At 71.5% G+C, this 57105-nt stretch carries 50 protein-coding genes and 1 riboswitch (2 of these 51 only partly in view); of the genes, 33 read left to right on the plus strand and 17 right to left on the minus strand.

Features of this window, described 5'->3' with window-relative positions; genetic code table 11:
* The 10 genes from ACFWCH_RS11375 to ACFWCH_RS11420 all read left to right on the plus strand — a co-directional run.
* Positions 1–681, plus strand: partial view of an ABC transporter ATP-binding protein gene (locus tag ACFWCH_RS11375; RefSeq protein WP_378803554.1) — the 3' portion only. Its footprint begins 171 nt before the window's first position; only the last 681 of its 852 coding nucleotides appear in the window; its start codon lies off the left edge, out of view; its stop codon occupies positions 679–681.
* Entirely contained in the window at positions 678–1538 is an 861-nt protein-coding gene (locus ACFWCH_RS11380; protein ID WP_378803555.1) for an ABC transporter ATP-binding protein, read from the plus strand. The genes ACFWCH_RS11375 and ACFWCH_RS11380 overlap by 4 nt, the downstream gene beginning before the upstream one ends.
* Positions 1539–1609: 71 nt before the next feature.
* Positions 1610–1704, plus strand: a riboswitch (glycine riboswitch).
* A gap of 153 nt (positions 1705–1857) precedes the next feature.
* Positions 1858–2973 carry a glycine cleavage system aminomethyltransferase GcvT gene (gene gcvT / locus ACFWCH_RS11385; RefSeq protein WP_247638570.1) on the plus strand — a complete coding sequence of 372 codons (1116 nt, stop codon included), beginning with the start codon at positions 1858–1860 and terminating at the stop codon, positions 2971–2973.
* Positions 2970–3347: a glycine cleavage system protein GcvH gene (gene gcvH, locus ACFWCH_RS11390; RefSeq protein WP_136028632.1), complete on the plus strand. Its 378-nt coding sequence runs from the start codon at positions 2970–2972 to the stop codon at positions 3345–3347. The genes gcvT and gcvH overlap by 4 nt, the downstream gene beginning before the upstream one ends.
* Before the next feature lie 61 nt (positions 3348–3408).
* Positions 3409–6249: an aminomethyl-transferring glycine dehydrogenase gene (gcvP, locus tag ACFWCH_RS11395; RefSeq protein ID WP_378803855.1), complete on the plus strand. Its 2841-nt coding sequence runs from the start codon at positions 3409–3411 to the stop codon at positions 6247–6249.
* 215 nt (positions 6250–6464) lie between these two features.
* Positions 6465–8117 carry an ABC transporter substrate-binding protein gene (locus ACFWCH_RS11400; RefSeq protein WP_136028634.1) on the plus strand — a complete coding sequence of 551 codons (1653 nt, stop codon included), beginning with the start codon at positions 6465–6467 and terminating at the stop codon, positions 8115–8117.
* Positions 8118–8218: 101 nt separating this feature from the next.
* Positions 8219–9145: an ABC transporter permease gene (locus ACFWCH_RS11405; RefSeq protein WP_136028635.1), complete on the plus strand. Its 927-nt coding sequence runs from the start codon at positions 8219–8221 to the stop codon at positions 9143–9145.
* Entirely contained in the window at positions 9138–10079 is a 942-nt protein-coding gene (locus tag ACFWCH_RS11410) for an ABC transporter permease (RefSeq protein WP_136028636.1), read from the plus strand. The genes ACFWCH_RS11405 and ACFWCH_RS11410 overlap by 8 nt, the downstream gene beginning before the upstream one ends.
* Entirely contained in the window at positions 10076–11749 is a 1674-nt protein-coding gene (locus tag ACFWCH_RS11415) for an ABC transporter ATP-binding protein (protein WP_136028637.1), read from the plus strand. Before ACFWCH_RS11410 ends, ACFWCH_RS11415 begins: the two co-directional genes overlap by 4 nt.
* Positions 11750–11751: 2 nt before the next feature.
* Positions 11752–12315, plus strand: coding sequence for a PH domain-containing protein (locus ACFWCH_RS11420; protein WP_136028638.1), 564 nt, complete (start codon positions 11752–11754; stop codon positions 12313–12315).
* 18 nt (positions 12316–12333) lie between these two features.
* Here ACFWCH_RS11420 and ACFWCH_RS11425 read toward each other — a convergent pair whose 3' ends face one another.
* Entirely contained in the window at positions 12334–13107 is a 774-nt protein-coding gene (locus ACFWCH_RS11425; protein WP_136045760.1) for a CPBP family intramembrane glutamic endopeptidase, read from the minus strand.
* A 120-nt stretch (positions 13108–13227) separates the two neighbouring features.
* Here ACFWCH_RS11425 and typA point away from each other — a divergent pair, with 120 nt between their 5' ends.
* The 4 genes from typA to ACFWCH_RS11445 all read left to right on the plus strand — a co-directional run bounded on the left by typA (position 13228) and on the right by ACFWCH_RS11445 (position 18974).
* The gene (gene typA / locus ACFWCH_RS11430) at positions 13228–15141 is read left to right on the plus strand and encodes a translational GTPase TypA (protein ID WP_136028639.1); all 1914 of its coding nucleotides are present in this window, start codon (positions 13228–13230) and stop codon (positions 15139–15141) included.
* A gap of 171 nt (positions 15142–15312) precedes the next feature.
* Positions 15313–16197 carry a phospholipase gene (locus ACFWCH_RS11435; RefSeq protein WP_136028640.1) on the plus strand — a complete coding sequence of 295 codons (885 nt, stop codon included), beginning with the start codon at positions 15313–15315 and terminating at the stop codon, positions 16195–16197.
* Between the two features lie 108 nt (positions 16198–16305).
* The gene (glsA, locus tag ACFWCH_RS11440) at positions 16306–17352 is read left to right on the plus strand and encodes a glutaminase A (protein ID WP_378803556.1); all 1047 of its coding nucleotides are present in this window, start codon (positions 16306–16308) and stop codon (positions 17350–17352) included.
* The gene (locus tag ACFWCH_RS11445; RefSeq protein ID WP_136036700.1) at positions 17349–18974 is read left to right on the plus strand and encodes an MFS transporter; all 1626 of its coding nucleotides are present in this window, start codon (positions 17349–17351) and stop codon (positions 18972–18974) included. Before glsA ends, ACFWCH_RS11445 begins: the two co-directional genes overlap by 4 nt.
* 8 nt (positions 18975–18982) lie before the next feature.
* On the opposite strand, the gene ACFWCH_RS11450 is transcribed toward ACFWCH_RS11445, so the two are convergent.
* On the minus strand, positions 18983–19531 hold the full coding sequence (locus ACFWCH_RS11450) for a helix-turn-helix domain-containing protein (protein WP_136036699.1): 549 nt from the start codon (positions 19529–19531) through the stop codon (positions 18983–18985).
* Positions 19532–19633: 102 nt separating this feature from the next.
* Here ACFWCH_RS11450 and ACFWCH_RS11455 point away from each other — a divergent pair, with 102 nt between their 5' ends.
* The 6 genes from ACFWCH_RS11455 (at position 19634) to ACFWCH_RS11480 (ending at position 24043) form a co-directional block, all read left to right on the plus strand.
* On the plus strand, positions 19634–20350 hold the full coding sequence (locus ACFWCH_RS11455) for an AzlC family ABC transporter permease (RefSeq protein ID WP_136045755.1): 717 nt from the start codon (positions 19634–19636) through the stop codon (positions 20348–20350).
* Positions 20347–20661 (plus strand): AzlD domain-containing protein, encoded by a 315-nt coding sequence (locus ACFWCH_RS11460; protein WP_136028645.1) that lies wholly within the window; start codon positions 20347–20349, stop codon positions 20659–20661. Before ACFWCH_RS11455 ends, ACFWCH_RS11460 begins: the two co-directional genes overlap by 4 nt.
* A 46-nt stretch (positions 20662–20707) precedes the next feature.
* Positions 20708–21112, plus strand: a complete 405-nt coding sequence (locus tag ACFWCH_RS11465; RefSeq protein WP_206251516.1) for a hypothetical protein — start codon at positions 20708–20710, stop codon at positions 21110–21112.
* A gap of 9 nt (positions 21113–21121) precedes the next feature.
* On the plus strand, positions 21122–21442 hold the full coding sequence (gene fdxA / locus ACFWCH_RS11470) for a ferredoxin (RefSeq protein WP_017203330.1): 321 nt from the start codon (positions 21122–21124) through the stop codon (positions 21440–21442).
* Between the two features lie 9 nt (positions 21443–21451).
* On the plus strand, positions 21452–22564 hold the full coding sequence (dapC, locus tag ACFWCH_RS11475; protein WP_136028646.1) for a succinyldiaminopimelate transaminase: 1113 nt from the start codon (positions 21452–21454) through the stop codon (positions 22562–22564).
* Positions 22565–22753: 189 nt separating this feature from the next.
* Complete coding sequence (locus ACFWCH_RS11480; protein ID WP_136028647.1) at positions 22754–24043, plus strand: citrate synthase; 1290 nt, start codon at positions 22754–22756, stop codon at positions 24041–24043.
* Positions 24044–24159: 116 nt separating this feature from the next.
* On the opposite strand, the gene ACFWCH_RS11485 is transcribed toward ACFWCH_RS11480, so the two are convergent.
* Positions 24160–25560, minus strand: a complete 1401-nt coding sequence (locus ACFWCH_RS11485) for a DEAD/DEAH box helicase (RefSeq protein WP_206251515.1) — start codon at positions 25558–25560, stop codon at positions 24160–24162.
* Positions 25561–25796: 236 nt separating this feature from the next.
* Complete coding sequence (dapD, locus tag ACFWCH_RS11490; protein ID WP_136033204.1) at positions 25797–26750, minus strand: 2,3,4,5-tetrahydropyridine-2,6-dicarboxylate N-succinyltransferase; 954 nt, start codon at positions 26748–26750, stop codon at positions 25797–25799.
* Between the two features lie 66 nt (positions 26751–26816).
* Here dapD and dapE point away from each other — a divergent pair, with 66 nt between their 5' ends.
* From dapE to ACFWCH_RS11505, 3 genes are all read left to right on the plus strand, one after another.
* Complete coding sequence (gene dapE / locus ACFWCH_RS11495; protein ID WP_136033202.1) at positions 26817–27890, plus strand: succinyl-diaminopimelate desuccinylase; 1074 nt, start codon at positions 26817–26819, stop codon at positions 27888–27890.
* Positions 27872–29089: a hypothetical protein gene (locus ACFWCH_RS11500; RefSeq protein WP_378803557.1), complete on the plus strand. Its 1218-nt coding sequence runs from the start codon at positions 27872–27874 to the stop codon at positions 29087–29089. Before dapE ends, ACFWCH_RS11500 begins: the two co-directional genes overlap by 19 nt.
* A 94-nt stretch (positions 29090–29183) precedes the next feature.
* Positions 29184–29357 (plus strand): DUF3117 domain-containing protein, encoded by a 174-nt coding sequence (locus tag ACFWCH_RS11505; protein ID WP_136033199.1) that lies wholly within the window; start codon positions 29184–29186, stop codon positions 29355–29357.
* Between the two features lie 89 nt (positions 29358–29446).
* Here the strand turns inward: ACFWCH_RS11505 and ACFWCH_RS11510 are convergent, their stop codons facing one another.
* Positions 29447–30085 carry an O-methyltransferase gene (locus ACFWCH_RS11510; RefSeq protein ID WP_136033197.1) on the minus strand — a complete coding sequence of 213 codons (639 nt, stop codon included), beginning with the start codon at positions 30083–30085 and terminating at the stop codon, positions 29447–29449.
* 90 nt (positions 30086–30175) lie between these two features.
* Between ACFWCH_RS11510 and ACFWCH_RS11515 the strand changes: the two genes are divergently transcribed.
* Complete coding sequence (locus ACFWCH_RS11515; protein WP_136033195.1) at positions 30176–30550, plus strand: twin-arginine translocase TatA/TatE family subunit; 375 nt, start codon at positions 30176–30178, stop codon at positions 30548–30550.
* A gap of 9 nt (positions 30551–30559) precedes the next feature.
* Here the strand turns inward: ACFWCH_RS11515 and ACFWCH_RS11520 are convergent, their stop codons facing one another.
* The 4 genes from ACFWCH_RS11520 to ACFWCH_RS11535 are packed head-to-tail and all read right to left on the minus strand — an operon-like array spanning position 30560 to position 33980.
* Positions 30560–31054, minus strand: a complete 495-nt coding sequence (locus tag ACFWCH_RS11520) for a YcxB family protein (RefSeq protein ID WP_136035377.1) — start codon at positions 31052–31054, stop codon at positions 30560–30562.
* Positions 31055–31072: 18 nt separating this feature from the next.
* On the minus strand, positions 31073–32194 hold the full coding sequence (locus ACFWCH_RS11525; protein WP_136033192.1) for an Mrp/NBP35 family ATP-binding protein: 1122 nt from the start codon (positions 32192–32194) through the stop codon (positions 31073–31075).
* Positions 32191–32715, minus strand: coding sequence for a DUF1003 domain-containing protein (locus ACFWCH_RS11530; RefSeq protein ID WP_136033189.1), 525 nt, complete (start codon positions 32713–32715; stop codon positions 32191–32193). Before ACFWCH_RS11530 ends, ACFWCH_RS11525 begins: the two co-directional genes overlap by 4 nt.
* Positions 32715–33980, minus strand: coding sequence for a magnesium transporter MgtE N-terminal domain-containing protein (locus ACFWCH_RS11535; protein WP_136033187.1), 1266 nt, complete (start codon positions 33978–33980; stop codon positions 32715–32717). The genes ACFWCH_RS11530 and ACFWCH_RS11535 overlap by 1 nt, the downstream gene beginning before the upstream one ends.
* 91 nt (positions 33981–34071) lie before the next feature.
* Between ACFWCH_RS11535 and ACFWCH_RS11540 the strand changes: the two genes are divergently transcribed.
* Together ACFWCH_RS11540 and ACFWCH_RS11545 are read left to right on the plus strand one after the other, a co-directional pair.
* Positions 34072–34857 carry a general stress protein gene (locus tag ACFWCH_RS11540; RefSeq protein ID WP_378803558.1) on the plus strand — a complete coding sequence of 262 codons (786 nt, stop codon included), beginning with the start codon at positions 34072–34074 and terminating at the stop codon, positions 34855–34857.
* 16 nt (positions 34858–34873) lie between these two features.
* A complete protein-coding gene (locus ACFWCH_RS11545) occupies positions 34874–35533 on the plus strand; it encodes an alpha/beta family hydrolase (RefSeq protein ID WP_378803559.1) in 660 nt (219 codons plus the stop codon).
* 260 nt (positions 35534–35793) lie between these two features.
* On the opposite strand, the gene ACFWCH_RS11550 is transcribed toward ACFWCH_RS11545, so the two are convergent.
* Genes ACFWCH_RS11550 through ACFWCH_RS11560 form a run of 3 tightly spaced genes read right to left on the minus strand, consistent with a single transcriptional unit; the run spans position 35794 to position 39184 of the window.
* Positions 35794–36696, minus strand: a complete 903-nt coding sequence (locus tag ACFWCH_RS11550) for a phosphotransferase (protein WP_378803560.1) — start codon at positions 36694–36696, stop codon at positions 35794–35796.
* Positions 36697–36703: 7 nt separating this feature from the next.
* Positions 36704–38125: an aminopeptidase P family protein gene (locus ACFWCH_RS11555; RefSeq protein WP_378803561.1), complete on the minus strand. Its 1422-nt coding sequence runs from the start codon at positions 38123–38125 to the stop codon at positions 36704–36706.
* Positions 38126–38161: 36 nt separating this feature from the next.
* Entirely contained in the window at positions 38162–39184 is a 1023-nt protein-coding gene (locus tag ACFWCH_RS11560; protein ID WP_136029982.1) for an endonuclease/exonuclease/phosphatase family protein, read from the minus strand.
* A 98-nt stretch (positions 39185–39282) separates the two neighbouring features.
* Between ACFWCH_RS11560 and ACFWCH_RS11565 the strand changes: the two genes are divergently transcribed.
* Positions 39283–40155, plus strand: a complete 873-nt coding sequence (locus ACFWCH_RS11565; RefSeq protein ID WP_378803562.1) for a PHP domain-containing protein — start codon at positions 39283–39285, stop codon at positions 40153–40155.
* Between the two features lie 105 nt (positions 40156–40260).
* Here the strand turns inward: ACFWCH_RS11565 and ACFWCH_RS11570 are convergent, their stop codons facing one another.
* Positions 40261–41784 carry a DEAD/DEAH box helicase gene (locus ACFWCH_RS11570; RefSeq protein WP_247638580.1) on the minus strand — a complete coding sequence of 508 codons (1524 nt, stop codon included), beginning with the start codon at positions 41782–41784 and terminating at the stop codon, positions 40261–40263.
* A 195-nt stretch (positions 41785–41979) separates the two neighbouring features.
* Here ACFWCH_RS11570 and ACFWCH_RS11575 point away from each other — a divergent pair, with 195 nt between their 5' ends.
* Positions 41980–42693: a ferritin-like fold-containing protein gene (locus ACFWCH_RS11575; RefSeq protein WP_136029975.1), complete on the plus strand. Its 714-nt coding sequence runs from the start codon at positions 41980–41982 to the stop codon at positions 42691–42693.
* An 18-nt stretch (positions 42694–42711) separates the two neighbouring features.
* Here ACFWCH_RS11575 and ACFWCH_RS11580 read toward each other — a convergent pair whose 3' ends face one another.
* Positions 42712–42999, minus strand: coding sequence for a hypothetical protein (locus tag ACFWCH_RS11580; RefSeq protein ID WP_136029973.1), 288 nt, complete (start codon positions 42997–42999; stop codon positions 42712–42714).
* A 6-nt stretch (positions 43000–43005) separates the two neighbouring features.
* Positions 43006–43230, minus strand: a complete 225-nt coding sequence (locus tag ACFWCH_RS11585; RefSeq protein WP_136029971.1) for a DUF3107 domain-containing protein — start codon at positions 43228–43230, stop codon at positions 43006–43008.
* A 151-nt stretch (positions 43231–43381) separates the two neighbouring features.
* On the opposite strand from ACFWCH_RS11585, the gene ACFWCH_RS11590 reads away from it, so the two are divergent.
* Together ACFWCH_RS11590 and ACFWCH_RS11595 are read left to right on the plus strand one after the other, a co-directional pair.
* Positions 43382–46594: an ATP-dependent DNA helicase gene (locus tag ACFWCH_RS11590; RefSeq protein ID WP_247638582.1), complete on the plus strand. Its 3213-nt coding sequence runs from the start codon at positions 43382–43384 to the stop codon at positions 46592–46594.
* Positions 46558–50082, plus strand: coding sequence for a UvrD-helicase domain-containing protein (locus tag ACFWCH_RS11595; protein ID WP_378803563.1), 3525 nt, complete (start codon positions 46558–46560; stop codon positions 50080–50082). The genes ACFWCH_RS11590 and ACFWCH_RS11595 overlap by 37 nt, the downstream gene beginning before the upstream one ends.
* Here ACFWCH_RS11595 and ACFWCH_RS11600 read toward each other — a convergent pair.
* Positions 50028–51407, minus strand: coding sequence for a phosphotransferase (locus ACFWCH_RS11600; RefSeq protein WP_378803564.1), 1380 nt, complete (start codon positions 51405–51407; stop codon positions 50028–50030). The two genes, ACFWCH_RS11595 and ACFWCH_RS11600, sit on opposite strands and share 55 nt — an antisense overlap.
* Positions 51408–51471: 64 nt before the next feature.
* Here ACFWCH_RS11600 and nudC point away from each other — a divergent pair, with 64 nt between their 5' ends.
* Together nudC and ACFWCH_RS11610 are read left to right on the plus strand one after the other, a co-directional pair.
* Positions 51472–52353 (plus strand): NAD(+) diphosphatase, encoded by an 882-nt coding sequence (gene nudC / locus ACFWCH_RS11605; protein WP_378803565.1) that lies wholly within the window; start codon positions 51472–51474, stop codon positions 52351–52353.
* Positions 52350–54071, plus strand: coding sequence for an ATP-dependent helicase (locus ACFWCH_RS11610; RefSeq protein WP_378803566.1), 1722 nt, complete (start codon positions 52350–52352; stop codon positions 54069–54071). Before nudC ends, ACFWCH_RS11610 begins: the two co-directional genes overlap by 4 nt.
* A gap of 822 nt (positions 54072–54893) precedes the next feature.
* On the opposite strand, the gene ACFWCH_RS11615 is transcribed toward ACFWCH_RS11610, so the two are convergent.
* Positions 54894–56327, minus strand: coding sequence for a zinc-dependent metalloprotease (locus ACFWCH_RS11615; RefSeq protein ID WP_378803567.1), 1434 nt, complete (start codon positions 56325–56327; stop codon positions 54894–54896).
* A 118-nt stretch (positions 56328–56445) separates the two neighbouring features.
* On the opposite strand from ACFWCH_RS11615, the gene ACFWCH_RS11620 reads away from it, so the two are divergent.
* Positions 56446–57105: the 5' portion of a PDZ domain-containing protein gene (locus ACFWCH_RS11620; RefSeq protein WP_206251501.1), read on the plus strand. Its footprint extends 432 nt past the window's final position; only the first 660 of its 1092 coding nucleotides appear in the window; the start codon lies at positions 56446–56448; its stop codon lies off the right edge, out of view.

Genomic DNA, 57105 nt, shown 5'->3' on the forward strand with positions numbered 1-57105 from the left:
TTGAAGGCTCCGGCGTTGATGACCCAGGGCGAGATCGTGTTCCATGACCGGGATGGTCATGACATCGATGTGGTGGGCCTGGATGGGGAGGGGTTGCGGGCGTTCCGGTGGGACAAGATCTCGATGGTGTTCCAGGGGGCGATGAACTCGTTGAATCCGGTGATCAGTGTGAGGGCGCAGATCTTCGACATCTTCGACACGCACCGTCCGGAGATGAGCAAGAGGGCGAAGCGGGAGCGGGCGGAGGAGCTGCTGACGCTGGTGGGGGTGGATCCGAACCGGTTGACGAGTTTCCCGCACGAGCTGTCGGGCGGGATGCGGCAGCGGATGATGATCGCGATGGCGTTGGCGCTCGATCCGCAGGTGATGATCATGGACGAGCCCACGACGGCGTTGGATGTGGTGGTGCAGCGGGGCATCATCCGGGAGATCATGCGGTTGCGGGAGAGGTTGGGGTTCGCGGTGATCTTCATCACGCATGACCTGCCGATGCTGATCGAGATCAGTGATCGGATCGCGGTGATGCTGCAGGGGCGGATCGTGGAGCAGGGCACGGCGGAGGAGATCTACCGGACCCCGCAGCACGAGTACACGAAACGGCTGCTGTCGAGTTTCCCGTCGTTGACCGGGGAGCGGGGCGATTTCGTCCGCACGGGTATGAGCCAGGAGGGCATCCGATGACCGCCATCGCCGACACCACCACCGCGACCGGCACCCTGGAGGCGCGGAATCTGGTGAAGGACTTCACCCTGCGCTCCGGGTTCCGCACGAGTGTGTTGCATGCGGTGAAGGACGTGTCGTTCACGATCGAGGCCGGGAAGACGGTCGCGCTGGTGGGGGAGTCGGGGTCGGGGAAGTCGACGATCGCACGGATGCTGATGAAGCTGGAGACGCCCACCTCCGGGTCCATCCTCCTCGACGGTGTCGAGTCCGGCACCCGGGGTCGGGGGTTGGAGCGGTACCGGTCGGATGTGCAGATGGTGTTCCAGGACCCGTTCGCGTCGTTGAACCCGTTCCACACGATCGTGCATCACCTGGAGCGTCCGATCCGCCTGCACCACCCGAAGCTGTCCGGGACGGCGGTGCGAGCGCGGGCGCTCGAGCTGCTCGAACGGGTCCGGCTGACCCCGGGGGAGAGCTTCGCCGAGCGCCGCCCGCACGAGCTGTCCGGCGGGCAGCGGCAGCGCGTCGCGATCGCGAGGGCGCTGGCCCCAGGGGCACGGTTCATCGTCGCCGACGAGCCGGTGAGCATGTTGGACGTGTCGATCCGGCTCGGGGTCCTGAACCTGCTGGCCGAGCTGCAGCGGGAAGAGAACCTGGGCGTGCTGTACATCACCCACGACCTCGCCACAGCCCGCCACTTCTCCGATGAGATCATGGTGCTCTACAAGGGCGACGTCGTCGAACGCGGACCCGCCGACCAGGTCATCCTCCACCCGCAGCACGAGTACACCAAGACCCTCCTCGGTGCCGCCCCCGAGCCCGAGAACCTCGGCCGTCTTCGCGATGAGGTGCGTGCGGAGCTCGCGGGACGGTGATCCGGGTCCGAGCCGTATGGGTGGGGCCCGTGCGTCGGGCTAGACTGAAGCCACAATCGAAGACAGGCCGAACGACCCACGCGGGAGAGCCCCGGCGCACGCAGCCGGGCACCGAAGGAGCAAGCCTCCCCGCCAATCTCTCAGGTACGCGTACCGCGGGGGTCCGGCCGCTCTGAAAAGCGATCCCGAGCTGTCGGGGATCCGCCGACGGTGAAAGCCCGCGTGCTCGTGCGGGCGAAGCTCTCAGGCCCATGACAGAGGGGGAGTTCCCTGGAACGGCGATGCCGCCGTTCCGCCCGACCCAGCCCGGGAGAACTCCATGTCCGACCCCCGCTTCACCCCGCTGCGCGAGCGCCACGAGGCCCTCGGCGCATCCTTCACCGACTTCGGCGGCTGGCAGATGCCGGTGCGCTACACATCCGACCTCGCCGAGCATCACGCCGTGCGCCAGGCGGCGGGCATCTTCGACATCTCGCACATGGCCGAGTTCGCCGTGCGCGGAGGCGACGCGGGTGCCTTCCTCGACTACGCACTGGCCGGACGGCTGTCGGCTCTTGCGGTCGGCAAGGCGAAGTACTCACTGCTGCTCACGCCCGAGGGCGGCATCGTCGACGACGTGATCGTGTACCGGCTCGCCGACGACGACTACCTGATCATCTCCAACGCCGGCAACCGTGATGCCGTCCGTGGTGCGCTCGCGGACCGGGTCGCGCACTCCGGGGTCGAGCAGGTCGAGGTCGCCGACGTGTCCGACGACTACGCCCTCATCGCGGTGCAGGGTCCGCGCGCCGAGGAGATCCTCGCCGCGACGGCCGGTATCGGCGAGGTGAGCGTGCCGTGGGCCGAGCAGCGCTACTACGCCTGGGCGTCCGCGACGTTCGCGGGGCAGCCGCTGCTCCTCGCCCGCACCGGCTACACGGGCGAGGACGGCTTCGAGCTTCTGGTGCCGGCGGCTCACGCGGCCGCGCTGTGGGATGCCGTGCTCACCGCCGGGACGCCCCTGGGCCTGGTACCGGCGGGCCTCGCGGCGCGCGACACGCTCCGGCTCGAGGCCGGGATGCCCCTGTACGGCCATGAGCTGAGCCTGGACACGTCGCCCGCGCAGGCGGGCCTCGGTCGCGTGGTGGTCGCCGCGAAGGAGCGCTTCGTCGGCAAGGACGCCCCCGCCCCGGCGGCCGACGCGCGCGTCCTGGTCGGACTGACCGCCGAGGGTCGCCGCGCGGGCCGCGCCGGCTACGCGGTGGTCGACGCCGACGGTGCCCCGCTGGGGGAGATCACCAGCGGCGCCCTGAGCCCGACGCTGGGTCATCCGATCGCGATGGCCTACGTCGACCCTTCTTCCGCGGAAGAGGGAACCGCAGTATTCCTTGATGTGCGGGGGACCCGTATCCCCGCGACCGTGACCGCCCTGCCTTTCTACCGGAGGAACTCATGACCGACCTCAGCGCACTCCGCTACACCGACGAGCACGAGTGGATCGCCGGTGACGGCGACACCGTGACCATCGGCATCACCGACTACGCCGCCGAGAAGCTGGGCGACGTGGTGTTCGTCGAGCTCCCCGCCGTCGGCACCGAGATCACCGCCGGCTCCGTGGTGGGCGAGATCGAGTCGACCAAGTCGGTCGGCGAGCTCTACGCCCCGGTGGCCGGCACGGTCGTCGAGATCAACGACGCCGTGGTCGACGACCCGTCGCTGGTGAACGCCGAGCCCTTCGAGGGCGGCTGGCTGCTCAAGGTCTCGGTCGCCGCCGGCGCCCTGGACGGACTGCTCGACCGCGACGCCTACGTCGCACTCACGGAGGGCTGAGACACACGTGGTTGCTTTCGCCGATCGTCACATCGGACCCACCGAGGCCGCACAGCGCACGATGCTCGACGCGCTCGGGCTCGGCGGCGCGGAGGACGGGCCCACCAGCCCGGTCGAGACGCTCATGCGCCAGGCCGTCCCCGCCTCGATCTACACGGGGCCGGAGGCCGCGGTCGCGGAGTCGCGCATCCCCGCCGCCGCGAGCGAGACCGAGGCCCTGGCCGAGCTGCGGGCGCTCGCGTCGCGCAACACGGTCCGCCGCGCGATGATCGGCCTCGGGTACTACGACACCATCACGCCCCAGGTGATCCAGCGCAACGTGCTGGAGAACCCCTCCTGGTACACGGCTTACACGCCGTACCAGCCCGAGATCTCGCAGGGGCGCCTGGAGGCGCTCATCAACTTCCAGACCATGGTCGCCGAGCTCACCGGCCTCAGCACCGCGAACGCGTCGATGCTCGACGAGTCCACGGCCGTGGTCGAGGGGATGCTGCTCGCGCGGCGGGCCTCGAAGTCCTCGTCGAACGTGTTCGTGGTCGACGCCGACGCGCTGCCGCAGACCAGGGCCATGCTCGCGTCCCGCGCGGACGCCCTCGGTGTCGAGCTCGTGACGGTCGACCTCGCGGCGGGCGAGGAGCTGCCGGACGAGCTGTTCGGCGTGTTCGTGCAGTACCCCGGCGCGTCCGGTCGCGTGTGGGATCCGACGGCGGTGTTCGAGGCCGCGCACCTCGCGGGTGGTCTCGCCGTGGCCGCGGCCGACCTGCTGGCGCTCACACTGCTCACGGCCCCGGGGACGATGGGTGCCGACGTCGCGGTCGGCACCACGCAGCGCTTCGGCGTGCCGATGGGCTTCGGCGGACCGCACGCCGGCTATATGGCGGTGCGCTCCGGCCTCGAGCGCCAGCTGCCGGGGCGACTGGTCGGGGTGTCGGTCGATGCCGACGGCAAGCCCGCGTACCGGCTCTCGCTGCAGACGCGCGAGCAGCACATCCGCCGGGAGAAGGCCACGTCCAACATCTGCACGGCGCAGGTGCTGCTCGCGGTCATGGCTTCGATGTACGCGGTGTACCACGGCCCCGACGGGCTGCGCTCGATCGCCCAGGGCGTCGCCGGCAAGGCCACCCTGTTGCGTGACTGGCTGGTCGAGGCGGGGGCCGAGGTCGTGCACGAGCACTTCTTCGACACGCTCACGGTGCGGGTGCCTGGCGCCGCGGCGGAGCATGCCGCCCGCGCGCGCGAGGAGCACGGCATCCTGCTGCGGGTCGCCGACGCCGACACGATCGGTGTCGCGGTGGACGAGACGACGACGTTCACCGACCTGCACCGCGTGGCGCTGGTGTTCGGCGGGCCGACGGAGCGGGCGTTCGCGTTCGTCGCGGGTGTCTCGGTCGCGCTGCCGGAGGCTCTCCGCCGCGCGGACGAGTACCTCACGCACCCGGTGTTCCACGCGCACCGCAGCGAGACCGCGATGATGCGCTACCTCAAGAGCCTGTCCGACCGCGACTACGCGCTCGATCGCGGCATGATCCCGCTCGGCTCGTGCACCATGAAGCTGAACGCGGCGACCGAGATGGCGGCGATCACGTGGCCCGAGTTCGCCGGCATCCACCCGTTCGCCCCGGCGGACGACGTGCAGGGCTATCTCGAACTGATCGATCAGCTCGAGAGCTGGCTCGCCGAGATCACCGGCTACGACGCGGTGTCGCTGCAGCCGAACGCGGGGTCGCAGGGCGAGCTCGCCGGCCTGCTCGCGATCCGCGGCTACCACCACGCGAACGGCGACGCGCACCGCACGGTGTGCCTCATCCCGTCGTCGGCGCACGGCACGAACGCTGCGTCTGCCGTACTGGCGGGCATGAAGGTCGTGGTCGTGGCCAGCGATGCGCTCGGCAACGTCGACCTCGACGACCTCCGCGCCAAGATCGCGCAGCACGCCGATGAGCTCGCTGCGCTGATGATCACGTACCCCTCGACGCACGGGGTGTACGAGGAGCAGGTGGTCGAGATCACGACGGCGGTGCACGAGGCCGGCGGTCAGGTGTACGTCGACGGCGCGAACCTCAACGCGCTGCTCGGCTACGCGCGCTTCGGTGACCTGGGCGGCGACGTCTCGCACCTCAACCTGCACAAGACGTTCGCGATCCCGCACGGCGGGGGTGGCCCCGGCATCGGCCCGGTCGCGGCGAAGGCGCACCTGGCCCCGTACCTGCCCTCGCACCCGCTGGCACAGCGCGCCGAGCATTTCGGCGGCTACACGTTCGACGGTGCGGTCATCTCGGCGGCCCCCTACGGTTCCGCGGGCATCCTGCCGATCTCCTGGGCCTACGTGCGCATGATGGGAGCCGACGGGCTGCGCCGGGCGACCGCAGCGGCCGTGCTCTCGGCGAACTACATCGCGGAGCGGCTCGGCTCGCACTTCCCCGTGCTCTACACGGGCGAGAACGGCCGGGTCGCGCACGAGTGCATCCTCGACCTGCGTCCGCTCAAGGAGGCCACGGGCATCACGGTCGACGACGTCGCCAAGCGCCTCATCGACTACGGGTTCCACGCGCCGACGATGTCGTTCCCGGTCGCCGGCACCCTGATGGTGGAGCCGACCGAGTCGGAGGACCTCGACGAGATCGAGCGGTTCATCGAGGCCATGATCATGATCAAGGCCGAGGCCGACGCGGTGGCCGCCGGACGCTGGCCGGCCGACGACAACCCGCTCGTGCACGCACCGCACACCGCGGTGTCGCTCATCGCGGGGGAGTGGACGCACGCCTATACGCGCGAGGAGGCGGCCTACCCGGTGCGCTCGCTCGTGGCCGCCAAGTACTGGCCGCCGGTGCGCCGGATCGACCAGGCGTACGGCGACCGCAACCTGGTGTGCGCGTGCCCGCCGGTGGAGGCGTTCGCCTGAGCCACGAGGGATCCGCGGACGGCGTCGCGACCACTTCCGGGTGGCGCGGCGCCGTCCGCGTCTCCCCATGTTTCGCGCGTGTGACGATTGGTCACCACTCAGTAACAGTTCGTTAGCCGAGTGCGTCGGCGGGCGGACTCGCGGGTTACGCTCAGGTATCCCTGCGTGCTCGACGATGCGCACGCAGAATTCCCACGTCCACAGGAGGACACAAAGTGAAGCGCAACAAGATCGCCCTGGCGGGCGTCGCGCTGTTCGCGGGTGGCGCTCTGGCGCTCGCGGGCTGCGCGGGCGGATCCGGCAACACCGGTGACGGCGGCAACGGTGGGGCCAAGGCCGACCCGGATGCCATCATCACGACGAACGGCTCGGAGCCGGAGAACCCGCTGATCCCGACCAACACGAACGAGGTCGGTGGCGGCAAGATCCTCGACGAGATCTTCGCCGGGCTCGTCTACTACGACGCCGAGGGCAAGCCGGTCAACGACATGGCCGAGGAGATCACCACGGAGGACCCGCAGCACCTCACCGTGAAGCTGAAGGAGGGCCAGACCTTCTCCAACGGCGAAGAGGTCACCGCCGACAACTTCATCAAGGCGTGGAACTACGGCGCACAGGCGGAGAACGCCCACCTCTCGAGCTACTTCTTCGAAGACATCGAGGGCTTCCAGAACACCCCCGACGTATACGGCGCTCAGGGCGACATGTCCGGTCTCCAGCAGGTCGACGACTACACGTTCACGATCACGCTGAACAAGCCGGCCGCCGACTTCGCGCTGCGCCTCGGCTACTCGGCCTACTACCCGCTGCCCGACGTCGCGTTCGAGGACATCGACGCGTTCGGTGAGAACCCGATCGGCAACGGCCCGTACAAGCTCGACGGTGAGGGCGCCTGGCAGCACGACGTGCAGATCGACCTGGTCCGCAACGACGACTACGACGGCGGTCGCAAGGCCAAGAACGGCGGCCTGTCGATCATCTTCTACGCGACGCAGGACGCGGCCTACGCCGACCTGCAGGGCAACAAGGTCGACGTCATCGACGTCATCCCGTCCGTGTCGCTGCCGACCTTCCAGGACGACCTGGGCGACCGCGCGGTGAACCAGCCGTCGGCCGTCTTCCAGTCGTTCACGATCGGTCAGTTCCTGCCGCACTTCTCCGGCGAGGAGGGCATCCTCCGTCGTCAGGCCATCTCGATGGCGTTCGACCGCGACCAGATCACCGACAAGATCTTCTTCGGCACCCGCACGACGGCCAGCGACTTCACGTCGCCGGTCATCGACGGCTGGTCCGACTCGATCAAGGGCAACGAGGTCCTGAAGTACGACCCCGAGAAGGCCAAGGAGCTGTGGGCCGAGGCCGACGCCATCTCCCCGTGGGAGGGCGAGTTCAAGATCGCCTACAACACCGACGGTGGCCACCAGGAGTGGGTCGACGCCGTGACCAACGCGATCTCCAACACGCTGGGCATCGAGGCATCGGGCGACCCGTACCCGACCTTCTCGGTCATCCGCGAGGAGATCAACAACAACAGCATCAAGACCGCTGCCCGTTCGGGTTGGCAGGCCGACTACCCCGGTCTGTACAACTTCCTCGGTCCGCTCTACGCGACCAACGCCGGCTCCAACGACGGTGACTACTCGAACCCCGAGTTCGACGCGCTGATCGCCGAGGGCATCAGCAACACCGACACCGCGGCCCAGGTCGAGGAGTTCACCAAGGCTCAGGAGATCCTGTTCAACGATCTCCCCGCGATCCCGCTGTGGTACTCCAACGTGACCGGTGGTTACGCCGACACGGTCGACAACGTCACGTTCGGCTGGAACTCGGTCCCGCTGTACTACGAGATCACGAAGGCTGCCGAATAGGCCTGACGGAGCTCGCACCCGCGAGGCGGTGACGGTTTCCGTCACCGCCTCGTCGGGTGCTCCCGTTCGGTCTGTTCGCGCCCTCCCGAAAGGGACTGCGGATGCCCAGCTATATCATCAGACGTCTTCTCCAGGTGATCCCCGTGTTCTTCGGGGCCACCCTGCTCATCTACTTCCTCGTGTTCGCCATGCCGGGCGACCCGATCCTGGCTCTGTTCGGCGATCGCACGCCCAATGAGGCTCTCGTCAACGCCCTGCGCGAGGAGTACCACCTCAACGAGCCGTTCCTGGTCCAGTACTGGTACTACATCACCGGTGTCTTCCAGGGTGACCTCGGCACGACCTTCTCCGGTCGCCCGGTCTCCGCGGTGCTCGTCGACACGCTTCCGGTCACCGGCCGGCTCGCCGTCATGGCGATCGGGATCGAGTTCACGCTCGCGATCACGATCGGCACGATCTCGGCGCTGCGCAAGGGCAAGCTGTTCGACACGACCGCCCTGCTGGTCGCGCTCGTCGCCCTGGCGATCCCGATCTTCGTGCTGTGCTTCCTGGCCCAGTACTTCCTGGCGATCCAGTGGGGCTGGTTCAGCCCGACCGTCGGCTCCGACAACGACTGGGGCGGCCTCTGGCTCCCCGCCCTCGTGCTCGGGTTCAGCCTCTTCGCCGTCAGCATGCGCCTGATGCGCAGCTCGGTGATCGACACCCTCAACCAGGACTGGGTGCGCACGGCGTACAGCAAGGGACTCTCGCGCACCCGCGTGATCCCGGTGCACGTGCTGCGCAACTCCCTGCTCCCGGTCATCACCAACTCCGCCACGAACTTCGGCGTGCTCCTCGTGGGCGCGACCGTGACCGAGGGGATCTTCAACATCCCCGGTGTCGGCAACACGCTCTACCAGGCGGCGATCCGCGGTGAGGGGCCCACCGTGGTCTCCTTCGTCACGGTGTTCGTGATCCTGTACGTGCTGGTGAACCTTGTCATCGACCTGCTCTACGGTCTGCTCGACCCGAGGATCCGCTATGTCTGACCCCACCACGCAGAAGCACTACGTCGCCCCGGTCGAGACCGAGTCGATCGCCATCGATGCGGTGCGCGTCGCCGAGAAGCCCAGCAACCTGTGGCGCGACGCGTGGCGCGACCTGCGCCGTCGCCCGATGTTCTGGTTCTCGGTGCTGCTCGCCGCGCTGTTCATCGTCATGTCGTTCTGGCCGACCCTGTTCACGCAGGTCAACCCGCGCGTGTGCGACCTGATGAACAGCAACGAGGGCCCGACGCCCGGCCACCCGCTCGGGTTCAACTTCCAGGGCTGCGACATCTACGCCCGCGTCGTCTGGGGCGCCCAGACGTCGCTGTCGGTCGGTCTCATCGCCACCGTGATCTCCGCGGTGCTCGGCCTCATCATGGGTGCGCTGGCCGGTTTCTACGGCGGCTGGATCGACGCGCTGCTGTCCCGCATCGGCGACATCTTCTTCGCGATCCCGTACATCCTGGCCGCCCTGGTCGTGATGACGGTGCTCTCGGACTATCGCTCGGTGTGGACGCTCGCGCTCGCGATCGGTGGCTTCTCCTGGGCGTCCACGGCACGCGTCGTGCGCGCTGAGATCCTCCGGGTGCGGCAGGCGGACTTCGTCATGGCGTCGCGCTCGCTGGGCCAGTCCCGGTTCAAGACGCTGCTGACCCACGTGATCCCCAACGGCATCGCGCCGCTGCTGGTCGTGTCGACCCTGGGACTCGCCGCGGCGATCGTGGCGGAGGCGACCCTGTCGTTCCTCGGTGTCGGGCTCGGCGGCACGGTGGTGTCGTGGGGTAACGACATCAGCCAGGCACAGGCGGCTCTGCGCATCGCCCCGATGTCGCTCATCTATCCATCGATCGCGCTCACCCTCGCGGTGCTCGCGTTCGTCGGCCTCGGCGAGCTCATCCGAGACGCCCTCGACCCGAAGGCGAGGGCCCGCCGATGAGCGACCACAACGCCGCCCAGATCCCGCTGCTGAGTGTCCGCGACCTCAAGGTCGCGTTCCGTTCGCAGGAGGGGATGCGCGAGGTCCTGCACGGTGTCACGTTCGACGTGTTCCCCGGCGAGACCGTCGCGATCGTGGGGGAGTCCGGCTCGGGCAAGTCCACCACGGCCACGGCCATCGTCGACCTGCTGCCGGGGACTGGAAAGGTCACCGGAGGATCGATCACGCTCGAGGGCCGTCCGCTCACGGGCCTGAGCCGACGCGACATCGAGGCCGTGCGCGGTCGCGACATCGGCTTCGTGCCGCAGGACCCCATGTCGAGCCTCAACCCGGTGTGGAGCATCGGCTTCCAGGTCAAGGAGGCCGTGCGCGCCAACGGCATCGCCCAGGGGCGTGCCGCTGTCAAGGCACGCACGATCGAGGTGCTGCAGCAGGCGGGTCTGGCCGATGCCGAGCGACGGCTGCACCAGTATCCGCACCAGTTCTCCGGCGGGATGCGCCAGCGCGCGCTGATCGGCATCGGTCTCGCGGCCGACCCGAAGCTCCTGATCGCCGACGAGCCGACCTCGGCCCTCGACGTGACGGTGCAGCGGGTCATCCTCGATCACATGGCCTCTCTCACGCGGGACAAGGGCACCTCGGTGCTCCTGATCACGCACGACCTCGGTCTCGCGGCCGAGCGCGCGGAGAAGATCATCGTGATGAACGGCGGCAACATCGTCGAGGCGGGGCCGAGCCGTCAGATCCTGGAGAACCCGCAGCACCCGTACACCAAGCGGCTGGTGGCCGCAGCGCCCAGTGTGGCGTCGCAGCGCATCCAGGCGGTCGTGGAGGATCGGGGGATCGAGACGCTCGAGGACCTCGCGGACATCCCGCCGACCGTCCGGGTGGCCGGTCTGACGAAGGACTACAAGATCCGCCAGGGCAACTTCCGCAGCGAGGCCTTCCGGGCGGTGGACGACGTGTCGTTCGAGATCCCGCGCGGCAAGACGCTCGCACTGGTCGGGGAGTCCGGATCGGGCAAGTCCACGGTCGCGAAGATGGTGCTCAAGCTCGAGGATCCGACCGCCGGCACGATCGAGATCGACGGTCAGGACGTGTCGGGGCTCTCGAACGCGCAGGCGTTCGGGCTCCGTCGCCGGATGCAGCCGGTGTTCCAGGACCCGTACGGCTCGCTCGACCCGCTGCGCAACATCGGCAACACGATCGCCGAGCCGCTGCAGATCCACGGCGTCGGCGACCGCGCCTCGCAGCGGGCGCGCGTGGAGGAGCTGCTGGAGCAGGTCGCCCTGCCCCAGTCCCTCGCCACGCGATACCCGAACGAGCTGTCGGGCGGTCAGCGGCAGCGCGTGGCGATCGCTCGTGCACTCGCGCTCAAGCCCGACATCATCGTGCTCGACGAGGCGGTGTCGGCGCTCGACGTGCTGGTGCAGGACCAGATCCTGAAGCTGCTCGCCGACCTGCAGTCCGAGCTCGACCTGACGTACCTGTTCATCACCCACGACCTCGCGGTCGTGCGGGTCTCCAGCGACCTGGTGTGTGTGATGGAGAAGGGCCGCGTGGTGGAGCAGGGCACGGTCGACGAGATCTTCGCGAATCCGCAGGAGGAGTACACGGAGCGCCTGCTGCAGGCGATCCCGGGTGCGTCGATCCCTCTCGGCGGCCACTGAGCGTGGCATCGCCGGCACAGCCCGAGGACGCACGGACCTACCGTGCGTCCTCGGGCACCGTCATCCTCGTGCTCAGCGTGCTGCTGGTGCTGTTCCTGCTGGGGGACACGGTCGTCAACGGCAGCATCGTGCAGGCGCTGCTGATCGCTCCGTGGATGCTCCTCGCCCTGTGGATCGTGTACGAGATCAGCTTCGTGTCGCACGTGCGGGTGGACGCGCACGGGGCGACCGTGCAGAACCTCCTGCGCCGGACGAGCTTCGGCTGGGGGCACGTGCGCGACATCGACCTGCGCTGGCAGCTCGAGTTCGCGCTCGACGACGGCCGCACGCTCACCTCCTGGGGTGGCCCGGCCCGCGCCCGCCCGCCCCGTCAGCGTCGTGACGAGGACGCGGAGCCGCGGGTGCCCTCCGGGTTGCGGGCCCTCACCGACATCCGCGACCGCTGGTCGGAGGCGGCGGCTGCCGACGCGCCCATCCGTCGCACGTGGGACGGCCCCGCGCTGATCGCGCTCGCGGTGATCGTGCTGTGGGCCGCCGCCGCGCTCGTCGTGGTCAACCTCGGCTGAGCACCCGGCGCACCGGGCTCACCCGGGCAGCCCGAACAGCTCGGGCCAGGTGGCGGCCGCCCACGGGTAGCCGACGAACACGGTCGCGTCGATGAGGAAGTGCGCCACCAGGAACGGCAGCAGTCGTCCCGTCCGCTGGTACAGCCACCCGAACAGCAGCCCCATCGCGAGGTTGCCGACGAACGCCCCCGGCCCCTGGTACAGGTGGTAGGTCGCGCGGAGCACGGAGGTGGCGACGATGATCGTCCACGGCGACCAGCCGAGCTGCCGCAGCCGCGCGAAGAGGTAGCCGAGCACCACGAACTCCTCCTGCAGGGAGGCGCGGGCCGCCGCGAGCAGCAGGATAGGCACGGTCCACCAGTGGGCGTCGAGTCCCGCGGGGTTCACGGCCACGAACAGGCCGGCCGCCCGGCCGCCGAGGTAGAGCGCGAGGCCCGGCACGCCGATCGCCACCACGAGCAGCACGCCGCGGGCCACGTCGACGCCGATGCGGGTGCCGTCGAGCCCGAGCCGCCCGAGGTGCGGTCGTCGGCGCTGCCACAGCAGGAAGCACACCAGCAGCACGGGCACGAGCGAGAAGCCGATCGAGAGCAGCTGATAGACGAGGTCGAACACCTCGCGGTCGCTGCGGGACGGGTTGAGCGTCGCGGTCTGGTCGGCCAGGGGCACGTCGTCGGTCAGGCGGTAGGCCAGCTGCACGATCGCGTAGACCGCCGACTGTCCGAGCCCCAGGGCCAGCACGATCGCGATCTCCCACCACAGGCGCGCACGGCCCTCGCGGCGCGAGGACATCGGGGGAGCGGGGGTCACGGAGTCGATGCTACGACGTGCCTCGGAGATCCGATCCGGCGCGTACGTTATCCTGGAACGTCGGCTTCCCGGCGCAACCCCACACTCTTTGAGGACCCTTGTATGGCGCACGCCCTCCGCTCTGACCTCCGCAACGTCGCAATCGTCGCCCACGTCGACCACGGCAAGACCACGCTCGTCGACGCGATGCTCCGCCAGACGGGCTCCTTCGGCGAACACTCGCACGTCGAGGAGCGGGCGATGGACTCGAACGACCTCGAGCGCGAGAAGGGCATCACGATCCTCGCCAAGAACACGGCGATCACCTACAAGGGCAAGCACGCCGACGGCAAGGAGATCACGATCAACGTGATCGACACGCCCGGCCACGCCGACTTCGGCGGCGAGGTCGAGCGCGGCCTGTCCATGGTCGACGGTGTCGTGCTGCTCGTCGACGCGAGCGAGGGCCCGCTGCCGCAGACCCGCTTCGTGCTGCGCAAGGCCCTCGAGGCCAAGCTGCCCGTGATCCTGCTGGTCAACAAGACCGACCGCCCCGACGCCCGCATCGCCGAGGTCGAGGAGGAGGCGCACGATCTGCTGCTGGGTCTCGCGTCCGACCTGGTCGACGACGTGCCCGACCTCGATGTCGACGCGCTGCTCGACGTTCCGGTCGTGTACGCCTCCGGCCGTGCCGGCGCCGCCTCGCAGAACCGTCCCGCCGACGGGTCGCTGCCCGACAACGACGACCTGGAGCCGCTGTTCGAGGCGATCCTCGAGCACGTGCCCGCGCCGTCCTATGACGACGAGGCACCGCTGCAGGCCTGGGTCACGAACCTCGACTCCAGCCCGTTCCTCGGCCGACTCGCCCTGCTGCGCGTGTTCAACGGCACGCTCAAGAAGGGCCAGACGGTCGCCTGGGTCCGCTCCGACGGCACGACCAGCAACGCCCGGATCACCGAGCTGCTGAAGACCCGCGCCCTGGAGCGCTACCCGGCCGACTCCGCGGGCCCCGGCGACATCGTCGCGATCGCCGGCTTCGAGGACATCACGATCGGCGAGACCATCGCCGACCCCGAGGACATCCGTCCGCTGCCGGCCATCACGGTCGACGACCCCGCGATCTCCATGACGATCGGCACGAACACGTCGCCGCTCATGGGCAAGGTCAAGGGGCACAAGCTCACCGCCCGCATGGTGAAGGATCGTCTGGACCGCGAGCTCATCGGCAACGTCTCGCTCAAGGTCGTCGACATCGGCCGTCCCGACGCCTGGGAGGTGCAGGGTCGCGGTGAGCTCGCGCTCGCCATCCTCGTCGAGAACATGCGTCGCGAGGGCTTCGAGCTCACGGTCGGCAAGCCGCAGGTGGTCACCAAGAAGATCGACGGCAAGGTCTACGAGCCGTTCGAGCACCTGACCATCGACACGCCGGAGGAGCACCTCGGCGCGATCACGCAGCTCCTCGCGAACCGCAAGGGCCGCATGGAGAACATGACCAACCACGGCACCGGCTGGGTGCGCATGGAGTTCGTCGTGCCCTCGCGCGGTCTCATCGGCTTCCGCAGCGAGTTCCTCACGACCACCCGCGGCACCGGCATCGCGAACGCGATCTCGCACGGGTACGAGCCATGGGCCGGTCAGATCACGACGCGCCAGAACGGCTCGATCGTGGCCGACCGCTCCGGCGTGGTGACCCCCTTCGCGATGATCGCCCTGCAGGAGCGCATGTCGTTCTTCGTGCAGCCGACCGAAGAGGTCTACGAGGGCATGGTCATCGGCGAGAACTCGCGCGCCGACGACATGGACGTGAACATCACCAAGGAGAAGAAGCTCACCAACATGCGCTCCTCCACGGCCGACAACTTCGAGTCGATGACGCCGCCGCGGCTGCTCACGCTCGAGGAGAGCCTGGAGTTCGCGCGTGACGACGAATGCGTCGAGGTGACGCCCGAGAAGGTGCGCATCCGCAAGGTGATCCTGGACCAGACCGTCCGCGGTCGCGAGGCCTCGCGCCTGAAGCGTCAGGACGCGAACGCCTGAGGCATCCCCGCACCCTTCCGAGAGGGCCCCACGCTCCGGCGTGGGGCCCTCTTCTCATGAAAATGCCAGGTGGGGGCTAGGTCGATGACGCAGACTCGTTCACTTGCGTCCGGGGCAATCTCCCGATGAGTGTCCCGCATCGGGCGCACGACGACCCGAAAGTCGAACCCAATGCTTCAGAAGACCCGTGCGCTTCGGCGCGCCTCCGAGGTGGCTGCCGCGCGCGCCGCCGTCACCCGTACCCCGCTGCTCGTCCTGGGCACCGCGGCCGCCGCCCTCGTGGGGATCACCCTCACGGTCGGGGTGACGGCCGCCCCCGCCACCGGCACCGCGCAGCCGGCCGCGTCGGCCGCGATCACGAGCCAGGCCTTCGGCGCGGAACCGCTCACCCGCATCGCCGACGAGGCCGTGATGACGGTGTCGAAGGGGAAGGATGCGGTCGCGGCGGCGGACGCCCTGACCGCCGAGGTCTCCGCGTCCGGCCTCGACGTGAGCGCTGCGGCCCCGGTGGACACGACGCCGCTCGAGGATGACCTGGAGACCCTCGACGACCGTGCGACCCTGCCCTTGCTCCTCGTGACGGTCGCGACCGAGCAGGCCGCCGCCGAGACCGAGAAAGTCGTCGCGGAGACCGCGGCGCTGCAGCAGGCGTACACGGCGGCGCAGGAGCAGAAGGCCGCGGAGGAGGCGGCGCGCGTCGCCGCCGAGCAGGCCGCTGCGGCCGCCGCCGCGCTCGCCGCGGCCAACACGGTGGACGGCGCGAAGGCGACCGCGCAGCAGATGATGGCCGACCGCTACGGCTGGGGCGGCGATCAGTTCTCCTGCCTGAACTCGCTGTGGAACAAGGAGTCGGGCTGGAACTACCGGGCGTACAACGCCGATGGCGGTGCCACCGGGATCCCGCAGGCGCTTCCCGGCAGCAAGATGGCCTCGGCCGGCGCCGACTGGCAGACCAACGCGGCCACTCAGATCGCGTGGGGCCTGAAGTACATCGCCGACGCCTACGGCACGCCGTGCAGCGCCTGGGGCCACTCGCAGGCGATGAACTGGTACTGAGCCCGAGCGGGCCGGAGGTCACGCACCGTGACGGGCCTATCCTGAGAGGCGGTCGAGCGCTACGGTGACTGTGACGGCTGGGGAGCGTCGCGAATCCGAGGAGGAGTGGTGCTCGATCCCGTCGCCTGGCTCGATGTCCCGCAGGAGGTCTCGACCGGCACGCTGCCCGGCTGGGAGCGCGTGGACGAGATCGTCCGGGAGGCCCACGCCCGCTATGCCGGTGAGCGCGGAGGGCGCGTGGCCGACTACATCCCGGTGCTGGCCGAGGTGGACCCCGAGCTGTTCGGTCTCGCCGTCATCGAGGTCGGCGGCGGGGTGCACGACGCCGGAGACGCGCTGCACCCGTTCTCGATCCAGTCGATCTCGAAGATGTTCGTGTACGCCCTGGCGATCCAGGAGCACGGGCACGAGCGCGTCCGCGACATCGTCGGCGTCAACAACACCGGGCTCGCGTTCAACTCGGTCGTCGCGCTGGAGCTGAACGAGGGCCATCCGCGCAACCCGATGGTCAACGCCGGCGCGATCGCGACCACGGCGCTGATGCCGGGCGCGACCGCGGTCGAACAGTGGGAACGGGTGCGGGAGGGGCTGTCGGCGTTCGCCGGACGGCCGCTGAGCCTCGACGGCGAGGTGTACGCGTCGGAGGCGGTGTCGAACGACCGCAACCGCGCCCTCGGCTGGCTGCTCAAGAGCTACGGACGCCTGGCGGGCGACCCGGACGAGATCGTCGATGTGTACACGCGGCAGTGCGCGCTGAGCGTGACGGCGCACGACCTGGCCGTCATGGGGGCGACGCTCGCCGACGGCGGCGTGAACCCGATCACGGGGGAGCGCGTGGTGACGGCGGACGTGTGCCGCGACACGCTCGCGGTCGTCGCAGCGAGCGGACTCTACGAGAACTCCGGCGACTGGTTGTTCGAGATCGGTCTCCCGGCGAAGTCCGGTGTCGCGGGAGGGATCGTCGCGGTCTCGCCGGGCAAAGGGGCGGCCGCCGGGTTCTCGCCGCGGCTGGACGACGCGGGCAACTCCGTGCGGTCGCAGATGGCGATCGGCCATCTGTCGCGCTCGCTCGGGCTCAATCTGTTCGCCTCCGCACCCGCGCAGGCGGACGACTCGGGAAGCGGTCCCCGACCGGCGGAGAAGGAGCGATCATGACGGAGACGGTGCAGGCGCCAGCGAAGACCTCGTGGCTGCCGATGGTGAGTCTGTTCCTCGCGCAGGTGCTGATGTCGTTCAATGTGGCGGCGCTGCCCATCTCCCTGGGCGGCATGGTCGGTGAGTTCGGCGTGCCGCCGACACTCGCCAGCACCACCATCGTGATGTACGGCCTGGCGGTCGCGGCGCTCGTGATGACGGGCGCGAAGCTCGGGCAGCGCGTCGGCTGGGTGCTGATCTTCCGGGTGGTGGTCGCCCTGTTCGCCGGCTCCGCGATCATGATGCTCACCGCCCCCGGCATCTGGTGGGCGATCGCCGGTCAGGCGGTGGCCGGGGCGGCCGCGGCCATCATCGTGCCGTCCATCGTGGCGCTGATCGCCGAGAACTACCGCGGATCCCAGCAGGCCACCGCGATCGGGGCCATCGGCTCCGCCCGCGCCATCTCGGGTGTGAGCGCCTTCCTCATCGGCGGCACGCTGGGCACGCTCGTCGGCTGGCGCCCGCTGTTCTTCATCGTGCTGGCCGTCGCGGTCGCCGTCTTCGCCCTGAGCTTCACGCTGCGCGGCGACCGCGGCGACGCCTCCATCCGCATCGACCTCGTGGCGTCGCTCCTGATCGGCGGCGCGATCGTGCTGCTGACGCTCGGGTTCAACAACCTCAACAGCTGGGGTGCGCTGGCCGCATCGCCGGCCGCCCCGTTCAGCGTGCTGGGGCTGTCGCCGGCACCGCTGTTCATCGTGCTCGGCCTCGTGCTGGGGCAGGCGTTCTTCCTGTGGACGCGGCGGCGCATGGCGGAGGGCAAGGTACCGCTCATCGACCTCAGTGTGCTGGGGTCGTCGCGCGAGCGTGCCGCCGTCTACGCCATGTTCATCGTCGTGGGGCTCGAGGCGTGCGTGAACTTCACGATCCCGCTGTACATCCAGATCGTGCAGGGGAGGACCCCGTTCGACACGTCGCTGGCGATGATGCCGTTCAACCTCACGGTCTTCCTGACCGCGACTCTGGTCGTGCGCTTCTACAAGCGCTACCCCCCGCGCACCATCGGGGTGTTCGGCTTCATCCTCACCACCGCCGCGCTCGTGTGGCTCTCGGTCGTCGTGACGAACAACTGGGAGACCGTGCCGACGATCGCGGGGCTGATCGTGTTCGGTATCGGACAGGGCGCCCTGGTCACGCTGGTGTTCAACGTGCTGGTCACGGCGGCCCCCGCGGAGCTGGCGGGCGACGTGGGCTCCCTGCGCGGCACGACGCAGAACCTCGCATCGGCGGTGGGGACGGCTCTCGCCGGCGCGCTGCTGGTGTCGCTGCTCGCCCTGAACGTCGGTCGCGCGGTGGTCGAGCATCCGGAGCTGCCGCCGTCGCTGGTGGCGCAGGTGCCGATGGATGACGTGAACTTCATCAGCAACGACGACCTGCGCGTGGTGCTGGAGTCGACGGACGCCACGGAGGAGCAGGTGGATGCTGCGGTCGCCGTGAACGAGCAGGCGCGTCTGAGCACGCTCAAGCTCGGACTGCTGCTGCTGGCGGCGGTGAGCGCCCTGGCGATCCTTCCGGCGTCGCGGCTGCCGCAGTACCGGCCGCACGAGATCCCCGATCCGTCGCCGTCGAGCGGCTCGGACTGAGGCGGCGCTCAGCGCAGCTCGGAGATGAGGACCGCGCTCGTCCCGGGCTTGGTGGCCTCGAAGATGTGCGACACGTCTCCGGCGTACGTGAGGTAGTCGCCGGGGTCGAGCACGACGGGCTCGTCGGGCGGGCCGATGCGGGCCTGGCCCGCGATCAGGATCACGTGCTCGATCGTGCCCGGGTGGTGCGGGTCGGAACGGCGGGGGTCTCCGGGCTCGGCCTGGATCAGGTACACGTCGCGCCGGGCGCCGGGCGGGCTGGCCGAGAGGAGGGTCGCGCTGTAGGCGGCGGCGGACGAGGGCACGCCCGCGAGCTCGTCGGCGCGGATGAGCGTGGGCGCGTTGGCCTGCTGGTCGACCAGCACCGCGAAGGGCACCCCGAGGGCGACGCCCAGGGCCCACAGCGTCTCGACGCTGGGGTTGCCCGCGCCGCTCTCGAGCTGTGAGACGGTCGCCTTGGAGACGCCGGCGCGGCGGGCGAGCTCCGAGACGGACAGGCTCGCGGCCTCGCGCTCGCGGCGGAGCGTGCGGGCGAGGCGGGTGCGGAGATCCTCCATGCGTTCATCATGTCAAACGATCGTTCGCTTGACTATCCACCAGCAGCTGTTCAGAATGATGGTCATGCGTTCACTCAAACGAACAGCGCGCGCGGTGTCCCGGTGACCGCGGAACGCGAGGTGTGGCGCGAGGCGCTCGGCGTCGTGCTCGCCACCAGCGCCTACGGCATCTCGTTCGGTGCCCTCGCCGTCGCCTCCGGGCTGGACGTGTGGCAGACCTGCGTGCTGAGCCTGCTGATGTTCACGGGCGGGTCGCAGTTCGCGTTCATCGGCGTCTTCGCCTCGGGCGGACTCGCCGCCCTCCCGTCGGCGATCGCCTCGGCCGCGCTGCTCGGCGTGCGCAACGTCGCCTACGGCATGCGCATGTCGCCCCTCGTCGGGGGAGGACCGTGGCGCCGTGCGGCCGCCGCGCACTTCACGATCGACGAGTCCACCGCCGTCGCGATCGCCCAGAACGACCCTCGCCTGCGCCGGGTGGGCTTCTGGGTCACGGGCGTGGGCATCTTCATCGGCTGGAACCTGACCACCCTCACCGGAGCCCTCGTCGGCGACGTGCTCGGCGACCCGAAGGCCTGGGGCCTGGACGCGGCGGCCGCGGCAGCGTTCCTCGCCCTGCTGTGGCCGCGCCTCCGACAGCGCCAGGCGGTGGCCGTCGGCGTGGCGGCGGCAGTGGTCGCGGCGGCGTTGACCCCGTTCCTCATGCCGGGGTTGCCGGTGCTGATCGCCGCAGTCGTCGCGATCGCGGTCGGGTGGTTCAACTGGCTCGGGCGGGACGATGCGGGACGCGAGCCCCTCGAGACGCGGGAGGCCGGCGCATGAGCCTGTGGAGCGCCATCCTGCTGGCCGCCCTGATCTGCCTCGCGCTCAAGGCCGCGGGCTACCTCGTGCCGCCGAAGGTGCTCGAGGCGCCGCGTCCCGCCCGCATCTCCGATCTGCTCACGGTGGCCCTGCTCGCGGCGCTCGTCGCAGTGCAGACGCTCGGCGACGGCCAGGCCATCACGGTCGACGCCCGCGTGCCCGCGCTGCTGGTGGCGGCCGGACTGCTGTGGCTGCGGCAGTCGTTCCTCGTGGTGGTCGTGGCGGCGGCGCTGGTGGCGGCGCTGCTGCGCCTGTTCGGGCTCGCGAGCTGATCGGCGGGTGCCGCGACCGCCGCGCGGATAGGATCGAGGGGTGCGCGTGAACGGGATCTCGAGGGTGCTGTCGTGGGTCGCCGCGGCCCTGGTCGGCGGTGTCTACGGCGTGGCCGGGACCATCGCGCACAGCGTGACGTGGGGCCCGATCCCAGTCGGCCTGATCGTCGCGGCGATCGCCTGCGCCGCCATCCTGGTGGCGATCCGCGCGCTCACCCACGACCGCTGGGCGGCCGTCGCCGCAGGGCTCGGGATGCTCGGCATGCTGGTCATGATCTCCGGTGTGGGCCCCGGCGGCTCCGTCGTGGTGCAGGACTCGCTCGCCGGTCGCATCTGGACCTACCTGGCGGCGGGGATCGTGCTGCTCGTGGTCGCGTGGCCGTCGTTCTCCCGCCCGCCCGCACGACCCGCGAGCGCGCCGACGGAGGACCGGGAGCCGAGCGCGACGTAGACTGGAGCGGTGACGTATGTGATCGCCCTCCCGTGCGTCGATGTCAAGGATCGCGCCTGCATCGACGAGTGCCCCGTTGACTGCATCTACGAGGGCGAACGGTCGTTGTACATCCACCCGGACGAATGCGTCGACTGCGGTGCCTGTGAGCCGGTGTGCCCCGTCGAGGCCATCTACTACGAGGACGACCTGCCCGACGAGTGGCAGGACTACTACAAGGCCAACGTCGAGTTCTTCGACGAGATCGGCTCGCCGGGAGGCGCCGCCAAGGTCGGCGTCTACCCGTTCGACCACCCGATCATCGCCGCGCTGCCGCCGCAGGGCGAGTAGGCGCCGGCCGTGAGCGTCCGCGACCTCGCCGACTACCCGTGGGACGCGGTCGTCCCGTTCCGTGACCGCGCAGCGCAGCACCCGGGCGGTCTGGTCGACCTCTCGGTCGGCTCGCCCGTCGACCCGACGCCTGACATCATCCGCCGGGCGCTCGCCGAGGCGACAGACGCCCACGCCTATCCGCAGACGGTCGGCACGCCCGCGCTGCGCGAGGCCATCGTCGCCTGGTATGCGCGCCGCCGCGGCGTGCCGGATCTGCGCATCGACAACGTGCTACCCACGATCGGCTCGAAGGAGCTCGTCGGGCTCCTGCCCACGCTGCTCGGTCTCGGTCCGGGCGACATCGTGGTGCACCCGCGCGTGGCCTATCCGACGTACGACGTGGGCGCCCGCGTCGCCGGAGCCACACCGCTCGCGGCCGACGATCCGGCGGAGTGGCCCGAGGGCACGAAGCTCATCTGGATCAACACCCCTGGCAACCCCGACGGGCGCACCTGGAGCGTCGCGGAGCTCGCGGCCGCCGTGCGTCGCGCGCGCGAGCTGGGCGCGGTCCTGGCGAGCGACGAGTGCTACGCGGAGCTGGGGTGGGACGGCCCGTGGTCGACGGAGCCGATCCCGTCCGTGCTGGACCCGCGGGTGACCGACGGCAGCCGCGCCAACCTGCTCAGCGTGTACTCGCTCAGCAAGCAGTCGAACCTCGCGGGGTATCGCGCCGCCTTCGTGGCCGGGTGCGCCCGCATCGTGGGGGAGCTGCTCACCGCCCGCAAGCACCTCGGCCTCATGCCGCCCGCTCCGGTGCAGCACGCGATGGCCGTGGCGCTCGGCGACGACGCGCACGTGGCCGCGCAGAAGGAGCTGTACCGCGCCAGGCGCGACCTGCTCCGTCCGGCCCTGGAGGCCGCCGGCTTCCGCATCGACGGCTCGGAGGCGGGTCTCTACCTGTGGGCGACGGAGGGACGCGACGCGTGGGAGTCGCTGGGGCGGCTCGCCGACCTGGGCATCCTCGCGGGTCCCGGCCCCTTCTACGGTGCCGACGCGGCGCAGCACGTGCGGCTCGCGCTGACCGCGCCGACCGAGCGGGTGAGCGCGGCGGCAGAGCGCCTGCACGACGGCGCTCTGTAGCTTCCCTCAGCTCAGCGGCGATCTGTTTGGCGGTTGTCACAGTAGGCCGGTGGGACTACTAGGCTGTAAAAGCGATTCGGTCGTCACCCGACCAGGCGCTCGGCGCCGAGAGATCGCCACTTCCGGCTTGATCACGAACGTGCTGACACCCCCGCGACGCGCAGGCGGTCAGACAAAGGAGGAGGGCGCGTGAGCGCTGCAGCAGACCAGACGGCGAAGCTGACGATCGGTGACACCACCGCCGAATTCCCCGTGGTGCGCGGCACGGCCGGCCACGACAGCATCGATTTCTCGACGTTGACCAGGCAGACCGGGTACACCGGACTCGACTACGGCTTCGTGAACACCGCCTCGACCAAGTCCGAGATCACCTTCATCGACGGCGACAAGGGCATCCTGCGCTACCGCGGCTACCCGATCGAACAGCTCGCCGGGAGCACCAGCTACCTCGAGGTGGCGTGGCTGCTCATCTACGGCGAGCTGCCCTCGGCATCCGAGCTCGCCGAGTTCGACGAGAAGATCCGCCGCCACACGCTGCTGCACGAAGACCTCAAGCGCTTCTTCTCCGCGCTGCCGCACACCGCGCACCCCATGTCCGTGCTGTCCTCGGCGGTCGCCGCCCTGTCGACGTACTACGAGGGCCAGACCGACCCGCACAACCCCGAGCACGTCGAGCTGAACATGATCCGCATGCTCGCCAAGCTCCCGGTGATCGCGGCCTACGCGCACAAGAAGAGCGTCGGGCAGGCGTTCCTGTACCCCGACAACTCCCTCGGGTTCGTGGAGAACTTCCTCAAGCTCAACTTCGGCGTCAACTCCGAGCCGTATGAGATCAACCCGGTCATGGCGAAGGCGCTCGAGCTGCTGCTGATCCTGCACGAGGACCACGAGCAGAACGCCTCCACGTCGACCGTCCGCCTCGTCGGCTCGACGGGCGCGAACCAGTTCGCCTCCGTGTCCGCCGGCATCCAGGCGCTCTCCGGCCCGCTGCACGGCGGTGCGAACGAGGCCGTGCTGACGATGCTCGGCCAGATCCGCGACTCGGGGCAGAGCGTCGCGCGCTTCGTGGAGCGGGTGAAGAACAAGGAAGAGGGCGTGAAGCTGATGGGCTTCGGGCACCGGGTCTACAAGAACTACGACCCGCGCGCCAAGCTCGTCAAGGAGGCGGCCGACGAGGTGCTCGCCTCGCTGGGCGTGACCGACCCGCTGCTCGATCTGGCGAAAGAGCTCGAGGAGCTCGCGCTCGCCGACGACTACTTCCGCGAGCGTCGCCTCTACCCGAACGTCGATTTCTACACCGGCGTGATCTACAAGGCGATGGGCTTCCCGACGCGCATGTTCACGGTGCTCTTCGCGATCGGACGGCTCCCGGGCTGGCTCGCGCAGTGGCGTGAGCTGCAGCTCGACCCGCAGACCAAGATCGGCCGCCCGCAGCAGCTGTACACGGGTTCGCCCGAGCGGTCCTTCCCGACGCGCTGAGCCGTCACCCGAAACGCCCCCTCCGTCACATCGGAGGGGGCGTTTCGGCGTCCGGCAGCGCCACGCAGAACGGTGCCCCTCCGTGAAGAGGGGCACCGTTCCGGGTGGCAGGGGTGTCAGCGGCCCTGCGAGCCGCGGCCACCGCCCTGGCGGGACTGGCCGCCCTGGCGCGAAGCGCCGCCGGTCTGCGTGGAGTAGCTGGCGCCCTGGCCGCCGCCCTGACCGCCGGAGCGGCGGCGGCGACGTCGCGCGGGCGGGGTCGCCGCGGAGCTGCGCTCGCCACCGGCGGGGCGCTGCTTGGCGGCCGGGCGCTGCGGCGCCTGCTGCACCGGTGCGGGGCGCACGTGCGGCGCGCGCTCCGGCACCAGCTCGGTCACCGCGGCCGGGGTGAGCTCTTCGAGCGGGGCCGAGATCGCGGCCTTGCGCAGCAGGTCCTTCACGTCGCGGCGCTGCTCGGGGAGCACGACCGTGACCACCGTGCCCGCGGCGCCGGCACGCGCGGTGCGGCCGGAGCGGTGCAGATAGGCCTTGTGCTCGACGGGCGGGTCGACGTGCACCACGAGGTCGACGTTATCGACGTGCACACCGCGCGCCGCGACATCCGTGGCCACGAGCACGCGCACCCCGCCGTCCTCCGGAGCGGTCGAGAACGCGCCGAGGTTGCGCTCGCGCGCGTTCTGCGAGAGGTTGCCGTGCAGGTCGACCGCGGGGATGCCGGCGGCCGTGAGCTGCTTGGCGAGCTTCTTCGCCTGGTGCTTCGTGCGCGTGAACAGGATGCGACGGCCGGTGCCGGACGCCAGGTCGCGCACGAGCACGGTCTTGTTCTCGGTGGAGTCGACCACCAGCACGCGGTGCGTCATCTCGCCCACGGGCACGCTCGCCTCATCGACCTCGTGGCTGACCGGGTTCGAGAGGAACCGGCGGGCGAGGGTGTCGATGCCGCGGTCGAGGGTCGCGCTGAACAGCAGGCGCTGTCCGTCGGCGGGCGTCGCCGCGAGGATGCGGGTGACGCCGGGGAGGAAGCCGAGGTCGGCCATGTGATCGGCCTCGTCGAGCACCGCGACCTCGATCGCGCTCAGACGCACGACCTGCTGCTTCATGAGGTCTTCGAGGCGACCGGGGCAGGCCACCACGATGTCGACGCCGCCCTGCAGCGCCTTCTCCTGCGGACGCTGGCTGACACCGCCGAACACGGTGGTGACGCGGAGGCCCACGGCCTCGGCGAGCGGGGCCACGGTGGCGGCGATCTGCGTCGCGAGCTCTCGGGTCGGCGCGAGCACCAGGCCGCGGGGGAGCCCGGCGCGGCGCTTGGTGCCCGAGGCCGCGAGCCGCGCCACGAGCGGAAGGGCGAAGGCGATGGTCTTGCCGCTGCCGGTGCGTCCGCGACCGAGGAGGTCACGGCCGGCGAGCGAATCGGGAAGGGTGTCGCGCTGGATCGCGAACGCCTCGGTCTTGCCGGAGGCGGCGAGAACGGCGGCGAGCTCGGCGGGAACGCCGAGATCGAGGAAGGAAGGCATGCAGAAACTCCGTCAGCGCCCGACAGGGGCGCGGTAGTGGGGTGAGGTGGGCGAGGACGCGGCGGATCGCGCGTCCGTTCGCCGTACGTATGGCCAGTTCGGGCTGGTGATGGGAGCGCCGGGCGCTCGCTTCGGTCCTCGGAGACCCCTAGACGACGACGATGCTGACCGGCCGGCGGCGCGAGCAGCGGTGTCAGTCTACCAGTGGCGGCATGCCGGAGGCCGCATGCCCGGTGTCAGGCGTGCAGCGCGTCGTTCAGCGTGACCCCGACGCCGGCGCGCTGGACCGCCTCGACCGCACCGGTGAGGGAGTTGCGACGGAACAGGAGGCCGTCGCGGCCGGACAGCTCCGCGCCCTTCACGGTCGGACGGCCGCCGTCCGGAGTGACCGGGCCGTCGGCCAGCACGATCTTGGTGCCAGCCGTGACGTAGAGCCCGGCCTCGACCACGCAGTCGTCACCCAGCGAGATGCCGATCCCCGCGTTGGCGCCCAGGAGCGTGCGCGACCCGATCGAGACACGGTGCGTGCCGCCGCCGGAGAGCGTGCCCATGATGGAGGCGCCGCCACCGATGTCGCTGCCGTCGCCCACGACGACACCCTGCGAGATGCGGCCCTCGACCATGGAGGCGCCGAGCGTACCGGCGTTGAAGTTCACGAAGCCCTCGTGCATCACGGTGGTGCCGGGGGAGAGGTGGGCGCCGAGGCGCACGCGGGACGCGTCGGCGATGCGGACACCGGCGGGCTGGACGTAGTCGGTCAGGCGCGGGAACTTGTCGAGCCCCTGCACCTGGATGCCCGCCCGCTGGAGCTGCGGGCGCAGACGGGCCGCGTCGGACGGCAGGACAGGTCCGGCGTTCGTCCAGGCCACGTTCGGCAGGTGGGCGAAGATGCCGTCCAGGTTCAGCTCGTTCGGGCGTGCGACCAAGTGCGACAGCGCGTGCAGCCGCAGGTATGCGTCCGCGGTGGAGGCGGGGGCGGCGTCGAGGTCGACCTGGAGCTGGACGACCTCGACCGTCACGTTGCGGCGCTCGTCCGGCCCGGCGAGCGGGACCAGGGCGTCGACCGCGGCCGCGGCGTCCTCGGTCGAGGGGGCGACGGTGCGCACCTCGGGGAACCAGGCGTCCAGGACGGTGCCGTCGCCGGCGGTCGTGGTCAGTCCGATGCCCCACACAGTTCTCGCGTCGCTCATACCTCCACGGTATCGCGGGCCGACCCGGGCCTCCGCCCGCATGACGACGGTCGGTAGGCTGAGGGCATGGTGCTCGATCTGACCGCGTCCTCTGCTGCCCTCACCCGCGCGATCTGCGACATCCCGAGCGTCTCGGGCGACGAGAAGACGCTCGCCGACGCCATCGAGCAGGCCGTCGCCCCCCTCGCGCACCTCGAGGTCATCCGGCACGGGAACACGATCGTCGCCCGCACCGACCGCGGCCGAGACCGTCGCGTGGCGATCGCCGGCCACATCGACACCGTGCCCGTGAACGGCAACCTTCCCACGCGCGACATCGAGGTCGACGGCGAGCCCTACCTGTGGGGGCGCGGCACGGTCGACATGAAGGCGGGCACCGCGGTGCAGTTGAAGCTCGCGGCCGAGCTGACCGACCCCGCGGTCGACATCACGTGGATGTGGTACGACAACGAAGAGGTCGAGGCGACCAAGAACGGGCTCGCGCTGCTGGCGGCGGCACGTCCCGACCTGCTCCAGGCGGACTTCGCGATCCTGGGCGAACCGTCGAACGGCGAGGTCGAGGGCGGCTGCAACGGCACGCTGCGGGCGATCGTGCGTACCTCGGGTGTCCGCGCCCACAGTGCCCGGGCGTGGATCGGCGAGAACGCCATCCATCGCGCCGCGCCCATCCTCACCCGTCTGGCCGAGTACCGCGCTCGGGAGGTCCCGGTCGAGGGGCTGCTGTACCGCGAGAGCCTCAGCGCCGTCCGCATCGCCGGCGGGGTGGCGGGCAACGTCATCCCCGACGCGTGCGAGGTCGAGGTCAACTACCGCTTCGCGCCCAGCAAGTCGGCCGCCGACGCCGAGGCCCACGTGCGCGCGGTGCTCGCGGGGTTCGACGTGGAGATCACGGATGCGGCCGAGGGGGCACGCCCCGGGCTGGACGCCGACATCGCGCGGGACTTCGTGGCGGCGGTCGGCGCCGAGCCGCGACCGAAGTACGGCTGGACCGACGTGGCGCGCTTCTCGGCGCTGGGCATCCCCGCCGTGAACTACGGCCCCGGTGACCCGCACCTCGCCCACCACGACGAGGAGCGGGTGCCGCTCGCGCAGATCGCGGCGGTCGAGCAGGGCCTGCGGGCATGGCTCACCTCGCACTGAGCACGGCACGTCGCTGGGCCCGGCTTCCCCTTCCGCTGCGCATCGGCCTGATCTATCTCGGCGCGCGCGTCGTGACGACGGGGTTCCTGATCGCGGCGGCGTCGCTGTCCACCGTCTTCTCGCGCTTCGGCGGTGACGCGGGCCTGATCGACTTCGTGCTCGGCTGGGACGCCCAGTGGTACTGGCAGGTGGCCGTCCACGGGTATCCGAGCGAGCTGCCGCTGACCGACGCCGGCGAGGTCGCCGAGAACGCGTGGGCGTTCATGCCGGTGTTCGCATACGCCGCGAAGGCGCTCGGTTTCGTGCTCGGCTCCTGGGGAGCGGGAGCGTTCGTGCTCGCCCTCGTCGCCGGCTACCTGGCCTGCCTGGCGCTGCATCGCCTGCTGCGCGATCGCATCGGCAGCGGGGCCGCGCTCTGGGCGGTCGTGTTCTTCGCCGCAGGGCCGCTGGCCGCGATGTTCCAGGTGGGCTATGCGGAGACGCTGTTCCTGCTGCTGCTGTTCCTCGCCCTGGACGCGACGATCCGCCGGCAGTACGCGTGGCTGTACCTGCTGATCCCGGTGATGGGCTTCACGCGACCCGGGGTTCTGGCGTTCGCGCTGTACCTCGGCCTCCACGGCATCCTCCGCTGGATCCACCGCCGCGACGATCCGCTCGCGCTGCGCGAGGTGGTGCACATCGTGGCGGCCGGCGCGCTCGCCGTCGCGACCGGCTTCGCGTGGCAGGTGATCGCCGCCGTCGTCACGGGCGACCCCGGGGCGTATCTCGCGACCGAGCTCGCCTGGCGCCGGCACTGGATCGTGGGCGGCGTCGACGGCTTCGTGCCGTTCGAGGGGTGGGTGCAGGCGTCGCAGTTCTGGTTCTCGCTGTGGGGGCTTCCCGCCGCGGGGGGACCCGTCGCGCTCGTGCTGCTCGTGGTGGCCGCGGCCCTCGCGCTGCTGTTCGCCCGCCCGGTGCGGGCACTGGGTGCGGACCTGCGCCTGTGGAGTGCGAGCTACCTGCTGTACCTGCTGGCGGTGTTCTTCCCGCAGTCGAGCACGTTCCGGTTGCTGCTGCCGCTCAGCCCGGTGTGGGGCGCGGTCGCGGTGCCCCGGTCGCGCGCCTGGCGTCTCGGCGTGCTGGTGCTGTGCCTGCTCGGTCAGTGGGTGTGGATCTACCACGTGTATGCGCTCGGCAGCACGTTCTGGCAGGTTCCCTGATCGCGCGGGAGAACGGGATTGTGTCGGCGTGACGTCCACGGCGCGGTGTCACCCGATAAACTCGTTCCATACCACCGGAGGAAAGGGAGCCACGATGGCAGCGATGAAGCCGAGGACCGGAGACGGACCGATGGAGGCCGTGAAAGAAGGACGACTCATCATCGTGCGCGTTCCGCTCGAGGGCGGCGGCCGCCTGGTCGTCTCCGTGAACGACGCCGAAGCGAAGGAGCTCCACGACGTGCTGGGTGCCGTCGTGACGCCGGCCTGATCGAACCGGGTCCGCTCGTGCGGAACCAGGAGGGCGATGGATCCGCGGATCCATCGCCCTCTTTCGCTGTTCCGGCCCCGTGCCCGCGGTCAGTCCTGGTCGTCGAGGCGCACCAGCTGCAGCAGTCCCTCACCGGCCGGCGACACCGTGGCCAGCACCGCGGAGGACTCCTGGGTCGCCTGCACCAGCGAGCGGTAGGCGGAGGTCACGTCGTCGCGCTGCACGGGGTCGGCCACGCGACCGCCGGCGAGGATGCGCGGCACGAGCACGAGCCCGCCGACCCGTGCGAGCCGCAAACCGTGCTCGACGTACTCGATCACGTTCTCCGGGTCGGCGTCGACCAGCACGATGTCGTACGAGGACTCGTTCATGCGCGGCAGCACGTCGCTCGCGCGACCCGTGATGAGGCGGGCGCGGGTGGACGGGACGCGGGCGTCGGCGAACGCCTGGCGTGCCGCGGCGAGATGCTCCGGCTCGTTGTCGATCGTGGTCAGGACGGCCTGCGGGGCGCCGCGCAGCAGCCAGAGGCCGGACACGCCGGCACCGGTGCCGATCTCGACGATCGACCGCGCCCCCGCGGCGGCGGCGAGCACGGCGATCTGCGAACCGACCGCGGCGCTCACCGGGGCGGCACCGAGCTCGACCGCGTGCGCGCGCGCCCTCGCGAGGGAATCCGGTTCGACGATGGATTCTCGAAGGAAGCGCGCGTTGGCGTCGTGCTCGCTCATGGGCTGACTCTCCCTGCCTGCGTGGGTGATGCCTCCAGGGTATGGGCTGTCTGCGCGCAGACTCCGCAGGCGCGGCGGTAGCCTGGTCACATGACGTTCGGTCTGACCTTCGAGAAGCTGCTGCTGATCGGCCTCATCGCGGTGCTGATCATCGGACCCGAACGTCTTCCCCGTGCGGCCGAGAGCTTCGCGCGACTCGTCCGCAAGGCCGGCGAGTACCTGCGCGACACCAAGTCGCGGATGCGGGAGGAGATGGGCCCGGAGCTCGACGACGTCGACTGGCGCAAGCTCGACCCGCGGCAGTACGACCCCCGGCGCATCATCCGCGACGCCCTGTTCGAGGAGCCGCAGCCGACGACCCCGGCCGCGGTCGCCGCCACCATCGCGGAACCGGTGGCCCCGCGCACCGCGCCGCCGGTGTTCGATGCGCAGAACCGTCCTCCGTTCGACTCCGAGGCCACCTGACCCGACGGCTCAGGAGACGCGGGATCGCAGTCGTGCGATGTCGTCGTCGCTCAGCAGCACGCGGGGGATCGCGGTCGCCACGGCGGCATCGCGCACCTTGAGCAGCACGGCGTCGCGCCCGACGCGGACGTGCTGGAACTCGGAGTAGGGGATCTCGGAGCGCCGCCGGTCGCTGCCCAGCTGCAGCCGGTCGTCCTCCAGCGCCACCCACACCACGCTCTCCACGGGCATGGCGGCCCGCACCGCACGGCGCGCGCTGGACACCGACAGCAGCACCGCGTAGAGGCCGAGGGCGACCGCGACCGCCGGAGTGAAGGCCACGATGGCGGACGTCTCCTGCCCGGCGCGCGCGGTCGCGGTGAGGTTGAGCACGCCGATGATCAGGGCGGCGGCCAGCGCCAGCCACATGACGATGGCGACCGGGCGCGTGAGGGTGTAGATCGCGGCGTCCCTCGCCATGTGACGGAGCAGTCTCTCGTCCACGGTCACGGAGCGGTGCGGCATCCGGGCATCCTCCACGGGTCAGGAGATCGACATCGGCAGCGGTCGACCGGCGAGGCCGCGTCCCTGTCGTCCGAGCTGTGCGGCCAGAGTGCGGATGGCGGTCGCCGCCGCGTCGTCCGGCTCGGCGATCACGACGGGGTCGCCGACGTCGCCGCCCCGCCGCAGCGCGGGGCTGAGCGGGATCGAGGCCAACAGCGGCACCGGGGAGCCGGGTTCCGACAGGGCCTCGGCGACCGCCGCCCCGCCGCCCGCGCCGAACAGATCGACCACGGTGCCGTCCGGGAGCGTGTACGCCGCCATGTTCTCGACCACGCCGATCACCCGCTGTCCGGTCTGCCGCGCCACCAGTCCGCTGCGGATCGCCACCTCCGATGCGGCCGCCTGCGGCGTCGTCACCACGAGGACCTCCGCGTGGGGGAGCAGCTGACCGATCGAGATCGCGATGTCTCCCGTGCCGGGCGGCATGTCGATCAGCAGCACGTCGAGGTCGCCGAAGAAGACGTCGGTGAGGAACTGCGACACGGTCCGATGCAGCATGGGCCCGCGCCACGCGACGACCGACTCGCCGTCGCGCAGGAACATCCCGATCGAGATCGCCTTCACGCCGTGCGCGACCGGGGGCAGCATGAGGTCGTCGATGCGCGTGGGCTGCGTGCCGGCGGGGATGCCGAGCAGACCGGGGATCGAGAACCCGTGCACGTCGGCGTCGACGAGGCCGACCGCGAGCCCGCGCTGGGCGAGAGCGACCGCGAGGTTCGCGGTGACGGTGGACTTGCCGACGCCGCCCTTCCCGCTGGACACGAGGATCACGCGCGTGAGCGACTCGGGTCCGAACGGCATGTGGCGCGGCGGGCGACCGGCGCGCAGCTTCTCGGTCAGCGCCTTCCGCTCGGCGGGGGTCATGACCCCCACGTCCACCTCGACGGTCTCGATGCCGGGCACCGCGGCGGCCGCGGCGCGGACATCCCGCTCGATGCGGTCAGCGGCGGGGCACCCGACGATGGTCAACGCGATCCCGACGTGCGCGACGGTGCCGTCGACCTCGATGTCCCGCACCATGTCGAGCTCACCGATGGGGCGTCGCAGCTCCGGGTCCGTGACGGCGGAGACGGCGCTGCGGACGCTGTCGGCCGCGGTCATGGGGTCGCGCCGCCCGCCGGCTCGTCCTCGGCGTCGTTCAGCTCGGCCAGCAGCGCCTTCAGCTCCTGGCGCAGCACGTCTCGGGTGACCGCCTGCGAATTGCGCTCCTCGAGCGCCATGCGCAGCGCCACGATCTCCCGCGCCAGGTACTCCGTGTCGGCGAGGTTGCGCTCGGCCCGCTGGCGGTCCTGCTCGATCTGCACGCGGTCGCGGTCGTCCTGCCGGTTCTGCGCGAGCAGGATCAGCGGGGCGGCGTACGAGGCCTGCAGTGACAGCATGAGCGTGAGCGCCGTGAACCCCAGGGCCGCATCGTCGAAGCGCAGGTGGTGCGGCATGAGCGTGTTCCACCCGATCCAAAGGATGCAGAACAGGCTGAGGATCACGAGGAAGGCGGGCGTGCCCATGGCCCGGGCCACCCACTCCGTGAACCGTCCGAAGCGGTCGCGGGAGGTGGTGCGGGGGCGCGTGGTTCCCCGCCCCGGTGCGTCCAGGCGCGGCGTCGACCGGCTCATCCTCGCCATCAGCGCGCCCCCGTCGTGGGCGACGCGTCGTCGCTGTCGTGCGTGCGCCAGTCGTCGGGCAGCAGGTAGTCCAGCACGTCATCGATGCTGATGGCGCCGACGAGGCGGTGGGCGGCGTCGACCACGGGGAGCGACACCAGGTCGTAGCTGGCGAGCATGCGGGCGACCTCGGCCGCGGAGGCCGTGACCGGGACGGGTTCGAGGCTGTCGTCGAGGATGGCGCCGAGGCGCTCGTGCGGCGGGTAGCGCAGCATCCGCTGGAAGTGTACGAGGCCCAGCAGGCGTCCGGTCGGGGTCTCGAACGGGGGCAGCGTGACGAACACCGCGGCGGCGAGGGCGGGGTGCAGCTCGTGACGGCGGATGAGCGCCAGGGCCTCGGCCACGGTCGCGTCGGCGGAGAGGATGATCGGCTCCGGCGTCATCAGACCGCCCGCCGTGTCGGGGCCGTAGCGGAGCAGCATCCGGACGTCCTCTGCCTCTTCCGGCTCCATCAGCTCGAGCAGCTGCTCCAGGCGGTTGGGCGGCAGCTGTGCGAGCAGGTCGGCGGCGTCGTCCGGCTCCATCTGGTCGAGGATGTCCGCGGCGCGCTCGTCGCCGAGCCGGTCGAGGATGTGCACCTGCTCGTCCTCCGGCATCTCCTCCAGGGCGTCGGCGAGACGGTCGTCGGAGAGCTCTTCGGCGACCTCGATCATGCGCTGCTGCGGCAGGTCGAGGAGGGTGTTGGCGAGGTCGGCGGCGTGCAGTTCGGAGTACGACGCGACGAGCTGCTCGGCGGACTGCGCCTCGCCCGGCGCCCGCTCCTCGGCGACCTCGTTCCAGGCGGCGAACGTCGTCGGCCCCTTGGCGAAGGGGGAGGCCCCGGTCTTCGGTCGCCGCAGGAAGAGCTGGCTGATGGCCCATTCGCCCAGACGGTTCGGCTCGATCGCCACGTCTTCGATGACGGCGGTGCCGCTGCCGTCGATGAGGCTCACGCGGCGCCCGAGCATCTCCGCGAGCACCCGCACCTCACCGGCTCGCGGTGAGAAGCGGCGCACGTTGATGAGGCCCGTGGTGATGACCTGCCCCGACCGGATCGAGGTGACCCGCCCGATCGAGAGGAACACGTGGCGGCGGCCGGGGATCTCGACCACGAGGCCGATCACACGAGGGGCCGCGGTACTTCGATACACGACGACGACATCCCGGACTTTGCCGAGCCGGTCGCCGACGGGATCGAAGACGGCGCACCCTGCGAGGCGCGCGGCGAAGACCCGTTGTGTGCTCACTCGTCCAGCGTATCCCGGGGGTCTCGCCCGCGGCGGCCGCACGCCATCCGCGGCGGCCGTGAGCACGGCATGGAAGAATGGCTTGATGAGCATGCTTAATCGCCCAGCGAACGGCACGGACACCGGCGAGATCGTCGCCTCGATGCGCGACTACGAGAGCGCGCAGAAGACGGTGTCGAAGCTGATCGCCGGAGAGGTGCCGGCGCGGGACATCGCGATCGTCGGGCAGAGCGTCCGCACGGTCGAGCGGGTGACGGGGCGCCTCGGCTATGCCGCCGCCGCCCGATCGGGCGCGATCAACGGCGTGCTGATCGGGCTCTTCCTGTCGGCCATCCTCGTGCTCGGCAACCCCGAGGTCCCCATCCAGCTGTTCGTGGGATTCGTCTTCATCGGTGTCGCGGTCGGCATGCTGCTGAGCCTCGTGACGTACGCGATCGTCCGCCGGCGCCGCGACTTCGCGAGCGTCACGCAGTTCGCCGCCGATCACTACGAGGTCACGGTGCAGGCGGCGTCGCTGGCCAAGGCCCGCCAGGTGCTCGGTGCCACGCGGGTCGCTCCGGTGCGCCCGCCCGTGAACCTGGACGAGCCGCCGCGCTATGGGGAGCGCATCACCCCGGGTGCCGGCACCCCCGCGCCCGCTCCCGCACCCCCGGCTGCTCCGGCTCCCGCGCCCGCTCCGCCGGCCCCCGAACCTGAGCCGGGCGCGGAACCCGCCCCCGCTCCGACCCCCGAGCCCGCACCGGCCCCGGAGCCCGCTCCCGCCCCCGAACCCGCTCCCGCCCCGGAGCCGGCTCCCGCCCCGGAGCCCGCTCCCGCCCCCGAGCCCGGGGTGCCGCCGCGGCCGGCCGATCCCGGCGCCGCTGGCACGATCCGCTGACGCGGCACGACGAGCGATGAGCACCCTCGACGTCGCGCTGCCCAACGGCACGGTCACGGTGTCGGTCGATCGGACGGACGCCGAGAGTGCCGACATCGTCCTGATCGCCCACGGCGCCGGCGCGGGCAAGGACCACCCGTTCCTCGTCGGCCTCGCCGGGGCACTCGACGGTCTCGGTCTCGCGACGGCACGGTTCTCCTTCCCCTACAGCCAGCAGGGGCGGAAGATGCCGGGTCCGGCTGCCCACGCCGTCGCCACCTGGCGCGCGATCGTCGAGGCCACCCGGGCCGCCCACCCCGGTCGACGCATCTGGGCCGCGGGCAAGTCGTACGGCGGGCGCATGGCGTCGCTCGCGGTCGCCGAGGGGCTCGCCGTCGACGGGCTCGTGTACCTCGGCTACCCCCTGCACCCGCCGGGGCGCCCGGACCGTCCGCGCACCGAGCACCTTCCGGCGATCGCCGTGCCGCAGCTGTTCATCGAGGGGACGAACGACCCGTTCATCCAGCCGCTGTCGCAGTTCGAGGAGGCGCTCGCCGCCTGCCAGGACGCCCGGGTCCACTGGATCGAGGGCGGCGGTCACTCCTTCGAGATCGCGGGACACAAGCGTCCCGCGGCCGATGTCGGGGCCGCGCTCGCCCCGGTGATCCGCGACTTCATCGTCGCCCGACGCCGCTGACGAGATTCCCCAGAACTTTTTCTCCGATTCGCGTAATGAATCGTGTGCGAGCCCGTCTCATCAGGTGGAGACGCCACACGAACTCCTCCGGGGGGCGGAGTTCGGGCGCCGGTGCGGGGGGTTCTGCGCCGGTCGGGTGGGCTCGGGAGCCTCGGGGGAGGAGTTCCCGGCCCGGCCCGCTTCCATTCAGGGGGACGGGCCGCCGATCTGGGGAGAACGGCGGCCCACCACCCCTCACTCCGCCAGACCGGAGGCAGCGGCTAGATCAGGCGGCGCAGGTCCGCGTCGGCGAGCAGCCGGCGCATCGTGGTGCGGCCGAGCGCGCTCATCGCCGGATTCGAGCGCTCGTAGTACCAGCCGAGGCCCGCGGCCTGCTGGAAGGCCCAGGCCGCGCCGCGCAACCAGGTCGTCGTGCCCACGTCGACCGCGTCCCGCAGCACCTCGCGCACCGGCGCGTCGAACAGGTGCCACGCGCACACCAGGTCGAGGGCGGGGTCGGCCGGACCGAAGTCGCCCCCGTCGAGCACACCGACCAGGCGGGCGCCGCCGTCCTCGGCGATCAACAGGTTGAACGGGGTGAGGTCGCGGTGGCTCATGACCACGTCCTCGGCGGACGGCAGCGACCGCAGCTCCGACCACAGGGCGGTGGCCGCGGCGACATCGAAGAGCGACCCGCTGCGCGCGAGGCACTCCGCGACCCACTCGTCGTGGTCGGCCAGCACTCCGCCGCGGCCCCGACCGTCGAACCCGCGCCCTGCGACGTCGACCGCGCGCAGCGCACGGATCAGCGCCCCGAGGTCACGCGCGAGGTCCGCGGCATCGGCGTGGGCCAGCGGGTCGGCCGGTCGTCCGGGCACCCACGTCTGCACCGACCACGCCGACGGGTAGTCGGTCGACGGCGGCACGACGCGCACGGGGACCGGGGTGGCGAACGGCGTGGCCTCGGCGAACTCGTGCAGGGCGGCCGCCTCCCTCCGCAGCTGCTGCTCGGTGGTGGGCAACAGCGGGAAGCGCGCCACGAGGTCGTCGCCGAGCCGCACGATGGTGTTGACCGTGCCCGCCGCGGGGACCCTGCGCAGCGGTCGACCGTGCAGGTCGGGTGCATCCCGGGCGAGCAGACGGTCGGCGAGGGTGTCGTCGACCGTCAGCTCACCGTCGTGCATCGCCGGGTCAGCCGCGGAGCCGGGCCATCCACGCCTCGACCTCGTCGGCCGTGCGCGGGATGTCGGCCGACAGGTTCACGGGGCCGTCCTCCGTCATCAGGATGTCGTCCTCGATCCGGACCCCGATGCCGCGCAGCTCGGCGGGCACCGTGAGGTCGTCGATCTGGAAGTACAGACCGGGCTCGATCGTGAAGACCATGCCCGGGGCGAGGATGCCGTCGTAGTACATCTCGCGGCGGGCCTGAGCGCAGTCGTGCACGTCGATACCCAGGTGGTGCGAGGTGCCGTGCACCATGTAGCGGCGGTGCTGACCGCCGGCGTCGGCGTCCAGCGCCTCCTCCGCCGTGACCGGCAGCAGACCCCACTCGGCGGTGCGCTCGGCGATCACGGCCATCGCAGCGGCGTGCACGTCGCGGAACCGCACGCCCACCCGGGCTGCCGCGAACGCGGCGTCGGCCGCCTCACGGACTGTCTCGTACACGCGCCGCTGCACGTCGGTGAAGGTGCCCGAGACCGGCAGGGTGCGCGTGATGTCCGCCGTGTACAGGCTGTCCGCCTCCACCCCCGCATCCACCAGGATCAGGTCTCCGGGAGCGACCACACCGTCGTTGCGCGTCCAGTGCAGGTAGCAGGCGTGCGGGCCGGACGCGGCGATCGTGTCGTAGCCCTCGCCGTTGCCGTCCTCGCGCGCGCGGCGGTGGAACACGCCCTCGACCACCCGTTCGCCGCGGGCGTGCGCGATCGCGGCGGGAAGCTCGCGGATGATGTCGTCGAAGCCGTTCGCGGTGATCTCCACCGCACGCCGCATCTCGGCGATCTCGAACTCGTCCTTGATGAGGCGCAGCTCGGAGACGACGCGGCTGAGGGTCTCGTCCTCGTCGAGGACGAGCTCTCCCTCGCTCGGGCGGAACTCGTGCAGGTGTGCCGTGGCGATCTGCAGGTCGGCGGCGACGCCGGCCAGCGAGGGGCGCGGGCCGATCCAGAACTCGCCGATCGTCGCGTCGGCGTAGAACTCGGTGGTGGTGCGGTCCGCGCGCTCGCGGAAGTAGAGGGTGACGTCGTGGCCGCCGTCGGTCGGCTCGAACACCAGGACGGAGTCGGGTTCGGCGTCCGACGCCCACCCCGTGAGGTGCGCGAACGCCGAGTGGGCGCGGAACACGTAGTCGGTGTCGTTGCTGCGCTGCTTGAGAGAGCCCGCCGGGATCACGAGGCGCTGCCCGGGGAAGGCGGCCGAGACGGCGGCGCGGCGCTTCGCCGCGAACGGTGCCTGCGCGCGCGGAGCCGGAACCGTCTCCGGACGCTCGGCCCATCCGGTCGAGATGGTGTCGAGGAAGCCCTGCGGGAAGGGCTGCTTGCGATTGGTCGAGCTGTTCTCGACGGGGGCTTCGACGGTCTCGTCAGCGATCGTGTCGCGTTCTCCGGTGCTCATCGCTCCAGTCTCTCACCCCGGGGCGCACGCGCAGGGTCAGCCGGCCGGTTCCAGCTGCACCACGAGCGCGCGGTGATCGCTGCCACCGGCGTCGTCCAGGACGACGGACCCCGTCGGGCGCCAGTTCGGAGAGGCCATCACGTGGTCGATGGGGGCCCCGGCCAGCGCGGGCAGGGAGCTGGGCCACGTGCCGGACAGACCGTTGCCCGTGCGAGAGGCGACGTCGCGGCAATAGCCCATGTCGCCCCCCTCCACGCCGAGCGACGCCATGTGGTCGACCGTGGCGTTGAAGTCACCCGCGAGGATGAAGTCGCCCGCCGGGCACTGGTCGGCGATCCACTGCAGGTCGCTCTGCCACTGCTGCATCTCCTCCATGCGCGGAGCGACCGCGTGCACGGCCACGATCGTCGGCCCGTCGCCGTCCACCGGCATCAGCACGACGCTCGGCACGGACCCGGTGTTGCTGCTGCCGTCCCTGGCGGACTCGATCACGGAGTACTCGCCCAGCTCGGGAGCGACCAGCACGGTCGTCTGCCACGACTGCGGGCCGTTCGGCACGTCGGGCCGGAACTGCACGTGGTGCACCCACATCGGGTGCCCCTGCTCCCGCAGCATCAACGCGATGCGCTCGCCGACCGCCTCGGTGGTCTCCGGCAGAGCGACGACGTCGGCACCCTGCTCCAGGATCCGTCGTGCGATCTCCTCCGCGGGAACGGCCTCGCCCGCCGTGTTCCAGGTCAGCACCCGCAGGCTGCTGTCGGTCGCGGCGGGGAGGGTGGCGCCGGTGAAGCCGCGCGTCGCGCCGATCACCCCGGTGGCCCCGGCACCCAGCAGCGCCACGATCAGGATCGACGCCGCGAACCCTCGGAGCGGCCGGGCCAGCAGCAGCAGGAGCGCCAGCACCGCGACGACGAGGAGCGCGCCGAGCACCAGGCCGCGGGCGGCGACCAGCTGCGCGAACGGGTAGGTCTGCTCGAGGCGGAAGAACTGCGGCCACACCACGATGGCCGTCGCGATCGCGAACAGCACGGTGAACAGGATCCCCAGGAGACGAAACATCCCCTCCAGCCTAGAAGCGACGCCTGTGAAAGCCCTGCCGCGACGCCGATCAGCGCGGCTGCGGATCCGCGGGTCCCGGCGCTCGCTACGCTCGGAGGATGCCCGCCGCGTCACACAGGTTCGCCGGTCCCGCCGACCTGCACCTGCACTCCAACCACTCCGACGGCACGGAGTCGCCCGCCGAGGTGATGCGGCAGGTGTACGCGCACGGTGTCCGCACGGCCGCACTGACCGATCACGACCGCACCACCGGCTGGACCGAGGCGGGCGACGCGGCGGTCGCCCTCGGCATGACGTTCCTGCCCGGAATGGAGCTCTCCGCCAAGCACGAGTGGCGCAGCGTGCACGTGCTGGGCTACCTCTTCGACCCGGACGACGCCGCGCTGAGCGCCGAGACGAACCGCATCCGCGACGACCGGATCGGACGGGCCGAGCGCATCGTGCGCAACATCGGTCGCGACTACGACCTGCAGTGGGACGACGTCGTCGCCCAGACCACGCTCGACGCCACGGTCGGCCGACCGCATATCGCCGACGCCCTCGTCGCGCGCGGCATCGTGCGGGATCGCACCGAAGCGTTCGACGGCATCCTGCACCCGCGCGAGGGCTACTACGAACCCCACTACGCCCCCGATCCGCTCACCGCCGTGCGGCTCATCACCGCCGCGGGCGGGGTGGCCGTCATCGCCCATCCCGTCACGGCCGGCCGCGACCGCATGATGCCCGTGGCGTACATCGAACGGCTGATCGACGCGGGGCTCGGCGGCTTCGAGGTGGACCACCGCGAGAACACCGCGCAGGGCAAGAGGATGCTGCGCGAGCTCGCGGCACGGCACGACCTCATCGTCACGGGGTCGAGCGACTACCACGGCAGCGGCAAGCCGAACCGCCCGGGGGAGAACACGACGGCCGAGGACATGGTGCAGCGCCTCATCGACCGGGCGTCGGGCTCCACACCGCGCTACCCCTGACGACGCGCTGCCGTCGAGTGGCCGTGGCGGCGGGACCCGTGAGGAACGACGAGGGGCGCCGCACGGATGACCGTGCGGCGCCCCTCGGACGATGATGCGGCCGGCTCAGGCGCCGGCGACGGGCGCGGCGCCGGCGGCACCGGAGCCCCCGCGACGACGACGGCGGCGGCGGGCGGGAGCCGGCTTGCCGTCGTGGTGCTCCTTGCCCGCACCGTCGTGCGTACCGGCGCCCTCGGCGCCGCGGTCAGCGGACGCAGCGGAGGAGCCTTCGGACGCGGTGCCGTCGGCGGCACCCTCGGCGAACGTCGAACCGACCTGGCTCGAGCCCGTGCGGCGGCGGCGACGACGACGCGTGCCCGCCTCGCCCGTGCCCTCGGCCGCGGCGTCGGCGGCGCGCTCCGGACGACGGGTGCGCTCGGTCTTGACCGGCTCCTTCTTCGGCGCGGAGACCAGACGGCCCTTGGTGCCCTCGGGGATGTCGAGGTCGGTGTACAGGTGCGGGCTCGACGAGTACGTCTCGATCGGCTCCGGCTGGCCGAACTCCAGCGCTCGGTTGATGAGGGCCCACTTGTGCAGGTCCTCCCAGTCGACGAACGTGACCGCGATACCCGTCTTGCCCGCCCGGCCCGTGCGACCCGCGCGGTGGAGGTACGTCTTCTCCTCATCGGGGATCGTGTGGTTGATCACGTGCGTGACGTCGTCCACGTCGATGCCGCGGGCGGCGACGTCGGTCGCGACCAGCACGTCCTTCTTGCCCGCCTTGAACGCCGCCATCGACCGCTCGCGCTGGTCCTGACCCATGTCGCCGTGCACGCCGCCCACGTTGAACCCGCGGTCGCTGAGTTCGTCGACGAGACGCTGAGCGGCCCGCTTGGTGCGGGTGAAGATGACGGTCTTGCCGCGGCCCTCGGCCTGCAGGATGCGGGCGATGACCTCGTCCTTGTCGAGCGAGTGCGCGCGGTAGACGAGGTGCTTGATGTTGGCCTGCGTGAGACCCTCGTCGGGGTCGTTCGCGCGGATGTGGATCGGGTTGGTCATGAACCGGCGGGCCAGTGCCACGATCGGTCCGGGCATGGTCGCCGAGAACAGCTGGGTGTGGCGCACGGCCGGGACCTTCTGGAAGATCTTCTCGATGTCGGCGAGGAAGCCCAGATCGAGCATCTTGTCGGCCTCGTCGAGCACGACCTCGGTCGCGTTCGACAGGTCGAGCAGGCGCTGACCGGCCAGGTCGATCAGACGGCCGGGGGTGCCGACGACGATCTGCGCGCCCGCCTTGAGCTGGTCGATCTGACCCTCGTAGGCCTTGCCGCCGTAGATGGCGACGACGCTGGTCGAGCGGTTGCTGGTGAGCAGGTCGATGTCTTCGTACACCTGCACCGCGAGCTCGCGGGTGGGGACGACGATCAGCGCCTTGACGCCGTGCTCCGGGTCCTTCCCGAGCCGCTGCACGACGGGGATGCCGAAGCCGAAGGTCTTCCCGGTACCGGTCTTGGCCTGGCCGATGATGTCCTGGCCAGGCAGGCCGAGGGGGATGGTCTGCTCCTGGATCGGGAAGGCATCCACGATGCCCTTCGCGGCCAGTGCGTCGACGATGTCCTGATCGATGCCGAGATCGGCGAAAGTTGTCACTGTTTTCAGATTGCCTGTCCGGCGACCCGCGGGGATCGCCACGTAAACGGAGCCACGCCGTCTCTTGTGCCACAGGCGCGGGGCCCCGCTCCGACGGCGGGGACAGGGACAGCCTACCGGAGCCCCTCTCTCCGCCAGGAAGAAGCGCGGGCCCGAGTATTGTGAACGACGTGGTGGACTCGGGAGGACGGCCTCGTGGTTAAGTGGTTCTGGCAGCGCGACCGTGCGCCGCGGCGCGCCCTCGCACTGCGCAGTCGCGGCGAGCAGGGCGATGCGACCCGGGTCGATTTCGCCGAGCTGGCGCCCGAGCTTCCGCGCTTCCTCGGTCAGGCCGCCTACCTGCAGCTCGGCTACTTCGAGACGCTGACGCGACTCATCCGCGCGACACCCGAGCTGTCCGAGAAGGAGGCCCTGTCGCGCGCGGCGGGTGCCGCACTCACCAAGCACCGCGGCATCGTCGACCTGATCGCCGAGCGCGGAGACGACCCCACGCAGCTGATGCTCCCCTTCCGCGAACACCTCGACGCGTTCCGCCGCAAGACCATCGGCGCGCGCCCCCGGGAGACGCTCCTCGCCGTGTACATCACCGCGGGCATGCTCGACGACTTCTATCTCGCCCTCGCGTCCAGCTACGGAGAGCCGGGGCGGCGCGTCGCCGAGATCCTGCGCGAGGACGACGCCAGGCACGAGATCGTCGCGATCATCCAGGAGACGATCGAGAGCGACGAGGAGTGGCGGTCGCTGCTGTCGATGTGGGCGCGGCGCCTCGTGGGCGACACGATCCTCGTGTGCCGTGCCGCGCTGCGACCCGAACTGCTCGCCGTCGAGGAGGAGCGCATCGAGCCGGTCTACACCGAGCTCATGGGCGCGCATGCTCGACGCATGGACGCGATGGGCCTCGCCTCCTGAGCGGGCGGGCCCGCCGGGTCAGATCCCGAGCGCGGCCTTCGTCTCGGCGTCCGAGCGCCGGCGCAGGGCGGTGACCCCGACCGCGACCGCGGCCGAGACCACCACGGAGCCGAGGATGCTCGCGAGCCAGAGCCACGGGCTGTCCTCGCCGACGCCCGCCCACTGGAGCACGGTGTAGAGGAGCGCCGCGGTGGCGGTGGCGACGGCCGGAGCCAGGGCCACGCCCCGGAGCTCACGGCCGCCGACGACGTAGTGCACGGCGATGCCGAGCGCGCACGCCGCGATCAGGGCGAGGAGGATGTACATCGGCGGTCAGGCGACGAAGCCGACGCGGCGCGACTCCTCGGTGCCCAGCTCGATGAAGGCGAGGTTCGCGGTCGGCACGATGTAGGAGTTGCCCTTCACATCGGCGAAGCTCAGGTGGCTCGCGCTCTGCTCCAGCGCCGCGGAGACCTGGGTGCGGACCTCGTCCGCCGAGGCGGCGGTGTCGAAGCTCAGCTCGCGGCCGGTGTTGATGATGCCGATGCGGATTTCCACGCGTGCTCCTTGAAGTTCGTCGGACTCGCCAACTCTATCGCGCGGCACCGGGGCCGGATCGGCCGTCGCCGCCGGTTTCGCCAGCAGCGCACAGCGCGCCCGCGCGGGGCGGGCGACGCCCATGTCGGCCGCTCCCGTTAGCGTGGAGGACATGACTTCGGATGCCGCTCAACGTGCCGTGATCATGGCGCCGCCGACCGCGTCCGGCGTCATCATCGGTGCCCCGGGCACCGGCAAGACGACGGTGCTGGTCGACCGCATCGTGCGGCTCATCGACGAGGAGGGGCTGCGGCCGGAAGAGGTGCTCGCGCTCACCCCGAGTCGACAGGCCGCGACGGCGCTGCGCGATCGCATCGGCGTGCGCGTGGGACAGGCGACCCCCGGCCCGCTCGCCCGCTCGCTCGGTTCGTTCGCCTTCCAGCTCGTCCGCGGGGCGATGGTGCGCGAGGGCGCCGAGCCGCCCGCGCTGCTGACGGGCGCCGACCAGGACCGCATCATCGCGGAGCTGCTCGCGGGAGACACGGAGGACGGCCGCATCGCCTGGCCCGAGTCGCTCAGCGCCTCCGTGCGGGCGTCGAGAGGATTCCGGTCGGAGCTGCGCGCGTTCCTGGCCGAGTGCACCGAGCTGGGCGTGCACCCCGAGGAGCTGCGGTCGTCGGGCAACGAGGTGTGGGCGGCCGCTGCGGAGTTCCTGGTGGAGTACCGCACGGTGCTCGACGCCCTGCGATCGGCCCACCGCGACGCGGCCGACCTGCTCAGCGAGGCGAGCGCGATCCTGCGCACGGCCGATGCCGCCACCCTCGGCCCGCTCGCGCCCGTGCGCGCGGTGCTGATCGACGATGCGCAGGAGCTCACGCGCGGGGGCATCGCGGTCGTCCGGGCACTGCTCGACCGCGGGGTCGCGGTGCTGGCCTTCGGCGACCCCGACATCTCGTCCGGGGCGTTCCGTGGCGCGAGCCCCGAGCTCTTCTCGCAGCTGGCGGGGGCGCTCGGCGACGTGCACGTGCTCGACGGGGCGCACCGACAGCACGCCGCGCTCACCGCGCTCACCCGCACCGTGACGCAGGCGATCGGGGTGTCGGGGCGCGTGGAGCATCGGCGGGCGCCCGCGCCGCTCGCGGGGGAGGACGAGGCCCCCGTCGTGTCCACCTTCCTCGCGCCGTCGCCCTACGAGGAGTTCGACCGCATCGCGGGGGTGATGCGCGACTGGCATCTGAGCGACGGAGTGCCGTGGGATCGGATGGCGGTGATCGCCCACGACACCCGTCAGGTCACCGCCCTGGAGACCGAGCTGGCGGCGCGGGAGATCCCCACGCGAGCCGCCGGGGTGCAGCGACCGCTCGGCAGCGAGGGGATCGTGCGCGACATCGTCGGGATCGTCCGTCTCGCGCTGACCCCCGACGAGGAGCGGACGGTACAGGCGTGGGAGGACGCACTGCGGACGCCGTTCGGGGGCATGGATGCGATCGCCCTCCGACGACTCAGGGCGCGGCTGCGGCATCTCGAACTCGCCGGCGGGGGATCGACGCCCGCGCGCGAACTGCTGCGTCAGGCTCTGTCGCAGCCCGCGACCCTCACCCTCATCGACGCCCCCGAGTCGCGCACGGCGGAGCGCTTCGCGGAGACGGTCGAGGCGGTCGCCAGGGCCGCCGCGGAGGGCGAGACCATCCACGATCTGCTGTGGCGCGTGTGGGAGCAGGCCAGGGCGGTGGACGGTCGCCGGCTGTCGGTGGCGTGGCGGGAGATCTCGCTGCTGCCGACCGGGGCGGAGACCGCGCGCTCGCTCGACGCGCTGGTGGCCCTGTTCGACGCGGCCAAGCGGTTCGTGGAGCGCACGCCGAACGAGAAGCCCGAAGTGTTCGTGCGCGACATCCTCGACAGCGAGGTCCCGGAGGACACGCTGTCGACGCCGGAGCGTCCCGGCACGGTCACCCTGCTCACCCCCGCGACCGCATTGGGCACGGAGTTCGACGCGGTCGTCGTCGCCGGGGTGCAGGACGGCGTCTGGCCCAACGTACGGCTGCGCGGCGGGCTCCTGCAGACGTGGCGGCTCCCCGGGGCGCTCGCCGCCGCCCGCACCGGTGTGCCCGACGAGCCGCCCGGTGTGCTCGACCGCCGACGGGCGGCCCTGCACGACGAGCTCCGTCTGTTCGTGCGGGCGATCTCGCGCGCCCGCGGCCGACTGCTGATCACGGCGGTCGACGACGACGACCTCACCCCCAGCCCGTTCTTCGGCTTCCTTCCGCCACCGGAGCCCCCGGAAAGGCATGCGTCCGCGGAGCACCCGCTCACCCTGCGGGGCCTGGTCGCGCGCCACCGGCGCACGCTCACCACGGTGACGGCCGAGCCGCTGCGGCGCGAAGCCGCAGCGCAATTGGCGGTGCTGGCGCGGGAGGGCGTGCCGGGAGCCGACCCGGCCGAGTGGTACGGCGTGCGGCCGGCATCCACGCGGGCTCCGCTGCGCGACCTCGCGACCTCGGGTGCCCGCGTGTCGCCGTCGGCGGTCGAGTCGTTCGAGGAGTGCGGCCTGAACTGGGTGGTCTCGGCCCTCGGCGGCGACACCGTCATGCCCCCGACGGCGGGAATCGGCACGATCGTGCACGAGGCCATGGAGCGCGTGCCCGACGGCGACCTCGAGCGCATGCGGGCGATCGTCGCCGAGCACTGGCCGGAACTCGACTTCGAGACCGAGTGGATCGGACGCAAGGAGCGTCGTCGTGCCGACCTCTTCGTCGACCGGCTGCACACGTATCTCGGCGATGTCGCGCGCGACGGAGGCCGGGTGCTCGGCAGCGAGGTCGAGTTCCGGTTCGCGGTCGATGCCCGGGAGGGCGCGGAGGAGCCGACCGTGCATCCGGTCGACGAGGAGCGGGCACACCGGGCGATCGTGCACGGGTACATCGATCGGGTGGAGTCGTATCCCACCGGTGCGGGTGACCACCCGCACGCGCGAGGACGGGGATGGGAGCGCATGACCGGCGACGCCGAGGGCACGACCGTGGTCGTCGACCTCAAGACGGGCAAGACCGACCCGGAGACCGACGGTGCGGTGCGGGAGCATGCGCAGCTCGCGGCGTACCAGATCGCCGTGCAACAGGGGCTGGTGCCGGGTGCGACCCCGAGGTCGCTCGGCGGCGCGCGACTCGTGATCGTCTCGAAGACCCTGGCGAAGAGCGACTACCGCATCGCCCATCAGCACGCGCTCGACGGCGACGCGCGGCGGCAGTTCCTGCAGCGCGTGGCGGAGGTGGCGCGGGGCATGTCGGCCGCGGGGTTCACGGCCCAGGTCGAGTCGCACTGCGCCGACACGCAGCGCCGCGTGCACCCGTGCCGCATCCACACGGTCCCGGCGGTGAGCTCGTGACCGTGGCGGCGCCCGAGGTGGTGCTCTCGGCGACCGACATCGCCGCGGCGCTCGGCCTGCCCACGCCGACTCCCGCCCAGCAGGAGGTGATCGAGGCCCCGCTCGAGCCGGCGCTCGTGGTGGCCGGGGCGGGCAGCGGCAAGACCGAGACGATGTCGGCGCGCGTGGTGTGGCTCGTGGCGACGGGTCGAGTGCGGCGCGACGAGATCCTCGGGCTGACCTTCACCCGCAAGGCCGCCGGCGAGCTGGCGGAGCGGATCGGTGCGCGTCTCGCCGTCGTCGACGAGTACGGCCGACGGGGACTGCTGCCGCACCTGCCCGCGATCGTCCGCAGCGACGCCCTCGACCGGGTGGCGGAGGCGGCGTCGGGACGGCAGCGCGACCTGGTGCGCGCCACGGTCCTCGACGACCTCGCCCGTCGGTTCGACACGGGTTGGGACCCGGCAGCGTCGCGGACGGCGGAAGACCTGATGATCCGACCGCGCGTGTCGACGTACAACGCGTTCGCGGACGGGATCGTGCGCGAGCATGCGGCCCGGATCGGCCGTGATCCCGATGTCGCCATGCTCAGTCAGGCGGCGTCCTGGATGCTGGCGCGGGAGGTGGTGCTCCGCAGCGACCTTCCGCAGCTGGAGGAGATCGACTACGCGCTCGGCACGGTCATCGACGCGGTGCAGCGCTTGGCCGGTGACGCGCTGGACCACCGGGTCGACCTCGCGCTGGCCGAGCGCATCGCGGTGGAGCAGGCGCGCGCGTTCGAGCCGTACCGGAGCAACGCCGACGTCGAGAAGGCGGCGATCAACCTGCTGAGCCTGCCCACGCTCACCGCCCTGGTGCGCGAGTACATCGCGGAGAAGCAGCGCCGGGGGGTGCTGGACTTCGCGGATCAGGTCGGCGGCGCCTACGACATCGTGGAGTCGGCCCCTGATGTGCGGGCCGAACTGCGCGAGCAGCACCGCGTCGTGCTCCTCGACGAGTACCAGGACACCTCGGTCATCCAGACCCGCTTCCTCGCCGAGCTGTTCCGCGATACGGCCGTCATGGCGGTGGGCGACCCGCATCAGTCGATCTACGGCTGGCGTGGAGCCAGCGCCGACAACCTCTACGCGTTCTCCCGGTCGTTCGCGAGCGCGGGGGCGGTGCGCACGTACAGCCTGATGACGAGCTGGCGCAACGATCGGGGCATCCTCGACATCGCGAACCGGGTGCTGGAGCCGCTGCAGCGCCCCGGACTGGACGTGCCGCCGCTGGAGGCGCGTCCCGGGGCGGGTGACGGCGGCGTGGAGGTGCGCTTCCCGCTCACGGTCGATGAGGAGGCGGCGGCGGTGGCGGACTGGTTCGTGCAGCGCCGCGCCGCACACGACGCGGGGGAGGGGGCACGGGCCGGATCCCCGCACACGGGCGCGATCCTGTTCCGCTCGAAGCGTCACATGCAGACGTTCGCAGCGGCGCTGGCGGCCCGAGGGGTGCCGCACCGCATTCTCGGGCTGGGCGGCCTGCTCGCCACGCCGGAGGTGGTCGACGTGGTGTCCACGCTGCGGGTCGTGCACGATCCCACTGCCGGTTCGGCCCTCATCCGGCTGCTGACCGGACCGCGTTTCGGGGTGGGAGTCGCCGACATGGCGGCGCTGTACGACCTCGGCCGCACGCTGGCCGAGCGCGACACGACGATGCTCCCGCTCCCGGACGAGGTGCGGGTGCGGCTGCGTTCGTCGCGCGGAGCGGACGAGGCCGTGTCGATCGTGGACGCGGTCGACGTGGTGCGCGCGGTGCGAGACGACTACCGCCTGCTCGCGGCCATCACCCCGGAGGGCAGGGCGCGGATCCGCGCCGCGGGGGAGATGCTGGAGCGGTTGCGCCGCGCGTCGTCGCAACCGATCCCCGAGCTGATCCGTCTGATCGAGCTGGAGCTCCGCCTCGACATCGAGCTCGCCGCGAACGAGACCCGCGGACCGGCGCGGATCGCGGCGACGCAGTTGCGAGCCTTCGCCGACGAGGTCCGTGCGTTCCTCGCCGCCGACGACCGCGGCACGATCGGCAGCCTCCTCGCGTGGCTCGACAAGGCCGAGAGCACGGACGAACTGATGCCGCGCCCCGAGCCGCCGGAGCCGGGCGTGGTGCAGCTGCTCACGATCCACGGGTCCAAGGGGCTCGAATGGGATGCGGTGGCGGTGGTGCGACTCGTGGTGGACGAACTGCCCGGTCGCATCGCCGACACGTCGGGCTGGTTCGGGTTCGGCGTGGTGCCGTTCGAGCTGCGCGGCGACCGTGACGCGCTGCCGAGGTTCACGTGGGATCCGGAGGACGCGGTGGGGGCCGAGACCGATCCGGTCAAGCGGCAGAAGCTCGCGCAGGCCTCGCTGTCGGGCGGCGCCACCCAGGCGAACCCTCAGGGCGGCGCACTCAAGCGCTTCAAGGACGCCTACCGCGAGTACCAGCGCCAGGAGGAGCGGCGCCTGGCGTATGTCGCGATCACCCGCGCCCGGAGCGACCTGCTGCTGACCGGGGCGCACTGGGCGGGGCAGAAGGCGCCGCGCACTCCGAGCCCCTATCTGCTGGAGGCGATCGAGGTGCGGGGCCTCGCGCCGATCGATGGCGTGGACCCCGACGAGAACCCGTACGACGGTCCGGGTGCGACCTTGCACTGGCCGCTCGACCCGCTCGGCGCACGGCGACCCGTGGTGATGCTTGCCGCGGCGGCGGTCGAGGAGGAGCTGCGATCGGGCACCGCGACCCCCACGCCCGAGCTGCAGCGACTGCTGGCGGAACGCGAGGCCCGCCAGCGGGGCACTGCGGCGGACGCTCCGACCCGTGTCCCTGCGTCGCGCTTCAAGGACTACGTCACCGACTACGCGGGAACGCTCGCGTCGATCGTGCGCCCCATGCCGGAGCGTCCCTATCGGCAGACGCGCCTGGGCACGCTGTTCCACGCCTGGGTCGAGCAGCGCTCCGAACTGGTGGGGGTCGGCTCCCGCGTCGATGAGGCGCTGTGGGAGCAGGACGAGGACGAGCCGTTCGCCGATGCCGTGTTCGACGGCGCCGGCCCCGGCGCGGTGGCCGACGCCGCCGACCTCGCGGTGCTGCAGCGCACGTTCGAGCAGAGCGAGTGGGGGTCGTTGCAGCCGCTGGCGGTCGAGATCGAGATCGACTTCGCGCTCGGTGCGGGCGGGGAAGGGTACGAGGACGAGCGCGGACACATCGTGATCTGCAAACTCGATGCCGTGTACCGCCGCGCGGACCGTGGCGGCCGCATCGAGATCGTCGACTGGAAGACCGGCCGCGCGCCCCGGACGGCCGAGGAGCGGGAGGAGCGGATGTTGCAGCTCGCGCTGTACCGCCTCGCGTACCACCGGCGCTTCGGGGTGCCGCTCGACGAGATCGACGTGGCGCTGTACTACGTCGCAGACGACCTCGTCATCCGCGGGGACCGGGTCTATTCGGAGGAGGAGCTTTTCCAGCGCTGGAGTGCCGCGCGCGCCGCCCGCTGAGCCTCTTCGGAGTCGTCCCCGTCGTCCGCGCCTCCGTCGTGGCCGCCCGGGGTGGGCGCCGCGTCGGCGTCACGCGAGCCGTGCGTCCCCGCGAACCCGGAGCGCACGCCGGAGAGGTCCTCGGTGTCGAGCTCGACCGCGCTGAAGCGCGGGGCGTCGCCCGCCGGAGCCTCGGCGTCGCTCCGCGTCGCACGACTCCACGGCCTGGGCGCGTCCGCTTCTACCGGAGTGGAGCCGGGCTCCGCGTCGTCCCGCGCCTCGGCGTCCGCGACCCACAGGTCGTCGGGGTTGTAGGCGTCGGTCTGCATGGACGTGTCGACCTCGGGCGCGCGGGCGACAGGGACCCGGTCGAGTGCCTCCATCGCGGAGTCCACGCCGCTGCGGCGCTCGGCGGTCGCGATCCCGCGGTCGTTCAGGCCCTCCGCGAGAGCGGTGAGCAGCGCGGCGGCGTCGTCGACGATGTCGGGGCGGTGCAGCGCGTCGCCGTGAACGAGCCAGCGCGCGAACTCGAGCTCGGCGAGCAGCCGGGCACGGGCGTCGAGCCCGGCGTCGGGGCCACGGTCGACGGTGCGGGCATAGGCGGCCTGCACATCGGTGGCGGCATCCGGCGCGGCCGACAGCCAGGCGAGGTCGACCGCGGGGTCGCCCACCGCGAGCCCGTGCCAGCCCACGAGCCCGGTGACCCGGGGGCCCTCGTGCGGGTCGTCGTCGAACAGGAAGGAGGTCGCCTGCACCCCGCCGAGGACGACGGTGGACTCGAAGCGCCACAGCTCGTCGTCCGCGATCGCGTCGCGCCAGCGCACGGTGAGCCGCGCGGGGACGCGGCCGGTGGCGGCGGCGGTGTCGACGAGTCGTTCGAGCTCGGCGCGGCTCTCGTCGGCGCTGCGCGTGGGGAGCCCCGCTCCGCGGACGACGGAGGTGGGCATGCCGTGCACGGCGGCGATCGCGGCGCCCATCGACTCGGCGGCACCGCGGCCGGCGGGCACCATCGGCGCCTCGATCTGGAAGCCGGGCAGCAGCTCGGTCACCAGTGCGCGTCCGTCGCCCAGGCGCGTCTCGCCCACGTACGCCGGGGCGCGGAAGGGCAGCATCGCGCGGGCGCCGTCGGTGAGCGCGCGCAACGCGATGGCCTCGGCCGCGAGCTCGCGCGCCGCATCGTCGTCGTCGGCCACGCGGATCGCCAGTTCCCTGCCGTCGGCGAGTGAGGCGACGGCGGAGTCGAAGCGGCCGTCGCCGTCGGCGGTGAGCGCTCGGGTGCCCGTGACCTCAGCGCCGGGAAGTGCGGCCGTCACCGCCGCGGCTAGAGTGAATGGAGAGCGTCCCATGCCCCCAGGGTAGGTGGGCTCAGGGGCGGTCCCGCCTCCGCCACGCCCGTGAAAGGGGGAGTCGATGAGCATTCCGCGTCCGTTCTTCGACCGCGCAGCGGAGCTCCGTGAGGAGCCCGGCGTGATCGACCGTCTGCGCAGCGAGGCCGAGACCGGGGTGATCGTCGTGCGCGAGGGCCGCGTGCGCGTGGTCGACTCAACGCTCGTCCGCGTCGCGCCCGACGCCGTGGGGGAGGCGACCTGGGCGCTGCTCGGCCGCGACGCCGACGGCGCGGTGCTGCTCCTGGCCGCCGCGCCGCCGGAGACCGACGCCGTCGACGCCGCTCCGGACGAGATCTGGCTCGGGCTGCGCGACCTGGGCGGTCGCATCGACGCCGGCGAGTCGGAGGTGCTGGTGGAAGCTGTCGCGCTCGCCGGCTGGTTGCGCGACGCGCCGTTCTGCCCGACCTGCGGCGGCGGTACCGAGCTGCGTCAGGCCGGCTGGTCGCGCCGCTGCCTGGTGTGCGGGCGCGAGCACTTCCCCCGGACGGATCCCGCGGTGATCGTCGCGGTCGAGAGCGCCGACGGTGAGCGGCTGCTGCTCGGGGCGAACGCCAACTGGGGCGGCCGCATGTACTCGTGCTTCGCGGGCTTCACGGAGGCGGGCGAGTCGCTCGAGTCCACGGTGCACCGGGAGATCGAGGAGGAGTCGGGGGTGCGTCTCTCCGACGTGCGGTACGTCTCCTCGCAGGCGTGGCCGTTCCCCCGCTCGCTCATGGTCGGATTCCGGGCCGTCGTCGAGGACGAGGCGGCCGCCCGCGCGGACGGCGAGGAGATCATCGACGTGCGCTGGTTCACGCGCGACGAGATCGGTTCCGCGCTCGCGGGGGAGGCGCCGGTCGGTCTCCCCGGCCCCGCGTCGATCGCGCGCGCCCTGATCGTGCAGTGGTACGAGGAGCGCGCGTGAGCGCACTCGACGCCCTGGACGAGCGGCAGCGGGCAGCGGCCTCCGTCCTGCGGGGCCCCGTCGCCGTGCTCGCGGGGGCCGGGACGGGTAAGACCCGTGTGATCACGCACCGCATCGCCCACGGCGTCGACACCGGCGCGTACTCGCCGTCGCGCGTGATGGCGGTGACGTTCACGGCGAAGGCGGCCGGCGAGCTGCGCGGACGCCTTCGTGCCCTGGGCGTGGAGGGCGTCGCTGCTCGCACGTTCCATGCGGCGGCGCTCGCGCAGTTGAACTTCTTCTGGCCCACGCTGGCTGGCTCGCCCGCGCCGTCGATCATCGACAACAAGGTGCGCATGCTCGGGCAGGCGGCCGACGCGCTGCGCCTGCGACCGAGCACGGCGACCCTGCGCGACATCGCCTCCGAGATCGAGTGGCGCAAGGTGTCGATGCTGTCGATCGACCGGTACGCGGAGCTCGGCCGACCCGTCAGCGGGATCGACGCGGGACAGCTCGTCGAGCTGATGCGCGGCTACGAGGCGCTGAAGGACGAGCGGCATCAGCTCGACTTCGAGGATGTGCTGCTCGCGTGCGCCGGGATGCTCGAGGCGGAGCCGCGGGTCGCGGCCTCGGTGCACGAGCAGTACCGCCACTTCACGGTCGACGAGTTCCAGGACGTCTCCCCGTTGCAGAACCGACTGCTCGAGCTGTGGCTGGGCGACCGCCGCGATATCTGCGTGGTGGGCGACGCAAGCCAGACGATCTACTCCTTCGCGGGCGCCGAGCAGCGGTTCCTGCTCGAGTTCGAGCGCCGCCACCCGGATGCCACGGTCGTGCGACTGGAGACCAACTACCGGTCGCAGGAGCCCATCCTGACGGCGGCCAATACGTTGATGCGGGGTCGACCCGGCGCACTCGAGCTCGTCCCGGCCCGCGAGCAGTTCACTGCGGACGCCCCGACCGTCACGGCGTACGACTCGGAGTCCGACGAGGCGGCGGGCATCGCGGCCGGTGTCGCTGCCCGGATCGCGGCCGGGGCCTCGCCCGCCGAGATCGCGGTGCTGTACCGCGCCCACGCCCAGTCGGCCGGGCTGCAGCAGGCGCTCGCCGCGGAGGGTATCGCCACCTCGGTGCTCGGCGGCACCCGGTTCTTCGCGATGCCGGAGGTGCGGCAGGCGATCCTCGCACTGCGGGCCGCGGCCGTGGCCCCGACCGAGCATGGCTTCCTGCCCGGTGTCCGCCGCGTGCTGAAGGAGCTGGGTCTGACGGAGGAGCCGCCCGCCGCGGGTGGTGCGCAGCGCGACGGCTGGGAGGCGCGCCGGGCGATCCTGCGCCTGGCGGAGGAGGCGGGACCCGACGAGACGCTGCGGTCGTTCAGTGACGCGCTGATGGCGCGGGCGAAGGACCAGCACGAGCCGACGCTGCGCACCGTGACCCTGTCCACGCTGCACGCGGCGAAGGGCCTCGAGTGGCCGCACGTATACCTCGCGGGCTGGGCGGAGGGCGCGCTGCCGATCTCCTACGCCACGACGTTCGAGGCGATCGACGAGGAGAGGCGGCTGGCGTATGTGGGCGTCACGCGGGCCGCGCGAACGCTGGAGATCTCCTGGTCGCGATCGGCAGGTCGAGGGGAGCGGGCACCGTCGCGGTTCCTGGCCGAGATGGGGACGACGGCTCGCGGCACAGGCATTCTGCGCGAAACGACACCGAACGCCACACGCGCCGCCCGTCGGCGCTGACCCGCACGAGCCGGGCGGGGTCGGACGAGGCGAGCAGGACGGCCGTGAGTCGAGCGGCTTCGCCGACTCGCGACGCGGGGATGCGCCCGGGGTCGCGCCCGATCAACTGACTGTGCACGAGGGGCCACGCGGGGTCGCGCTCGGTGTCCTCGATGTCGCGGCAGCTGAGACACGGCGTCTCGCCAGGAATCACCAGCGGGCCCACGGTCACGCGTCCCGGCTCGAAGGCCAGGGGCAGGTGCGGGCGGTCCTCGCGCAGGTGCACGGCGAACTGCACGGCCGCTGCCGCTCCCGGTACCAGCACGACCGCGACGGCATCCGCCTGATCCGGAGCGCCCGCCGGAACGCCTTCGTCGGCCAGGGCCTCCCGCAGTCGTCCTTCGGCCCGCGGATCCGTGAGACCGAGGCTGCTCGTCCAGACGGCCCGGAGGGGGGACAGGTCGTCGGTGAGTGCGGGGTCGACGAGGGCGAGCAGCCGTCGGGCGTCGTCCCAGGGGGCGCCCGCCGCATGGGCGATCACGTCGAACGCGCTGCGCCGGAATCCGCGGCGCATACGGCTGAGGAGCGGCTCCACCCAGGACTGCTCCGCGGGAAGGCGGAGGGTCCCGTCGTCGCCGAGTTGCAGCGTGGTGGCGTCGCGCCACAGCAGCGGTCGCGCCGGGTCGAGGCGGGTGAGGGTGGGCGGGGTGAGTGGCATCCGTCCGATTCTCGTGCGGACCGTCCGTGCGCGGAGAGCACGCGTGCGCATCGGTGGACAACTCGGGCGGGTGCCCGCGCCCGGGGAGGAGGAGTGCCGCGACGGTCGCGCCACGGCGGGCGGGCTCAGACCGGGCGGTCGCCCTCCGGCGCCGCATCGCCGTCCTGATCGCGGTCGTCGCGCTCCTCCGTGCCGTCGGCGGAGGTCGAGTCGCGCCCCTCCTCCTCGCCGGAGAAGTCGTCGCCGTCGAGCAGACGGGCGAGCGCCTCATCGAACTCGTCGGCCACGGGCTGCTCGCCGCGCTCGGCGGCCTGGAGCCGCGCGATGAGAGCCGTGGGGTCGTCGATGTCCTCGGCGCTCGGCATGAGGTCGGGGTAGTCCCACAGGGAGTCGCGCGCGGCCACGCCGACCGCGTCGGTCACGGCCTGCCACATCGCCGAGGCCTCCCTCATCCGCCGGGGGCGGAGCTTCAGCCCGACCAGGGCGCCGAGGGCGTCCTCCGCCGGGCCGCCGACCGCGCGGCGACGTCGCGCGGCCTCCGCGATCCGCGCGCCGTCCGGCAGCCGAGAGGTCGCCTGCGCGGTGACCACGTCGACCCATCCGTCGATCGTCGCGATGAGGTTCTCCAGCCGCGCGAGCGCCTCGCGCTGGGCCTCGGTCTGGGTGGGCAGCAGCGCGCCGCCCTCGATCGCGGCGCGCAGCTCCTCCGGATCGGAGGGGTCGAGCCGGCTCGCCACGTCCTCCAGGGCGTCGACGTCCACCGTCACGCCGCGGGCGAAGTCGGTGATCTGCGCCATCACGTGCAGGTGCAGCCACTTGGCGTGCCGGTACAGCCGGGCGTACGCCAGCTCCCTCGTCGCGAGGTACAGTGCGATCTGGTCCTCCGGGATCTCCAGGCCCTCGCCGAACGCGGTCAGGTTCTGCGGGATCACGGCCGCGGTGCCGGCGGGGAGCACCGGGATCCCCACGTCACCGCCCGAGACGACCTCGAGCGACAGGTTGCCCAGCACCTGACCGAACTGCGCGGCGAACACCGAGCCGCCGAGTCCGCGCATCAGCCGCCCCGCGCCCTGCACCACGCCGCGCATCTCCTCCGGCACCTGCGTGTCCAGGGCCGAGGTCAGCGCGTCGGCGATGCTGCTCGACACGGGGCCGGCGATCTCCTTCCACACCGGCAACGTCTTCTCGACCCACTCGCCGCGGGTCATGGCGGTGGGCGCCTCGGCGAGCTCGGAGATCGTGGTCGCCTCGCCGAGCCAGAGGGTGGCGAGCGCGAAGGAGTCCGCGATCGAGGTGCGCGAGCCGTCGGAGATGCCCTGGCCCTCGCGGTTGGCGATGTGCAGCGCCTGCCGCAGGGCGTTCTCCCACGGGTCGCCGCCGAACGCACCCTGGAGCTGCGCCATGATCGTCTGCATCATCGCGGGGTCGAGCGTGAACCCGTCCATGCCCTGGAAGGCGTCCCGCAGCGCTTCCGGGTCGATGTCGCCGCCGCCCTGGTTCGAGAGCATCCGGCGCAGGAACTCCTGGAAGTCCTCCGGGTTCGGGTCGTTGTCTGCCATGTCGCTCGCCCTCTCAGCACGTCTGTAGCCGTGGCATCTACGCTAGTCACAGGTTTCAGTGCGTGACCCCGGTGCGGGCAGATCGCTGTACGCCGCTCGCGAACGACGGAGGAATGCTGTGGAACGACCGCGCGCAGGAAAGCTCGGACTCGGTGTCTGGGCGCTGATCGTCGCGCTCGCCGCCCTGGCGGTGCTCACCTTCCTGCCGTCGCCGTACGTGATCCAGCGTCCCGGTCCCGTGTACGACACCCTCGGCACCGCCAAGAACGCCGACGGCGAGCAGGTACCGCTGATCAGCGTGGAGGGTGCGGAGACGTACGAGACGGGTGGCACGCTCGACCTCACGACGGTGCAGGTGGTCGGCAACCGCGAGCGCACGCCCAGCTGGTTCGAGCTCGCGCTGGCCTGGCTCGACTCCTCGCGGGCGGTCGTCCCGCTCGACTCCGTGTTCCCGGAGGGGGTGACCACGGAGCAGCGCGACGAGCGCAACGCGACGCTCATGGTCGACTCGCAGCACGAGGCCACGGCTGCAGCGCTCAACGAGCTCGGCTACGACACCGGCGCGCAGGTGGTCGTCGTGGGTGCGGTCGAGGACTCGCCGGCCGACGGGCTGCTGGAACCCGACGATGTGATCACCGCGGTCGACGGCACGCCCGTCACCTCGGCCACCCGGTTGCGCGAGGCGATCCAGGATGCGGGTGGCGACCCCGTCGCCCTCACCGTGCAGCGCGATGGCGCGGAGCAGGTGGTGGAGGTGACGCCCGAGAAGCACGAGGAG

This window comes from Microbacterium sp. NPDC060132 (assembly GCF_042729675.1).
In the GTDB taxonomy this organism is placed as follows: Bacteria; Actinomycetota; Actinomycetes; order Actinomycetales; family Microbacteriaceae; genus Microbacterium; species Microbacterium sufflavum.

Bases quoted from the DNA above. Each gene is read 5' to 3' on its own strand.
- ACFWCH_RS11485 (WP_206251515.1), bottom strand. From the start codon at position 25,560: ATGCCTTCCTTCCTCGATCTCGGCGTTCCCGCCGAGCTCGCCGCCGTT.
- ACFWCH_RS11460 (WP_136028645.1), top strand. From the start codon at position 20,347: ATGAGCCTGTGGAGCGCCATCCTGCTGGCCGCCCTGATCTGCCTCGCG.
- ACFWCH_RS11565 (WP_378803562.1), top strand. From the start codon at position 39,283: ATGCCCGCCGCGTCACACAGGTTCGCCGGTCCCGCCGACCTGCACCTG.
- gcvH (WP_136028632.1), top strand. From the start codon at position 2,970: ATGACCGACCTCAGCGCACTCCGCTACACCGACGAGCACGAGTGGATC.
- ACFWCH_RS11550 (WP_378803560.1), bottom strand. From the start codon at position 36,696: ATGCACGACGGTGAGCTGACGGTCGACGACACCCTCGCCGACCGTCTG.
- ACFWCH_RS11525 (WP_136033192.1), bottom strand. From the start codon at position 32,194: ATGACCGCGGCCGACAGCGTCCGCAGCGCCGTCTCCGCCGTCACGGAC.
- ACFWCH_RS11540 (WP_378803558.1), top strand. From the start codon at position 34,072: ATGCTTAATCGCCCAGCGAACGGCACGGACACCGGCGAGATCGTCGCC.
- ACFWCH_RS11415 (WP_136028637.1), top strand. From the start codon at position 10,076: ATGAGCGACCACAACGCCGCCCAGATCCCGCTGCTGAGTGTCCGCGAC.
- ACFWCH_RS11590 (WP_247638582.1), top strand. From the start codon at position 43,382: ATGACTTCGGATGCCGCTCAACGTGCCGTGATCATGGCGCCGCCGACC.
- ACFWCH_RS11445 (WP_136036700.1), top strand. From the start codon at position 17,349: ATGACGGAGACGGTGCAGGCGCCAGCGAAGACCTCGTGGCTGCCGATG.
- ACFWCH_RS11580 (WP_136029973.1), bottom strand. From the start codon at position 42,999: ATGTACATCCTCCTCGCCCTGATCGCGGCGTGCGCGCTCGGCATCGCC.
- typA (WP_136028639.1), top strand. From the start codon at position 13,228: ATGGCGCACGCCCTCCGCTCTGACCTCCGCAACGTCGCAATCGTCGCC.
- ACFWCH_RS11520 (WP_136035377.1), bottom strand. From the start codon at position 31,054: ATGCCGCACCGCTCCGTGACCGTGGACGAGAGACTGCTCCGTCACATG.
- ACFWCH_RS11500 (WP_378803557.1), top strand. From the start codon at position 27,872: ATGGCTCACCTCGCACTGAGCACGGCACGTCGCTGGGCCCGGCTTCCC.
- ACFWCH_RS11450 (WP_136036699.1), bottom strand. From the start codon at position 19,531: ATGGAGGATCTCCGCACCCGCCTCGCCCGCACGCTCCGCCGCGAGCGC.
- dapE (WP_136033202.1), top strand. From the start codon at position 26,817: ATGGTGCTCGATCTGACCGCGTCCTCTGCTGCCCTCACCCGCGCGATC.
- ACFWCH_RS11560 (WP_136029982.1), bottom strand. From the start codon at position 39,184: ATGTTTCGTCTCCTGGGGATCCTGTTCACCGTGCTGTTCGCGATCGCG.
- ACFWCH_RS11410 (WP_136028636.1), top strand. From the start codon at position 9,138: ATGTCTGACCCCACCACGCAGAAGCACTACGTCGCCCCGGTCGAGACC.
- ACFWCH_RS11380 (WP_378803555.1), top strand. From the start codon at position 678: ATGACCGCCATCGCCGACACCACCACCGCGACCGGCACCCTGGAGGCG.
- ACFWCH_RS11435 (WP_136028640.1), top strand. From the start codon at position 15,313: ATGCTTCAGAAGACCCGTGCGCTTCGGCGCGCCTCCGAGGTGGCTGCC.
- ACFWCH_RS11545 (WP_378803559.1), top strand. From the start codon at position 34,874: ATGAGCACCCTCGACGTCGCGCTGCCCAACGGCACGGTCACGGTGTCG.
- ACFWCH_RS11505 (WP_136033199.1), top strand. From the start codon at position 29,184: ATGGCAGCGATGAAGCCGAGGACCGGAGACGGACCGATGGAGGCCGTG.
- ACFWCH_RS11530 (WP_136033189.1), bottom strand. From the start codon at position 32,715: ATGGCGAGGATGAGCCGGTCGACGCCGCGCCTGGACGCACCGGGGCGG.
- ACFWCH_RS11555 (WP_378803561.1), bottom strand. From the start codon at position 38,125: ATGAGCACCGGAGAACGCGACACGATCGCTGACGAGACCGTCGAAGCC.
- nudC (WP_378803565.1), top strand. From the start codon at position 51,472: ATGAGCATTCCGCGTCCGTTCTTCGACCGCGCAGCGGAGCTCCGTGAG.
- gcvP (WP_378803855.1), top strand. From the start codon at position 3,409: ATGCTCGACGCGCTCGGGCTCGGCGGCGCGGAGGACGGGCCCACCAGC.
- ACFWCH_RS11405 (WP_136028635.1), top strand. From the start codon at position 8,219: ATGCCCAGCTATATCATCAGACGTCTTCTCCAGGTGATCCCCGTGTTC.
- gcvT (WP_247638570.1), top strand. From the start codon at position 1,858: ATGTCCGACCCCCGCTTCACCCCGCTGCGCGAGCGCCACGAGGCCCTC.
- ACFWCH_RS11425 (WP_136045760.1), bottom strand. From the start codon at position 13,107: ATGTCCTCGCGCCGCGAGGGCCGTGCGCGCCTGTGGTGGGAGATCGCG.
- ACFWCH_RS11600 (WP_378803564.1), bottom strand. From the start codon at position 51,407: ATGGGACGCTCTCCATTCACTCTAGCCGCGGCGGTGACGGCCGCACTT.
- dapD (WP_136033204.1), bottom strand. From the start codon at position 26,750: ATGAGCGACGCGAGAACTGTGTGGGGCATCGGACTGACCACGACCGCC.
- ACFWCH_RS11510 (WP_136033197.1), bottom strand. From the start codon at position 30,085: ATGAGCGAGCACGACGCCAACGCGCGCTTCCTTCGAGAATCCATCGTC.
- ACFWCH_RS11515 (WP_136033195.1), top strand. From the start codon at position 30,176: ATGACGTTCGGTCTGACCTTCGAGAAGCTGCTGCTGATCGGCCTCATC.
- ACFWCH_RS11615 (WP_378803567.1), bottom strand. From the start codon at position 56,327: ATGGCAGACAACGACCCGAACCCGGAGGACTTCCAGGAGTTCCTGCGC.